The sequence below is a fragment of the Pseudomonas sp. 7P_10.2_Bac1 genome (assembly GCF_025465935.1).
GTDB lineage: Bacteria > Pseudomonadota > Gammaproteobacteria > Pseudomonadales > Pseudomonadaceae > Aquipseudomonas.
In genome coordinates this window covers 1-48,026 of the sequence record NZ_JANLNV010000083.1, presented here as the reverse complement: position 1 = coordinate 48,026, position 48,026 = coordinate 1, and the positions used below count along the sequence as shown (strand labels likewise).

General features: G+C 59.0%; 37 protein-coding genes and 1 riboswitch. Of the genes, 18 read left to right on the top strand and 19 right to left on the bottom strand.

Going from position 1 to position 48,026, the window contains the following annotated elements:
- Positions 1-288: 288 nt before the first annotated feature.
- From NTD86_RS19395 to NTD86_RS19385, 3 genes are all read right to left on the bottom strand, one after another.
- Positions 289-600 (bottom strand): ribbon-helix-helix domain-containing protein, encoded by a 312-nt coding sequence (locus NTD86_RS19395; RefSeq protein WP_262204576.1) that lies wholly within the window; start codon positions 598-600, stop codon positions 289-291.
- A 15-nt stretch (positions 601-615) separates the two neighbouring features.
- Positions 616-1,197, bottom strand: a complete 582-nt coding sequence (locus NTD86_RS19390) for a DJ-1/PfpI family protein (RefSeq protein ID WP_262204574.1) — start codon at positions 1,195-1,197, stop codon at positions 616-618.
- Positions 1,198-1,314: 117 nt separating this feature from the next.
- Entirely contained in the window at positions 1,315-2,532 is a 1,218-nt protein-coding gene (locus NTD86_RS19385; protein ID WP_262204572.1) for a class I SAM-dependent methyltransferase, read from the bottom strand.
- 220 nt (positions 2,533-2,752) lie between these two features.
- On the opposite strand from NTD86_RS19385, the gene NTD86_RS19380 reads away from it, so the two are divergent.
- The gene (locus tag NTD86_RS19380) at positions 2,753-7,498 is read left to right on the top strand and encodes a dermonecrotic toxin domain-containing protein (protein ID WP_262204571.1); all 4,746 of its coding nucleotides are present in this window, start codon (positions 2,753-2,755) and stop codon (positions 7,496-7,498) included.
- Between the two features lie 67 nt (positions 7,499-7,565).
- Here the strand turns inward: NTD86_RS19380 and NTD86_RS19375 are convergent, their stop codons facing one another.
- The 4 genes from NTD86_RS19375 to NTD86_RS19360 form a co-directional block, all read right to left on the bottom strand.
- Entirely contained in the window at positions 7,566-8,282 is a 717-nt protein-coding gene (locus NTD86_RS19375) for a hypothetical protein (protein WP_262204569.1), read from the bottom strand.
- Between the two features lie 239 nt (positions 8,283-8,521).
- Positions 8,522-9,136, bottom strand: coding sequence for a TPM domain-containing protein (locus NTD86_RS19370; protein ID WP_262204567.1), 615 nt, complete (start codon positions 9,134-9,136; stop codon positions 8,522-8,524).
- Positions 9,137-9,163: 27 nt separating this feature from the next.
- On the bottom strand, positions 9,164-9,907 hold the full coding sequence (locus NTD86_RS19365) for a TPM domain-containing protein (RefSeq protein ID WP_262204566.1): 744 nt from the start codon (positions 9,905-9,907) through the stop codon (positions 9,164-9,166).
- A gap of 113 nt (positions 9,908-10,020) precedes the next feature.
- Entirely contained in the window at positions 10,021-10,629 is a 609-nt protein-coding gene (locus tag NTD86_RS19360) for a LemA family protein (RefSeq protein WP_262204565.1), read from the bottom strand.
- A 264-nt stretch (positions 10,630-10,893) separates the two neighbouring features.
- Here NTD86_RS19360 and bglX point away from each other — a divergent pair, with 264 nt between their 5' ends.
- The 6 genes from bglX to NTD86_RS19330 all read left to right on the top strand — a co-directional run bounded on the left by bglX (position 10,894) and on the right by NTD86_RS19330 (position 22,347).
- Positions 10,894-13,185, top strand: coding sequence for a beta-glucosidase BglX (bglX, locus tag NTD86_RS19355; protein WP_262204563.1), 2,292 nt, complete (start codon positions 10,894-10,896; stop codon positions 13,183-13,185).
- A 696-nt stretch (positions 13,186-13,881) separates the two neighbouring features.
- Positions 13,882-16,755: a ribonucleoside-diphosphate reductase subunit alpha gene (locus NTD86_RS19350; protein ID WP_262204562.1), complete on the top strand. Its 2,874-nt coding sequence runs from the start codon at positions 13,882-13,884 to the stop codon at positions 16,753-16,755.
- Between the two features lie 727 nt (positions 16,756-17,482).
- Positions 17,483-18,733, top strand: a complete 1,251-nt coding sequence (gene codB / locus NTD86_RS19345) for a cytosine permease (protein ID WP_262204561.1) — start codon at positions 17,483-17,485, stop codon at positions 18,731-18,733.
- Positions 18,730-19,953 (top strand): PucR family transcriptional regulator, encoded by a 1,224-nt coding sequence (locus tag NTD86_RS19340; protein ID WP_262204559.1) that lies wholly within the window; start codon positions 18,730-18,732, stop codon positions 19,951-19,953. Before codB ends, NTD86_RS19340 begins: the two co-directional genes overlap by 4 nt.
- Positions 19,950-21,191, top strand: a complete 1,242-nt coding sequence (codA, locus tag NTD86_RS19335; protein WP_262204558.1) for a cytosine deaminase — start codon at positions 19,950-19,952, stop codon at positions 21,189-21,191. The genes NTD86_RS19340 and codA overlap by 4 nt, the downstream gene beginning before the upstream one ends.
- 127 nt (positions 21,192-21,318) lie before the next feature.
- The gene (locus NTD86_RS19330; protein ID WP_262204556.1) at positions 21,319-22,347 is read left to right on the top strand and encodes a hypothetical protein; all 1,029 of its coding nucleotides are present in this window, start codon (positions 21,319-21,321) and stop codon (positions 22,345-22,347) included.
- A gap of 28 nt (positions 22,348-22,375) precedes the next feature.
- On the opposite strand, the gene flgE is transcribed toward NTD86_RS19330, so the two are convergent.
- From flgE to NTD86_RS19300, 6 genes are all read right to left on the bottom strand, one after another.
- Complete coding sequence (flgE, locus tag NTD86_RS19325; RefSeq protein WP_262204554.1) at positions 22,376-23,704, bottom strand: flagellar hook protein FlgE; 1,329 nt, start codon at positions 23,702-23,704, stop codon at positions 22,376-22,378.
- Between the two features lie 20 nt (positions 23,705-23,724).
- The gene (gene flgD / locus NTD86_RS19320; RefSeq protein WP_262204553.1) at positions 23,725-24,450 is read right to left on the bottom strand and encodes a flagellar hook assembly protein FlgD; all 726 of its coding nucleotides are present in this window, start codon (positions 24,448-24,450) and stop codon (positions 23,725-23,727) included.
- A gap of 15 nt (positions 24,451-24,465) precedes the next feature.
- Positions 24,466-24,909 (bottom strand): flagellar basal body rod protein FlgC, encoded by a 444-nt coding sequence (flgC, locus tag NTD86_RS19315; RefSeq protein WP_262204552.1) that lies wholly within the window; start codon positions 24,907-24,909, stop codon positions 24,466-24,468.
- 3 nt (positions 24,910-24,912) lie between these two features.
- Entirely contained in the window at positions 24,913-25,320 is a 408-nt protein-coding gene (gene flgB, locus NTD86_RS19310) for a flagellar basal body rod protein FlgB (RefSeq protein ID WP_262204551.1), read from the bottom strand.
- A 258-nt stretch (positions 25,321-25,578) separates the two neighbouring features.
- Positions 25,579-26,406 (bottom strand): protein-glutamate O-methyltransferase CheR, encoded by an 828-nt coding sequence (gene cheR / locus NTD86_RS19305; protein WP_262204550.1) that lies wholly within the window; start codon positions 26,404-26,406, stop codon positions 25,579-25,581.
- A 45-nt stretch (positions 26,407-26,451) separates the two neighbouring features.
- Positions 26,452-27,384, bottom strand: a complete 933-nt coding sequence (locus tag NTD86_RS19300; protein ID WP_262204549.1) for a chemotaxis protein CheV — start codon at positions 27,382-27,384, stop codon at positions 26,452-26,454.
- A gap of 75 nt (positions 27,385-27,459) precedes the next feature.
- On the opposite strand from NTD86_RS19300, the gene flgA reads away from it, so the two are divergent.
- The 4 genes from flgA to NTD86_RS19280 all read left to right on the top strand — a co-directional run bounded on the left by flgA (position 27,460) and on the right by NTD86_RS19280 (position 30,049).
- Positions 27,460-28,230 carry a flagellar basal body P-ring formation chaperone FlgA gene (gene flgA / locus NTD86_RS19295; RefSeq protein WP_262204547.1) on the top strand — a complete coding sequence of 257 codons (771 nt, stop codon included), beginning with the start codon at positions 27,460-27,462 and terminating at the stop codon, positions 28,228-28,230.
- 140 nt (positions 28,231-28,370) lie between these two features.
- A complete protein-coding gene (flgM, locus tag NTD86_RS19290) occupies positions 28,371-28,700 on the top strand; it encodes a flagellar biosynthesis anti-sigma factor FlgM (RefSeq protein WP_262204545.1) in 330 nt (109 codons plus the stop codon).
- 54 nt (positions 28,701-28,754) lie between these two features.
- Complete coding sequence (locus tag NTD86_RS19285) at positions 28,755-29,222, top strand: flagella synthesis protein FlgN (RefSeq protein WP_262204543.1); 468 nt, start codon at positions 28,755-28,757, stop codon at positions 29,220-29,222.
- 83 nt (positions 29,223-29,305) lie between these two features.
- Entirely contained in the window at positions 29,306-30,049 is a 744-nt protein-coding gene (locus NTD86_RS19280) for a flagellar brake protein (RefSeq protein ID WP_262204541.1), read from the top strand.
- A gap of 120 nt (positions 30,050-30,169) precedes the next feature.
- Here the strand turns inward: NTD86_RS19280 and NTD86_RS19275 are convergent, their stop codons facing one another.
- Positions 30,170-31,501: an MFS transporter gene (locus NTD86_RS19275; RefSeq protein WP_262204539.1), complete on the bottom strand. Its 1,332-nt coding sequence runs from the start codon at positions 31,499-31,501 to the stop codon at positions 30,170-30,172.
- A 308-nt stretch (positions 31,502-31,809) separates the two neighbouring features.
- On the opposite strand from NTD86_RS19275, the gene NTD86_RS19270 reads away from it, so the two are divergent.
- Positions 31,810-32,076: a hypothetical protein gene (locus tag NTD86_RS19270; protein WP_262204538.1), complete on the top strand. Its 267-nt coding sequence runs from the start codon at positions 31,810-31,812 to the stop codon at positions 32,074-32,076.
- Here the strand turns inward: NTD86_RS19270 and NTD86_RS19265 are convergent.
- Complete coding sequence (locus NTD86_RS19265; protein WP_262204537.1) at positions 32,070-32,831, bottom strand: FadR/GntR family transcriptional regulator; 762 nt, start codon at positions 32,829-32,831, stop codon at positions 32,070-32,072. The two genes, NTD86_RS19270 and NTD86_RS19265, sit on opposite strands and share 7 nt — an antisense overlap.
- 265 nt (positions 32,832-33,096) lie before the next feature.
- On the opposite strand from NTD86_RS19265, the gene NTD86_RS19260 reads away from it, so the two are divergent.
- The 6 genes from NTD86_RS19260 (at position 33,097) to NTD86_RS19235 (ending at position 38,811) form a co-directional block, all read left to right on the top strand.
- On the top strand, positions 33,097-33,837 hold the full coding sequence (locus tag NTD86_RS19260) for an SDR family oxidoreductase (protein WP_262204534.1): 741 nt from the start codon (positions 33,097-33,099) through the stop codon (positions 33,835-33,837).
- Between the two features lie 152 nt (positions 33,838-33,989).
- Entirely contained in the window at positions 33,990-34,838 is an 849-nt protein-coding gene (locus NTD86_RS19255; RefSeq protein WP_262204532.1) for a fumarylacetoacetate hydrolase family protein, read from the top strand.
- Positions 34,839-34,851: 13 nt separating this feature from the next.
- Positions 34,852-36,129, top strand: a complete 1,278-nt coding sequence (locus NTD86_RS19250) for an L-fuconate dehydratase (RefSeq protein WP_262204530.1) — start codon at positions 34,852-34,854, stop codon at positions 36,127-36,129.
- A gap of 113 nt (positions 36,130-36,242) precedes the next feature.
- Positions 36,243-37,559, top strand: coding sequence for an MFS transporter (locus NTD86_RS19245; protein ID WP_262204529.1), 1,317 nt, complete (start codon positions 36,243-36,245; stop codon positions 37,557-37,559).
- Between the two features lie 130 nt (positions 37,560-37,689).
- Positions 37,690-37,818: riboswitch (cobalamin riboswitch) on the top strand.
- A gap of 27 nt (positions 37,819-37,845) precedes the next feature.
- Positions 37,846-38,058 carry a CbtB domain-containing protein gene (locus tag NTD86_RS19240; RefSeq protein WP_262204528.1) on the top strand — a complete coding sequence of 71 codons (213 nt, stop codon included), beginning with the start codon at positions 37,846-37,848 and terminating at the stop codon, positions 38,056-38,058.
- 15 nt (positions 38,059-38,073) lie between these two features.
- A complete protein-coding gene (locus NTD86_RS19235; RefSeq protein ID WP_262204526.1) occupies positions 38,074-38,811 on the top strand; it encodes a CbtA family protein in 738 nt (245 codons plus the stop codon).
- 213 nt (positions 38,812-39,024) lie between these two features.
- Here NTD86_RS19235 and NTD86_RS19230 read toward each other — a convergent pair whose 3' ends face one another.
- Genes NTD86_RS19230 through NTD86_RS19215 form a run of 4 tightly spaced genes read right to left on the bottom strand, consistent with a single transcriptional unit; the run spans position 39,025 to position 47,681 of the window.
- Entirely contained in the window at positions 39,025-40,440 is a 1,416-nt protein-coding gene (locus NTD86_RS19230) for an efflux transporter outer membrane subunit (RefSeq protein WP_262204525.1), read from the bottom strand.
- Positions 40,437-43,565: an efflux RND transporter permease subunit gene (locus tag NTD86_RS19225; RefSeq protein WP_262204523.1), complete on the bottom strand. Its 3,129-nt coding sequence runs from the start codon at positions 43,563-43,565 to the stop codon at positions 40,437-40,439. The genes NTD86_RS19230 and NTD86_RS19225 overlap by 4 nt, the downstream gene beginning before the upstream one ends.
- 5 nt (positions 43,566-43,570) lie before the next feature.
- Positions 43,571-46,636, bottom strand: coding sequence for an efflux RND transporter permease subunit (locus NTD86_RS19220; RefSeq protein WP_262204521.1), 3,066 nt, complete (start codon positions 46,634-46,636; stop codon positions 43,571-43,573).
- Positions 46,637-46,646: 10 nt separating this feature from the next.
- A complete protein-coding gene (locus NTD86_RS19215; protein ID WP_410016995.1) occupies positions 46,647-47,681 on the bottom strand; it encodes an efflux RND transporter periplasmic adaptor subunit in 1,035 nt (344 codons plus the stop codon).
- Between the last annotated feature and the right edge of the window lie 345 nt (positions 47,682-48,026).

The window sequence follows — 48,026 nt, the reverse complement described above, 5'->3', positions numbered from 1 at the left end:
ATCTTGAAAGATCGCGAGACAAGCTCGCTACTACAGAGGTTTAGAGGGGCCTTAAATCTTTTTCGTCGATGGCAACAAGATACCCAGCAACGCCGCACCGAGCACTGTCAACAGAAACGGTAGGAGCGAGCTTGCCTCGCGATCTTTTGATCTTGAAAGATCGCGAGACAAGCTCGCTACAACCTCGTGTGCACGCCAACCTATAGTCGTTGTCGAGCTTTGCGTGGCTAGGTCCGGCTGCGCAGCAGTCGTAAAACCATCCACCTCGGTGTTCCGGACGCGCAGGTCCTACGCGTGCCCGGTACTGCGTGGCACCACTGTCAACTCTGGGGCTTGCACCCGGCGCTGGCTCAAATAGCGCGTGCAACTGACTCGCAGGAACGAGGCGAAATTGACCACTTCACCGCGGTAATCCATCACTTCTTCATACAACTTGGCCACCAACTGGTTGGTGGTCAGGCCGTCTGCTTCTGCGATCTCGCTGAGGATGTCCCAGAACTGATTTTCCAGGCGCAAGGTGGTGACCACGCCGCAGATACGCAATGAGCGCGAGCGCGATTCATACAAGATCGGATCAGCTTTTACATAAAGCTCACACATGGTCACGCCCTCTGCTTACAAAGTGATCCGGGTACCCAGCAACGCAAGGAACGCCGCCAACCAAGTGGGATGCGCAGGCCACGCCGGCGCCGTGGCCAGGTTGCCCTGCACGTGTGCCTTGGTCACATCGATATCAATATAAGTCCCCCCCGCCAGGCGCACTTCAGGTGCACAGGCCGGGTAGGCGCTGCATTCACGGTCTTTGAGGGTGCCCGCTGCTGCCAGCAGTTGCGCGCCGTGGCAGACCGCGGCAATCGGTTTGCCCGCCTTGTCGAAATCACGCACCAGCTCCAGAACCTTTTCGTTCAAGCGAAGGTATTCCGGCGCACGACCACCCGGGATCACCAGCGCGTCATACGCGCTAGCCTTGACCTTGTCGAAATCAAAGTTAAGGGCAAACAGATGCCCGGGCTTTTCGCTGTAGGTCTGGTCGCCCTCGAAATCATGGATCGCAGTGCGAACAGTCTGGCCAGCGGTTTTACCAGGGCACACGGCATGCACCTGGTGTCCGACCATCAACAGCGCCTGAAACGGCACCATGACTTCGTAGTCTTCGACGTAATCGCCAGCCAGAATCAGAATTTTCTTTGCTGCCATGGTGCGTGCTCCTTATAGGTAAGACCTTGGGCCAATAAGAGTAGCCAAGGTAACCCCTAAGCGCCCACGTGGGTAATAGCCAACTACTACGTACCCGACCGAGCGCTTGCTGCACGCTTACTTCAACAAGCCATCGGCCTCAAGCAGGGTTTCGAGGCAGTGTTCCTGGATGTTGTAGAACGTCTTGAGTTCCTGAATTTTCACCAACAATTGCGCCGGGTCTTGCGGCTCGGCACGTTTGACCGCGAGGATCATTTTGTTTTTGTTGGTGTGTTCCAGCGAGATGAACTCAAACACCTTGGTTTCATAGCCGCAGGCTTCGAGGAACAACGCACGCAGGCTGTCGGTGACCATTTCGGCCTGCTGGCCCAGGTGCAAACCGTATTGCAGCATCGGCTTGAGCAATGCCGGGCTCTGGATCTGCTGGCGGATCTGCTTGTGGCAGCACGGCGAACACATGATGATCGCCGCCCCGGAACGAATCCCCATGTGAATCGCGTAGTCAGTGGCAATGTCACAGGCATGCAGTGCGATCATCACGTCAATCGGCGTCGGCGCAAAACTGCGCACATCACCGTGCTGGAAGCTCAGGCCAGGATGCTCCAGGCGTTGAGCAGCGTTGTTGCACAGCGTGACCATGTCTTCACGCAACTCAACCCCCGTCACCAGGCCCTCGGCCTGCAAGCTGTGGCGCAGGTAATCGTGGATGGCGAACGTCAGGTAACCCTTGCCCGAACCGAAGTCCACCACCTTGACCGGCTGATCGAGCTTGAGCGGCGAGCTGCTCAAGGCATGGGAAAACACCTCGATAAACTTGTTGATCTGCTTCCACTTGCGCGACATCGCCGGGATCAGCTCTTGCTGCTTGTTGGTGACGCCAAGGTCCGCCAAAAAAGGCCGTGTCAGGTCCAGAAAGCGATTTTTCTCACGGTTATGCTCAGCCGACGGCACTTCCCGCGCCTGCTGGCTTTTGCCTTTAAACAATGAGCTTTTGCCTTTTTTGCTGTACTCCAACTGCACTTCGTCGGTCAGCGTCAACAAATGCGCATTCTTGAAGGCCTCCGGCAACAACCCGGCAATCGTCGACACCGCCTCGTCCAGTGGGAAATTCTTGGTGATGTCGCGGGTCTTGTAGCGGTACACAAACGACAGGCAAGGCTGATCCTTGACCGTGACTTGCTTGATGATAATGCGCTGCAACTCTGCTTCCGGGCCCACATGTTTGGCCAGCACCAGCTTGATAAACGAGTTCTGCGCCAGGCCGGTTTCCAGCAGGTTCAAGAATTGCGCACGGTGATCCGGCGCAGAGGTGGCGGAGGTTGCAGTCACTGACATTGAAAATGGTGCCTCGAGGGACAGGAGGGGGGGAATCCTAAAGACCGCCATTTTAGGCGTGTTGACGTCCGGGGGCACGGGGTTATTTCGCAATACGCGCCGCCTATACCTATCTACCGCTGCTGAACCGCACCCATTGCGTCTAATCAACGCCTCGAACCTCACCGGATTACCTTCGGCGCAGGCGTCCTGTTTTTATTCCCTGACGCAATGGAGATTCATGAAAACACTCTCATCTACACCGGACTTCCTGGCTCGTTTCACCGCCATAGGCAATTTTCCCCAGGACCAGTTCCTGCCCCGTCCGACCTTTGAAGGCGCGGTCGCCGCAGCCTTCAAACAAGCCATGCTAGAAGCCTCGCCCGCACTTCAAGCCGATTTCACACAACTGCATATTGCCCAATGCGTGTCATTGACTGACCCTCAGCCGGCCCAGCAGGCGGATCAGATCGACACCTGGCAGTTAATCGTGCCCTCCAAGATGCTGATTCAAGGCTTTATCGATCAGCGCACGATCAACCTGTCAGCGGACAGGCACCGTCTGACCGTTGATCAGAAACCCGACAACCCCGCGCCCTTGAGTGTGCGCATGGACACCCTTGAGGGCGTGCTCAATGAGTGGGCGCCGCAGGTGATCGACGTCTTCGCCCAGGCATTGACCCACTTCTGGAGCACCCCATCAGCCCTGGGTGTCAGCCCTTGGCTGTGGTTGGTTCGCGTGCTCCAGGTGGGGCTGAGCGCTGCGTTCAATAACAGCAACCGCCAACCCGCACTGACCCAAGAACAGGCTGCCGGGCTCGGCGCCCTTGCAGCCTTTGCTGAAAAAAACGAGCGCTTGAGGCTCACCACTGAAACACCGCTGCATGCCTACCTGATCAACATCGAGACCACGCAGGCTCAAGGACCGCAATACATTCAATTCCCGGGCCTGGCACTGATTACACGCCGCATCGGCGAGCGTCTGATCGTCATGGCCTGGTCATTGACCGAAGGGATTGAGGCATTCGATTCGCTACAAGACTTTGCCCAATCACTGCCACGGCGCATACCGGGCCTGCCGGCGGACAGCCCGTTGGTCTGGAGCCTGTATGAGCCCGAAGGTCATTTTTTTCAGGCTTTGGCCCAAACCCTGCTGGACCAGACCCTGCGCACGCTGGTGACGCTGGGCCAGACCGCCCGGACAGAACGCTGGAGCGCCTCCCGGCTGGCGCAAGCGCTGGATAAAGAAGCGGCGATGTTTCAGTTTTTCAGCCCTGAAGAATCCCCAGGTTTTCAACAACTGGTCAGCAAAGTCCCGCCATGGTTGACCGCGGCCTCACCTGCCGACCTTCGCGACTACAGTCGGTTGATGGCCGCTCAAGTGGTGCAACAACACATGGCCTTGGGCAAAACCTTTCTCGATGACATCCCGCCGCTGCTGGATTTCGCGGTGCAAACCCTCAATGCCCGGATGCTGCAGGACCATCCGGACGAACACGTCGACGCAGCCAGGATCGAGATTCATGACATTGCCATCCAGAACCTGCAGATGGCCTGGCTGACAGAAGACGTCCTGTCGCTGGCCGAGTTTTCACTCACCTATGTAGGTGGTAAACCCGCCGCCTTTATCGGGGTCAAAGAACTCAGCGACCTGCCTTTGCCTACATGGCTGAACGCCAGTTACCTCAAGAACCTGCTAGAAAACATCGATATCGGAGCGCTGTACATCAACCTGCTCAAGGCCAAATTGGTGGATGACGTCGCGCAAGTGACCAGCCGTAAAGCGTTGTTTACGTTTCAGTTGAAGGCACAACTGCCGCTATTGGCCCTGGAGCATAAGATCCGCGGCACTGGCGGGTTCACCGAGGCAGGCTGGAAACTCGTCGCCCGCCTGATGGGCGCTACGTCCGTGCCGCTCAACAATGGCCAGGACTGCATCCGGCCACTGGCCTTCACCCTATATGAAGGCGCCGCAGTCAACCTCGTCGATAACATGTTCGTCTTGGGTCCCAGAGACCTGAGCAGCGGCCCTTTAGTGCTGTACCGTCCGTTTGCCACCGATTCGCTGCTCGAGTTTGCCGACCGCGAGGCGCTGATGACGGCCATCAAACAGCCCGGCGAACTCCAGGACCTGGTCTTGGCCTGGCTACCGGATTCGATGCGCAGTTATTACGCCGATGGCGGGTTTGAACGTCCTCATCTGGAAAGCGTGGTCAATGCCGGGCTTCTGGCATTGCTACCACGCAGCCCCGCGCAACTGGCCGATCTGATCATTAAGGGGGACGCGCTGGCGTATGTCTTTGATAGCCATGTTCAGGCCCTCATCACGCTCTCGGACAAACAGAGCGTTTCCGGTTCCGAGCGGCGCTGGCTGATGTTCAAGCGCTATGCCTGGATGCTGTTCAACGGCCTGACCTTTTTCGTCAACGGCCCGTTGCAAAAAGCCGCATGGATTTTCCAGACCCTGATCAGCATCGACGAGGCGCTGCAAGCCAGAATCGAAGGCGACCAGCAAGCCGCCAAAGAAAGTGTGATCAACCTGCTGCTCAATCTGGGGCAAGCGCTGCTCAACGAAGGGCTGAGCTTTCATGCCGAGCAAAATGCCCACTCGCGTCTTAAGGCACCGCACGACCTGCCCATGTTGGCCCCGCTGAAGTTGCCCGCCGAGCCAACGCCTGAGACGGCCCCGGCCAGCGAGACACCCCGCGCGTTGAGCCGTAAGGCAGGCCCCGATCCGGATGCCCTGGCCATCCGCAGCTATTCGACACTGGACTTTTCCTGGTTCAGCGCACAGTCCCGACCTTCTCCCAGCCAGCGCGCCGCCCTGGACACCTTCATCACCCCGCTGGATGTCAGCGGCGGGGCACGCATTGAAGTCGCCCCGCTAAAAGGCCTGATCAACTTTCAGGGGCACACCTACGCTGTCATTCTCGAAAAAACCTACCGCGTCAGCCGTCAGGATGATGGCGTAGTGATTCAGGACGCCATTAGACCTCTGCGCTTCGGGCCTTGGCTGATGAGCGATGAGGCCGGGCAGTGGGATTTCGACCTGCGCCTGAAACTGCGGGGCGGCGGGCCAAAAAAACGGATTGCCCAATTGCGCGAAGAAAAAAAACAGGCCTTGATGCAATTGGTCGCTGAAGAAGCACGGCTGATGACCGAAAAGCAGACCCGCGATCGCGTACTGACGCTCACTGAACACCTGCTGGCCACGCCAAGCGGGCGCGAAGCGACGTTCTTCGAGCGCTACGAAACAGAGTTCATCCAATGGCGCAGCAGTGCACGGGCGTTGATCAACGTCCTGGAAAAGATGAACGAATTGGTCCCCGTACCCGCTTTCGCCAACAAAATGCAGGCGCTGTGGGTCGAGCTGACTTTCAAACTCTTCAAGATGCAAAACTTCCTTGAAGAACAACGCAAGGACCTGCCGCTTACCACGTTCAGTGAGCAGTTCAAGATCCAGCTGGGCATTGCCATCAATCAATTGGAGACCGGTAACCAGCGGCCTTACCTGCAAATCATCGAACACCTGAAAAAAGCCGAAGTGCTCGAGCGCAAAGCGTTTGATATTGCACTGATGGAAGCGGAAGGTATCGAAGAAACCAGCAAGTTACCGTTGCCGCGCGATTCGCCGTTGGCAGACCTGTTCCAGAAAAAGGACAAGCATTTTTTCGACCGTCACTGGTCCGTCATTTATATGGAAACACTGCTGGAACTGGTGCTCAACCGCACGGCCAGCGACCTCACGGCCGAAGAGCTGCACGCCTTCAAGCAACTGGACACCGATGCCTTCGTCAACATGGGTTGGTCACAGTTGAGGTTGCGGCTGCAGCCGCAGATCACCGAAGAGCACATTGAGTTTTTCGAGTCAGCCATTGCGCTTTACCAGAGCTTGACGGCGACCTGTGAAAACCTGATCGCGCTCAACTCGGAGCATTTTCGCAACGAGTACCTCCCCTCATTGAAGGCTGTCGTCAAACCATTGCAGGCGTTTGCCGAGCTGCAGCTTTCAAAGGTGATATGGGAGTCTGAAAGCTCAAGTTCCGAGTCTGATGAGCCGCAGCCCGGCCCCAGTTGGAAAGCGGCCCTGCCCCAGACCAAGGCCAAAGCCGGCACCTCTCGACAAAAGGTCTTCAAAACCACCGGCAAGCAAGTATTGGTGGGCGTGGTACGTGAGCCCAGCCCCGACAACCCGACTGAAATTGTCGACGTCGTCGATGCATTCAGCCAACTTACCGTCAGTTCATACCGGCGAGCGACGGGCGACGAATGGGAGCCGATCGAAAACGTCAGGCCGGCCAATCCCGCACCGGTCTCTCATGCCAAATCCCTGGTCAGGCTGGAGACCGACGCGGCCAAATTGCTCGACCGGGTCGAGACCAGCATTCAACAGGCACGCGCGTTTGCCAAGACGTCGAAAATCCCGGTGGAAATAGAGGAAATACTCGAATTCAAAAGCCAGTCCCTGGATGAGGTCGCCGAGCAAATGCAGCGCCTGCTTTTGGCACAGGGGCCAGATGTAGAACCTCTGTCGCGCAGTCGAATCAGCGCAGCCAACGGACTGATTGCCCAGTTAGAGCTCAACTCGGTGCGGTTGCGCACTGAGGGTAAACGGCTGCGTATCAGCCTGATTACCGACTTGCCACCCACGGCAGCGCATATCGACTACCTCAAGGCGCAAGACCAGGTGGAGATTGTGCGGTTGGGCAGGCGCCGCCCACTCAGCGGGCCGCGTAAAGATTACATGCAGGAATATGAGATCCGCAGTCGCGATGGAAAGGCCTTGTGGTACGCGCACTTTCATTACGACTCAACCGATGCGCCGCTCACTTCTTTTACGGCCGCGCATTTGAAGACCGAGGAACAACGCTTTCTGAGTGCCCAGGCGTTGTATGCGCAGGCGGGGTCAACGACTGATGTGATTCAAATTTACCGCAGCAAGATCACCCTGGCGCTTGCGGAAAAACTGTTTCTGGCGGTCCAGTAAACGTGATGAAAGCGCCGTACTGGCGCCTTCATAATTGTTACGGCGACACCCACATGGACAGTCAGGCTCATTTACCCTGTTGTTTAAACGTGAGATAAGGCGATGTTAAGTTGTCATCCACAATCTTCACATAAATAGTGCCTTGCCCTTCCTGCCCAGGAAGAGAAATATCACTGGCGACAACGCAAGTGGCCTTCCCCTGATCGTCTGTAAGGCTGCTTGAAGAGGTGATTGAAATTGATCCGTTACTCGTCCAGGTTACCGGCGTTTTACCCTGTGGTTCGCCCGTTGGACTATATGCCTGAAGCGTGCATTGTATGGTTTGATCGTGCTCGACTGTTTCGGCCGACACTGTCAAATAGGAGGTTTTGACAACGGCTTCGAGAACAACGTTATCAATCGTCACTGCACGCGCTTCAGTAATAAAAAGTAAATCTACCTTGGTAACACCCGTCACAAGATGATCGACACTGTTGGCGAACGTCTCACCTTCAGAAACAGTTTCCAGGTTATCGATGTTTTTCCCATTGACCGAAACATAACCGTCGTTGTTTCCTTTACGCCGGACTCTATACGAAAATGTCAGTTTGTAATTTTCGCTCGCTGACAGCCCTGTCACTGTTTGCACCGCACTGTTTAGCCCGCCAGCCGAAAGAAGTAACAGCCCACCCTCTACCCGAACAGTGCCGCCGGTATTTGAAGCCCACCCACTATTACCCTCAGAAAAGTCACCGTTGGTAATAAGGTTAACGGCAGTGCGTTTACTTACTTTTGGCTTGCTCATTTACTTGCGCCCCGCATGTTTTTAGAGTGACAGCGAGCGTTCAATCTAGCAGCCGCCTCGGATGCTAACTACTGTCACAAATAACAGTTCCGAGCGAATTAAATGGCCGTTGGTCGCCTGCCATTGTTACCAGCACCTGCAAACAAAACGGTAAGTGCCACCCTCCTTTTAAACATCGCCGCCATTAATATTGGTTTACGGCGGTGTTCTGATTGACCGGTGCTATGGCTTACAACTCACTACAGCACCACTAACCGATTCGGCAATTGATTACGTGTGCCAGTTTTGGGGACGTGTTTCTCGAGCAGTTCAGCACTGGCGTCGATACAGGCGATAAAGCCTTCTGCGGTGTGCCCCAGTGCCACGCGGCGCACGAAGTCGCTGACGATGCTGCCCCAATCGCTGTTGTCCAGGCGCTGAGAGATGCCTTCGTCAACGATGATCTCGACATAGCGCTCAGCTTCACTGACAAAAATCAGCACCCCGGTGCGGTCTTGGGTGTGGTGCAATTTTTGTTCGAGAAACTGACGTCGCGCCAGGTTACTGGCCCGCCAATGGCGCACCCGGGCCGGGATCAGAAAGGTGGTCAGCACCGGGATGCGGAAGATCAGACTAAGAAATACAAAAGTGGCCCATTGCAGCATGAGCAATGTGTAGATCGTCATGTCGCTGTTTATAAAGTGCACCAGCGCCGGTACCACCAGGGCGATCAAGCTGGCCCAAAGTAAAGGGATGTAGCTGTAATCGTCGGCGCGCGGCGCCAGGACCGTGACGATTTCGGCGTCGGTACGCTGTTCAGCGCGGGTCACGGCCTCTTCAACCTGCCGTTTTTGCTCTTGCGTGAGTAAAGCCATAAGTGTCGATGCCCGTTTAAAAATGAATTACCAGCCGCCCGAAGCGCCGCCGCCACCAAAACTGCCGCCGCCTCCGCGAAAACCACCGCCGCCACCGCCACGTCCAAAACCACCGCCGCCAAAACCACCGGAACGTGAGCCACCGCCGCCGCCCGAGTTGCAAAAACCGTAGAACTGGCAGGCCGCGACCACCACCACGAACAGTACAAACAACAGCAGCACTACGCCGGGGTGTTCGGCCATGAAGTCATCGCCCTCGCCCTGCCCGCTGGTGTAAGCCGGTTCGGCCAGCGGCGTACCGCCCAGCACCTGCAGCATGGCGGCAGTGCCGTCGCTGATGCCCTGGCTGAAATGGCCGGCTTTAAACGCCGGGGTGATGATCTGGTTGATGATGACCGAGGCTTGCGCGTCCGTCAGACGGTCTTCCAGGCCGTAGCCGACTTCGATCCGCAGTTTACGGTCATCACGGGCGACGATCAGCAACGCACCGTTGTTTTCATCCTTTTTGCCAATGCCCCAGGCGCGGCCCAGTTGGTAACCGTAGTCTTCAATAGGCACGCCTTGCAGGTCCGGCACGGTGACCACCACCACTTGTTCGCCGGTGGCTTTTTCGTGGGCTTGCAGGGTTTGAGTGAGTTGTTGGCGGGTGGCGGAATCGAGCATCTGCCCCTCGTCTACCACTCGCCCACTGAGTGTAGGAAAGGTCAGCGCCTGTGCTGTGGCTATTAATAGACACAACAGCAGGCCAACGGCCAGCTTGGATACGCGCATCAGTACCTCGTGTGTTTATTGATACGGTAGGAGCGAGCTTGCCTCGCGATCTTTTGATCTTTAAAAGCAAAAGATCGCGAGGCAAGCTCGCTCCAACAGTAGGTAACAAACCGTTAGAACTTCACCTCAGGGGCTGTATCGGCGCCCGGAGTAGTGGCCTCGAAGGTCGCACGCACCGGCAAGTCGCTGTACATCACCGCGTGCCACAGGCGACCGGGGAAGGTGCGAATTTCGGTGTTGTAGCGTTCAACCGCGAGAATAAAGTCGCGACGGGCCACGCTGATGCGGTTTTCGGTGCCTTCCAGTTGCGACTGCAACGACAGAAAGTTCTGGTTGGACTTAAGGTCCGGATACCGCTCAGACACCACCATCAAACGGCTCAAGGCGCCGGTCAGCTGGTTTTGCGCGTCTTGAAACTGCTTGAGCTTTTCCGGGTTGTCCAGGGTGCTGGCATCCACTTGAATCGAGGTCGCCTTGGCCCGCGCTTCGATGACCGCTGTCAGGGTCGCCTGCTCTTGCTTGGCCGCGCCCTTGACCGTTTCTACCAGGTTGGGGATCAAGTCCGCACGCCGCTGGTACTGGTTCTGCACTTGCGACCATGCCGCCTTGACCTGCTCATCGAGTGTCGGGATGGTATTGATCCCGCAACCGGCCAGCACACTGCTGAGGGCCAGCAGTGCGACGACTTTCCAACCCACCCATCTTGCATTCTGTAAGTGCATGCGTCTTTGACTCCCTGTTAATTCCATTGCGTTGATTGGCTCGCCGTCAGGATGAAACCTCTGCATCGCCATCGAATATCACCCGGCACCACTGGATTGCACCCGGCGAATCAGCTAAAAGACTGCATCCTGCGCAGGAATACTCACTTTAACGATAGGATATTTCCTTAAGTTAAGTAGTTCATGCGCATTTCCCCGAATAACATCGCTTCGAAAGCGCGGGCCTCCCTTCGCTTTAACCAAGCGGCCGCGTAGAAGAATCTCATGAGAAAGATGTGTGTGCTGGGCATCGCAATCGGCCTGGTCAGTCAGTCGGTGTGGGCCCAAGCCCCGGCCACTCCACTCCCGCCCAAAGACGTGTTTGTCGCTGATCTGATGAAGCAGATGACCGAAGCCGAAAAAATCGGCCAGTTGCGCCTCATCAGCATCGCTACGGATATGCCGCGAGAATTGATTCGCAAGGAAATCGCCGCCGGGCACATCGGCGGTACCTTCAACTCGGTGACCCGTGACGAAAACCGGCCCATGCAAGACGCCGCCATGCGCAGCCGCCTGAAGATCCCGATGTTTTTTGCGTACGACGTCATCCACGGCCATCGCACTATTTTCCCGATCAGCCTGGGCCTGGCGGCCAGCTGGGACATGGACGCCATCGCCCTGAGCGGGCGTGTTTCAGCCCAGGAAGCCAGCGCCGACGGCATCGACATGACCTTTGCGCCGATGGTCGACATTGCCCGCGACCCGCGCTGGGGCCGGACCTCGGAAGGGTTTGGCGAAGACACCTATCTGGTGTCGCGCATCGCCAGCGTCATGGTCAAAGCCTACCAGGGCGTCTCCCCGGCCCTGCCCGGCAACATCATGGCCAGCGTCAAGCACTTCGCCCTGTATGGCGCTGTGGAAGGTGGACGAGACTACAACATCGTCGACATGAGTCCGACCCGCATGTTCCAGGATTACCTGCCGCCCTACCATGCCGCAATCAAGGCTGGGGCTGGCGGCGTGATGGTTGCCCTGAACTCGATCAACGGCGTCCCGGCCACCGCCAACACCTGGCTGATGCAAGACCTGCTGCGCAAGGACTGGGGCTTTAAAGGCGTGGCGATCAGCGACCATGGCGCGATTCTGGAACTGATCAAGCACGGCGTTGCCAAGGACAGCCGCGAGGCCGCCAAGCTGGCGATCAAGGCCGGTATCGACATGAGCATGAACGACAAAGCCTATGGCGAAGAGTTACCGGGCCTGCTGAAGTCGGGCGAAGTGCCGCAGAGCGATCTGGACAATGCTGTGCGTGAAGTGCTCGGCGCCAAATACGATATGGGTCTGTTCGCCGATCCTTATCTGCGCATTGGTAAAGCCGAGGATGACCCGGCCGACACCAACGCCGAAAGCCGCCTGCATCGCCAGGAAGCCCGCGACGTGGCGCGCAAGAGCCTGGTGTTGCTGAAAAATCAGAACCAGATCCTGCCGCTTGGAAAGCAGACACGTATTGCTCTGGTCGGCCCATTGGCCAACTCCAAGGTCGACATGCTGGGCAGTTGGTCCGGTGCCGGGGTGCCAGCGCAATCAGTGACCGTGTATGAAGGCCTGCAAAAGGCCCTCGGCCCGCAAGGTTCGGTTACCTATGCCCGTGGCGCCAATATCACGGGCGATCAAAAAATTGCCGACTACCTGAACCAGATCAATACCGGTGACGTCGACGTGATCAACGACCCGCGCTCGCCTCAAGAGATGATTGACGAAGCGCTCAAGGTCGCCGCGCAATCGGACGTAGTGGTGGCCGTGGTGGGTGAGTCGCGCGGGATGTCGCATGAGTCATCGAGTCGCACCTCACTGGATATTCCAGAGAGCCAGCGCGCGCTGATTACCGCGCTCAAAACCACCGGCAAGCCCTTGGTGCTGGTGCTGATGAACGGCCGCCCGCTGTCGATCGAGCAGGAACAAGCGCATGCCGATGCCGTGCTGGAAACCTGGTTCAGCGGTACCGAGGGCGGCAACGCGATTGCGGACGTGCTGCTGGGTGACTACAACCCGTCCGGCAAGCTGCCGATCACCTTCCCACGCTCGGTAGGTCAGATTCCCAGCTACTACAGCCACCTGAGCATTGGCCGCCCCTTCACGCCGGGCAAGCCGGGTAATTACACCTCGCAGTATTTCGATGCCGAAAACTCGCCGCTGTACCCGTTCGGCTATGGCTTGAGCTACACCGACTTCAGCGTCTCGCCGGTAAGCCTCTCGGCCAAGACCTTGAAACCGGGCGACACGCTCACTGCCAGCGTCACGGTCAAGAACACCGGCAAGCGTGATGGCGAAACCGTGGTGCAGCTGTACCTGCGCGACGTCACGGCTTCCATGAGTCGCCCGGTCAAGGAGTTGAAGAACTTCCAGAAAATCATGCTCAAGGCGGGCGAGCAGAAAGTCGTGCAGTTCAAGATCAACGAAGATGACTTGAAGTTCTACAACGCGCAGTTGAAGTACGCCGCCGAGCCGGGCGAATTCGACGTGCAAATCGGCCTCGACTCGCAAAACGTGCAACAAAACAGCTTCGAACTGCTGTAACTCCGCGCGGTTGCCGGAAAGGTCTGCCACGACCTTTTCGGCCCCTCTTCCAAGCAATTTCCACTTGACCTTTATGATCTTTGCATCCGCCTGAAAATGCGTTCGGAGAGGGCGATTTTTTGTGGTAGGGTTCGCGCCCTCAAAATTCTGACGGTACGATTTGATCCTGCAAAATTCGGTGACAAGCGGTGCAATCCAGCGTCTATGCGGCCTACGTCGTTTATCAACCCTTCATACACACTTTACGCACAGACTTATCCACAGGTCGTGCATTGCACGCTGTCATTAAAACGCATATCTTGTATCAATTCCGCCAAAAAGCCCTACATATAGGGTTTGAGGCCAAAAACCCAACACAACTCAGACGAGAATTTCAAGCCCTTTTCTCGCGCCCGTTGGGTTAAACAAAACGCAGTTTTCAAAGTCCAAACCGCTCATGCGGATGGCAGCAGTTTTCCAGCACCACAGCAGGAAAGCGGCCCGGGTGTTGCAGTAAAAATACTGTCACCCTCGAGGAATACGGTTTGAGGCTGCACGCGCAGACCAAGACTTCGGCACGGAAGCGGCTTAACCCCCCTTTCTGTACGTCCCGAAGTTGTTATGCCCGGTTCATGATCGGTTGTAGTGCTTCAGGACGGAACGGTGGGCGCCCAAAAAGCGCCCAAATAAACATAGAGAATGTGGAGACACCCCCCCATGCAAACCGACACAGCTCGCGAGAACTCGCAGGGTTCCGATTCAAATCTGGATCTGTCTGCGACCGCGCCAGGCCAATTGCGCGTGATCAAACGTAACGGAACCGTGGTTCCTTACACCGACGACAAGATCACTGTCGCCATCACCAAAGCGTTTCTCGCAGTTGAAGGTGGCAATGCAGCTGCCTCGTCACGCATCCACGACACCGTTGCGCGCCTGACCGAGCAAGTCACTGCGACCTTCAAGCGCCGCATGCCATCGGGTGGCACCATCCACATCGAAGAAATCCAGGACCAGGTTGAACTGGCACTGATGCGCGCCGGCGAGCAAAAAGTGGCGCGTGACTACGTGATCTACCGCGACTCACGTGCCAAGGAACGCGCTACCCGCGCTCCGGCCGAGAGCACTGTGGTCGCGCACCCGACCATCCGCATCACCCGCGCCGACGGTACCTTCGCACCGCTGGACATGGCCCGCCTCAACACCATCGTCACCGAAGCCTGTGAAGGCCTGGAAGAAGTCGACGGCGAGCTGATCCAGCGCGAAACCCTGAAAAACCTGTACGACGGCGTGGCCCTGAGCGACGTAAACACCGCCCTGGTGATGACCGCCCGTACCCTGGTTGAGCGTGAGCCCAACTACTCGTTCGTGACCGCCCGCCTGCTGATGGACACCCTGCGCGGTGAAGGCCTGGGCTTCCTGAACGTTGCCGAAAGCGCGACCCACCACGAAATGGCCGACCTGTACGCAAAGGCGCTGCCGGCTTACATCGCCAAGGGTATCGAGTTCGACCTGCTGGACCCGGCTTTGGCCAACTTTGACCTGGAAAAACTGGGCAAGGCGATCAACCACGAGCGTGACCAGCAGTTCACCTACCTGGGCCTGCAGACCCTGTACGACCGCTACTTCATCCACAAGGACGGCGTACGCTTCGAACTGCCGCAGATCTTCTTCATGCGCGTGGCCATGGGCCTGGCGATCGAAGAAAAGCAAAAAGAAGACCGCGCCATCGAGTTCTACAACTTGCTGTCGTCCTTCGACTACATGTCGTCGACCCCGACCCTGTTCAACGCCGGTACTCAGCGTCCACAGCTGTCCAGCTGCTACCTGACCACCGTGCCGGACGACCTGTCGGGTATCTACCACGCGATCCACGACAACGCCATGCTGTCCAAATTCGCCGGTGGCCTGGGCAACGACTGGACCCCTGTGCGCGCATTGGGTTCGTGGATCAAAGGCACCAACGGCAAATCCCAGGGCGTGGTCCCGTTCCTCAAGGTTGTGAACGACACCGCCGTAGCCGTTAACCAGGGTGGCAAGCGCAAAGGCGCTGTGTGTGCTTACCTGGAAACCTGGCACATGGACATTGAAGAGTTCATCGAGCTGCGTAAAAACACCGGTGACGATCGTCGTCGTACCCACGACATGAACACCGCCAACTGGATCCCTGACCTGTTCATGAAGCGTGTCTTCGATGACGGCAAGTGGACCTTGTTCTCGCCGTCCGAAGTCCCGGACCTGCACGACCTGACCGGCAAGGCCTTCGAAGAGCGCTACGAGTACTACGAAGCCCTGACCGAGTACCCAGGCAAGGTCAAGCTGTTCAAGACCATCCAGGCCAAAGACCTGTGGCGCAAAATGCTGTCCATGCTGTTTGAAACCGGCCACCCATGGCTGACCTTCAAAGACCCGTGCAACCTGCGTAGCCCGCAGCAACACGTGGGCGTGGTTCACAGCTCCAACCTGTGCACCGAGATCACCTTGAACACCAACAAGGACGAGATCGCGGTCTGCAACCTGGGTTCGATCAACCTGCCTAACCACATCGTGGACGGCAAGCTGGACACCGCCAAGCTCAAGCGCACCATCGACGTGGCCGTGCGCATGCTCGACAACGTGATCGACATCAACTACTACTCGGTGCCGCAAGCGCGCAACTCGAACTTCAAGCACCGTCCAGTGGGCCTGGGGATCATGGGCTTCCAGGACGCGCTGTACCTGCAGCACATCCCTTATGCCTCGCAAGCAGCCGTTGAGTTTGCCGACAAATCGATGGAAGCAGTCAGCTACTACGCGATCCAGGCATCCTGCGACCTGGCCGACGAGCGTGGCGCTTACGAGACGTTCCAGGGTTCGCTGTGGTCCAAAGGCATCCTGCCGCTGGATTCGCAACAGATCCTGATCGAACAGCGTGGCCAGCAGTACATCGACGTTGACCTGAACGAATCCCTGGACTGGGCACCGGTTCGTGCCCGTGTACAAAAAGGCATTCGTAACTCCAACATCATGGCCATCGCACCGACCGCGACCATCGCCAACATCACCGGCGTATCGCAGTCGATCGAACCGACCTATCAAAACCTGTACGTGAAATCCAACCTGTCGGGCGAATTCACCGTGATCAACCCGTACCTGGTTCGCGACCTGAAAGCTCGCGGTCTGTGGGACTCGGTCATGATCAACGACCTGAAGTACTACGACGGTTCCGTGCAACAGATCGAACGTATCCCGCAAGAGCTCAAAGAGCTGTATGCCACTGCGTTTGAAGTTGACACCAAGTGGATCGTTGACGCGGCCAGCCGTCGTCAGAAGTGGATCGACCAGGCCCAGTCGCTGAACCTGTACATCGCCGGCGCTTCGGGCAAGAAACTGGACGTTACCTACCGCATGGCCTGGTACCGTGGTCTGAAAACCACCTACTACCTCCGTGCCCTGGCAGCGACCAGCACCGAGAAGTCCACCGTCAACACAGGCAAGCTCAACGCAGTATCGAGCGGTAAAAACAGTGAAGACGTAGCAGCAGCGCCAGCTGGCCCGGCCCCCGTGCCAAAAGCCTGCGCGATTGACGAGCCGGATTGCGAAGCTTGCCAATAACCTGAGTGGCCAGGCGGCTTGACCGCCTGACTAAAAACCCCCGTTAAACCCTGGATACAGTTGGGTTTGGCGGGGGTTTTGTTTTTCCAAACACGCAGCGCACACCCACCTGTAGTCGTTGACGAGCCTTGTGAGGCTACGTCCGGCTACGCAGCAGTCGTAAAATCAATCGCCTCGGTACTGCGCCGAGATCAAGAGATCGCGAGGCAAGCTCGCTCCTACAGGTCATCCGACACACACAAACCCTGTAGTCGTTGACGAGCCTTGTGAGGCTACGTCCGGCTGCGCAGCAGTCGTAAAATCATTCGCCTCGGTACTGCGCCAAGATCAAAAGATCGCGAGGCAAGCTCGCTCCTACAGGTCATCCGACACACACAAACCCTTTAGTCGTTGACGAGCCTTGTGAGGCTACGTCCGGCTGCGCAGCAGCCGTAAAATCATTCGCCTCGGTAATACGCCACGATCAAAAGATCGCGAGGCAAGCTCGCTCCTACAGCGGCTATCTAACTCCCCCGCCTAAAACAGTGCACGCGCGCTTCAAAATAAAGCAAAATGCACACCATCCACATAAAAATACAACTCGGTATGTGCACTTTGAACACCCATCGTTATCACTTCTGCCCCCTTTTTTTCGTTATGTTGCCGCGCAATAAAACAGGCCCGGTTATTGCTTTGCCCAAGCAAAACCACCGGTCACGGCCAACCCACTAAAGGCGGAGAAAAACTCATGAGTTCACACGGTGAATTTGCGTTAAGCGAAGCACCCAGCACTGCTCGCAAGGGCCTGCTACCGATTTCGATGGTGTTGTTCAGTTTTACCTTTTTCACCGGCACGATGTTCGCCGGCGGCAAGTTGGGCATGGCGTTCAATTTTGTCGACATGCTGTGGATTGCCGCGATCGGCAATGGGTTGCTGGCCCTGTATGCCGCCGCTCTGGCTCTGATCGCATCGCGCAGCGGGCTGAATACGGTGTTGATGGGGCGCTTTTGCTTTGGCGAAGCCGGCAGCCGCCTTTCCGACTTTATCCTCGGTTTCGCCGAACTGGGCTGGTACGCCTGGGGCGCGGCGACCGTGGCCATCGTGTTGGTCAAAATGCTCGGCCTGGCCGAAGGTTTCACCATCCCGCTGATGGTCGTGTTCGGCTTTGGCTTCAGTATCACCGCCATCATCGGTTTCAAAGGGCTGGATGTGCTGTCGCGCATTTCGGTGCCGCTGATGCTGGTGCTGATGATTGTCTCGATGGCCCTGGCCACTCAGCACGTCGGCGGCTTCAAGGCGCTGGCGGCGGTGATCCCACACGAAACCATGACCTTCTCAGCCGCCATCACCATGGTCTTCGGCACCTTCGCCAGCGGCGCAACACAAGCCACCAACTGGACGCGCCTGTCGCGTACCGGCCGGATTGCGGTCATCGCCAGCGTGGTCAGCTTTCTGCTCGGCAATGGCTTAATGGTCGTGGCCGGCGCCTGGTGTGCCATCGTTTACCAACAGGCCGATATCGTTGAAGTGATGATGCTGCAAGGCCTGTCGTTCGCTGCGGTGATCATGCTGTGCCTCAATTTGTGGACCATCCAGGGCCCAACCATCTACAACGTTTCTGCCGCGGCCTGCCACTTGGTGCGCAGTGAACGTCGCCGCACCATGACTCTGATTGCAGCCGCTATCGGCGTGGTACTGGCCATTGGCGGCATGTATGAAATGCTCATCCCGTTCCTGGTACTGCTCGGCTCGATCATCCCGCCCATCGGTGGCGTGATCATGGCGGACTTCTGGTATCGCCATCACGGCAAGTACCCGCAACTGGCCTCGGTCAGCCTGCCACGCTACAACCTGCGCGGCCTGGTGTCGTATGCCGTCGGCGCCACATTGGCCTACGCCTCGCCGTGGATCGCACCTCTGGTTGGCATCGCCGCCTCCGCCCTGTGCTACGTGGTGCTGCTTGAGATCAGCAAGCACCGCACGCAGGAGGCGGTTTGAGCCTCACCGTCGAAGAAATTCTGGCGCTGCCCGGTCTGGAGGAAATGGCCGTTCGGGCGGGCGCCAGTAACTTGCATCGCACCGTGCGCTGGCCGTACGTGGCCGAGAACGAAGGCATTGGCGAGTGGGTGATGGGCGGCGAGTTGGTGTTTGTCACCGGGATCAACCACCCCCGCGATGAAGCCAACTTGCTGCGCCTGGTGCACGAGGGCGATGCCAGCGGCATCGCCGGGCTGGTGATTCTGACCGGCGAGCCATTTATCCGGCGCATCCCGAACGCTGTGGTGGAACTGGCCGAGCACTACGGCCTGCCGCTGATTGAGCAGCCATACCTGCTGAAGATGGTCATTGTCACGCACCTGATCGGCACCGCGCTGGTTCAGATGGCGCAAGCCAAGCGCTCGCGCCATGACATTCTGGCGCAGTTGCTCAGCGGCGATTACCCAAGCCTGGCCACCGCCCGGCAACGCGCCGCACATTTGAAGCTGCCACTCGACAGCCCGCGACGGCTGGTGGCGTTGCGCCTGTCGGCGGTCAATGCGCTGTTTGACAATCACGCCCCGGATGAAGCAGAACGCTTGCTGCAACAAATCCGTCAAGCTGTGCAGGATCATCTCGATGCCTGGAGCCGCGCCCTGCCAGATGCCCTGCCGGTGGTGGTACAGGGCGACCTGTTCATCCTGCTGCTGGCCGACCACGACAGCATTCGCGCAGACCTGGCGCACCTCTATCAAAAGTTGCAGCCGCTGATTGGCGACCTCGCGTTGTTTATGGGCCTGGCGAGCAAGGTCGACGCCTGTGAGGACTACCCGCAAGCTCTCAACCAGGCCCGCCAAGCGCTGGATGTCGCCGAGAACCTGCGCCCGGCCACCGGCCTCTGCGACTTCAATGAACTGGGCGTGCTGCGCCTGCTGCAGGCCATTGGCGATCGGTCGGTGATCGACCTGTTCGTCAAGCAAACCCTCGGGCGGATGGTCGAGAAACGTCGCAAGCACCCCAACAGCTTGATCGAAACCCTGGACGCCTTGCTCCAGGAAAACGGCAACGCCCTCAAGGCCGCGCAACGTTTAGCCATCCACCGCAACACCCTGAACCAACGAATTCAACGCATCGAGCAGCTCAGCGGCCAAACGCTCGATGACCCACTTTTTCGAATGAACGCTTCGGTTGCCCTGCTGGTATGGCGCATGACCGAAGCCCAACGACAGGATCGAACATGAACATTATCAACGCCACCTTGCGTAAAACCCCCGGCCTGCACACCATCACCTGTGAAGGTGAACGCATCAGCGCCATCACCCTGCAAGCCGGTAGTGTGCAGGCACAGCCTGGCGATATCGACGCGCAAGGCCAATTGGTCATCGCACCGCTGGTTGAGCCGCATATCCATCTGGATGCCACGCTGACGGCCGGCCAACCTGAATGGAACCTCAGCGGCACGCTGTTTGAAGGCATCGAGCGTTGGGCCCAGCGCAAGGAAACCATCACCCACGAAGACACCAAGCAGCGCGCCCACACCACCATTCGCATGCTGGCCGAACACGGCATTCAACACGTGCGCACCCACGTCGACGTCACCGACCCAACCCTCGGCGCGCTCAAGGCCATGTTGGAAGTGCGTGAGGAAGCGCGCCACCTGATCGACCTGCAAATCGTCGCCTTCCCCCAAGAGGGCATTGAGTCGTATGAAGGCGGTCGCGAGCTGATGACCCGTGCCGTGGAGATGGGCGCGGACGTGGTCGGCGGTATCCCGCATTTTGAAAACACCCGCGATCAGGGCGTCAGCTCGATCAAGTTTCTGATGGACCTGGCCGAGCGCACCGGTTGCCTGGTGGACGTGCACTGTGACGAAACCGACGACCCGCACTCGCGCTTTCTCGAAGTGCTGGCCGAAGAAGCCCGCGTACGTGGCATGGGCAGCCGGGTAACCGCCAGCCACACCACGGCCATGGGCTCTTATGACAACGCTTACTGCTCCAAACTGTTTCGCCTGCTCAAGGCCTCGGGCATCAACTTTGTCTCGTGCCCGACCGAAAGCATTCACCTGCAAGGCCGTTTCGACACCTTTCCAAAGCGCCGCGGCGTGACCCGCGTGGCCGAACTGGACCGCGCTGGCATGAACGTCTGCCTGGGCCAGGACTCGATCAAAGACCCATGGTACCCGCTGGGTAACGGCAACATCCTGCGCGTACTGGATGCTGGCCTGCACATCTGCCACATGATGGGCTTTGAAGACCTGAAGCGTTGCCTGGATCTGGTCACCGACAACAGCGCCCGTACCCTCAACCTGGGCGAAGGCTATGGTATTGCTGTCGGCCGCCCGGCCAACCTGGTGATTTTGGACGCAGAAAATGATTACGAAGTGTTACGCCGTCAGGCCAAGGCTCGCGTCTCTATCCGTGCCGGTAAAGTGCTGATGACCCGTGTTCCTGAGCGTGTAGAGCTCATTGGCGGATGATTCAGACCCCATTAGCCGCCGCCCCAGGGCAGCGGCTATCGGGTTATAGAGCCCTGCATGTTTGCTGCATAATGTGCGCCATTGGACAACCCGACTTTGGGCTAACGCACACTAAAAGCATGGATGTATGGATTCCTCCCACCTGTTGTACCTGCTGTACGGCGGTAATGCCGTTTACCGCCAAGAAGCCAAACTGAGCATTCTGTCGGCCCTTCACGAACGACGCGTGCCCAACAGTTTCACCATCACGCTAATGACCGACGAGCCCCAGACCTTTGAGGGCTGGCCGGTCACCGTCATCGCCCTGAGCACCGAGACACTCGCACACTGGGAAGGCGCCTACGGCTACACCCATCGACGCAAAGCCTGCGCCATTGCGGCTGGGGCCAAACTCGCGGACAAAACCATCTTCGTCGACACCGACACGGTGTTTTTCAAAGACCCGGCCCTGCTGTTTGAACGCATCAGCGACCAGCAATATTTAATGGATGAGTTTGAGTGGGAGTGGGCCGAAGCCAAGTTGCGCGCCGACTACGTGGCGTTTTCGGATGAGCTGATCGCCAACGGCAAAGCCCCTGACGACCGCCTCAAGCTCTACAACAGCGGCATCTGCGGCATGACCCGCGCCAATGCAGGGGTGCTGGACAAGGCCATCGTGCTGATCGATGAATGGAACAAGCATTACGACAAGCTGCACACCATTGAACAGATCGCCGTGTCCTTCGCCATGGGCGACACCAACGTGGTGACCGCCAATGACTGCATCCACCATTACTACTCCAAAAAACGCTTTCACCACACGATGAACCAAGGGTTCTTCGACCATCATGGTGAACGCTACCACGCCGAACTGCCGACACTGTCAGCCACGATGCCGGTGCACTTTCCCAAGCCGTCCTTGCTCGACAAGGTCAAGGCCCAACCGCGCCTGATCGCCGTCAGCAAGGCATTCAGGCCTGCGGCCAAGCTCATGATCCAGGGGCAAAAAGTAGCCACGGCAGCCTACCTGCAGCCTTATTGCCGCAAGGCCCTGTGGGTCAGGGCTATCGAATTGCTGCAGCAAAAGCACGCGACCGCCCGGCAAATCGAGCATCTCATCAAGATCTGCATCGCCCCGGCGCAGCGTGCCGAGTTCAGGACGCTGCTCAAGGGTTAAAGCTCGCTCCTGCAGTTAGGGGCGGTTATCAGGTCATCTGAATGATGGTCTGCATGATGGTGCTTTGGGTCGAGATGGTTTTGGCGTTGGCCTGGTAGTTGCTCTGCGCCTTGATCAAATCAACCAGTTCGTTGGTCAGGTTGACGTTGGAGTCTTCCAGCGAGTTGGAAGCAATGGAGCCCAGCGTGCCGGTTTTCGGTACGTCAAAACCGGCCTGGCCCGAGGCGTAGGTTTCTTTCCAGGCGGTGCCGCCCACCGGCTGCAAGCCCTGCTCGTTGGTGAAGCTGGCCAGGGAAATCTGGCCAATGGCACGGCTCTGGTTGTTGCTGAAGTTGGCGAACATGACACCCGAGCCATCAATGGTCAGGTTGTTGATGTGGCCCGTGGCGTAGCCGTCCTGGGTGGGCGGATTACGCGTGGTATCGGTGTTGTACTGGGTGGTTTTCGCCATGTTGATGCCAATGCCCTTCTCGTTGGCCGCTGCGCCGTTGGACACCCACGCACCATTCACGGTTGCGCCCGGCATCCAGTTGCTGACGGTCAAGGTGCTGCTGACGATCGGATCTGCGTCCTCTTCCGGGTTGGGAGTGGTCACACTGACCAGCGCACCGGTCGCATCAAACGACATGGTCGACGCCACCGGCGCCTTGGCGCCCTCGCCAGTAACCGCGCTGCCATCCGGATTACGGCCATCGATCAGTGTGTAGGTGTTCCAGGTGTTGGAACCCGTCTTTACCATGTACTGGTCCATCGGGTGCGGGTTGCCCTGGGTGTCGTAGATGGTGGTGCTGAACTTTTTGCTGTAGGACGCGGTTTCATCAGGGTCAAACGGCGTGGTGGTCTGATTGATCACGTCCGAGTTGGAGTTCAGGTTGATCGTCGACTCCACAGTGCTGCTGGCCTTGGGGGCCAGGTTCGAGGTGTCGATGCGCAGATCGGTGAGCACACTGGTGTTGATCACGCCATTGGCGTCCACGCCGTAGCCCTGCAGGCGCGCGGTGCCATTGGTGTTGGTGATGTAGCCGTCTTTATCGGCCTTGAACGTACCGGCACGGGTGTAGCTCAGGGCGCCGTTGTCGCTCAGCACGAAAAAGCCGCTGCCTTCAATGCCCATGTCCAGCAGGTTGCCGGTGTTGTTGACCGCGCCCTGGCCAAAGTTTTGCGACACGTTAGCCAGGTTGACGCCGCTGCCGATGGTCTTGCTGCCCACGCCCAGCTTGCTGGCCGAGTACACATCGGCGAACTCTGCACGCGAAGACTTGAAGCCGGTGGTGGCGACGTTGGCGATGTTGTTGCCGGTCACGTCGAGTTGTTTGTTGGCTGCATACAGGCCGCTAAGGCCGATATTGAATGACATGTGTCTCTCCTTATGTCGGCTTAGAGGCCAATGGTCTGAACTTTGGATATTCCAATGCTGCCCAGACCTGCGAGGTTGAGCATGATTTCGCCACCGGTTTTGCTCAGGGTCACGCTATTGACCGTGGCTGGCAGGTAGGTGGTGAGCGCCGTGGTACCGGTGTCGGTCTTGGTCGAGGCGGTAAAGGTGTAAGAGCCCTTCTCCAGCAATTCGCCATCGGCGTCTTTGCCATCCCAGGTGAAATCCACATTGCCGGCTTTCTGCACCCCCAGGTCGAGGGTTCTGACCACTTCGCCGTTGGCATCGGTGATGGTGATAGTCGGCCTTGAGTCCGCATCCTTGACCACCACGGTGCCATTGAAAGGCTTGCCGCTGGCAGGGTCGACATAGGCTTCGCCGGTTTGCACGATCACCGAGCGCCCGACCAGTGACGAGGCTTGCAACGCTTGCGAAGACTGCAAGCCGCCCGACAAGGATGTCACGGTATCGTTGAGGGTGGTGATGCCTTCCAGGCTGCTGAACTGCGCCAACTGCGCGACGAACGCCGTGTTGTCCTGCGGGTCGAGCGGGTTCTGGTTTTTCAGCTGGGTCACCAGCAACTGCAAAAACGCGTCCTTGCCCAGCGACTGATTGCCAGTTACCGCACGGGATGCCGCGCCCACACTGGTGTCGGTGGTCGTGGTCCGCGAAGAGTTGGCGAGGATCTGATTCAGGGTCAAACCACTGGTGGAATCGGTCACGCTCATGTGTGTCGCCCCTTATCACTGACCGAGGGTCAGGACCTTCTGCATCATGGTTTTGGCGGTGTTCATCATTTCAGCGTTGGTCTGGAACGAACGACTGGCAGAGATCATGTCGGCCATTTCCTCCACCACGTTGACGTTGGGGTAGTACACATAGCCCTTGGCATCGGCCGCCGGATGGTTGGGCTCGTAGCGCGCTTGCAATTCGCTCTGGTCCTCGACCACGCCCAGCACCTGCACCCCTTTGCCGGCAGCGTCCTGATTCTGAAACAGCGAATCACCGTTGCCGCCCTGCGCGCCCTGGAACAAGGTAGCGAAAACCGGGTGGCGGGCACGGTAGGTCTGGTCGATGCTCGAGGACACGGTTTCGGCGTTGGCGATGTTACTGGCGACGGTGTTCAGGCGCGTGGTCTGGGCGCTCATGCCGCTACCGGCAATGTTGAAAACGCTGGCTAGGGACATGAATTACTCTCCACGCAGGGCTGACATCAGCCCTTTGAATTTGCTGTTGAGCAGGGTGAAGCTGGCCTGAAAGTTGATCGCATTTTCTGCGTAGTTCGACTGTTCGAGCTGAGCGTCCACCGTGTTCTGGTCGATCGAGGGTTGCATCGGCGTGCGGTATTGCAGCGACTCGTCGCCGCTGCTCAGGCCTTGAGCTTCGATATGACGGCTGTTGGTCATGTTCAAGGCAAAGGTGCCGTTCTGGTTTTTATCGTTCTGTGCGGCGAGCACAGACGCGAAATCCAGGTCCCGAGCCTTGTAGTTCGGGGTGTCGGCGTTGGCGATGTTGTTCGCCAGCACTTCGGCGCGTTTGGCGCGAAAGCCCAGGGCTTGCTCATGGATACCGAGCGCTTTATCGAAGCTGATGCTCATGTCGGGGAACCTGTGTGGTCGGGCCTTGAAGTGTTCTTCAGGCGTACATGACATGAATACAGCAAGCTCCGTGCCAGTTTGCACGGTGCCGTTTTTCAAGGGGTTGCGAGCGGATGGGAAGCGGCAACGGCACAAAAGCGGCAACGGATTTCCGCTGCCAGCCGCTTTTCTGCCGTCCAGAGATCAATGCCCCCCCTGTAGGAGCGAGCTTGCCTCGCGATCTTTTGATTTTTTAAAAGATCGCGAGCAAGAGGGATGTCATTTCGCCTGGTAGATGATCCCAGGGCTGCATTGGACCATCTGGTAGTGGTCCGGCAATCCATTCAGTGCTTCGGAGGCACCCAGAAACAGATAACCGCCCGGTTTGAGGGTGCTGTGGATACGCAGCAAAATGTCTTTTTTCACTTCGGCCGAGAAGTAGATCAACACGTTGCGGCAGAACACCACGTCGAATTTGCCAAATCCGGCGTAGCTGTCGAGCAGGTTGAAAGGACGGAACTCGACCCGGCTTTTGATCGGCGCCTTGATCGCCCAGCGCCCCGGCCCCTTGGGGTCGAAGTAACGCTGCAAGCGTTCCTGGGACAAGCCGCGGCCGATCGCCAGGCTGTCGTACTCGCCGGCCCTGCAGATGTTGAGCATCGAACTGGATAGTTCGGTCGCAACAATTTGCACCCCCATCTTCAAGTGCCCCAGGTTGCTGCGCTCGAATTCATCTATGGCCATCGACAACGAATACGGCTCCTGCCCCGACGAGCAGGCTGCCGACCAGATGCGCAGGCGCTGGCCCGGATGGGCCTTGATCAGCTCGGGCAACACCTTGTTTTTCAGCACTTCAAAAGGATAGGTGTCACGAAACCACAAGGTTTCGTTGGTGGTCATGGCATCGACCACTTGCTCACGCAGCCCGCTGCGCGGCTGGCTCTGGATGCGCTGAATCAACTCACCCAGGGTTTTGATGCCCTGCTGTTCCATCAGTTTGTTCAGGCGGCTGGAGACCAGGTATTGCTTGTTTTCACCGAGCAAAATGCCACAGGCTTTTTCCAGGAAGACCCGGAATTGTTCAAAATCCAAATTAGCCGTCGACAAATGATCGAGCCTCTAAAAACCTAGTGATCGCCAGGGGCAACGCCCCTAACTGTGATCTGCTGCCTTGATCCGGTCGACAACCCGGGATGCCAGGTCATCAGGGCGGAATTTGGCCAAAAAGTCATCCGCTCCGACCTTCTTGACCATCGCCTGATTGAAAACCCCGGACAACGACGTATGCAGAATGATGTGCAAATTTTTCATCCGCGGATCGCTACGGATCTCGGCGGTCAGGGTATAACCATCCATTTCTGGCATTTCGATGTCCGAGATCATCATCAAGAACTCGTGCGCAGGGTCCTTGCCTTCGTCGGCCATCTTGCGCAGGTAGTCCAGTGCCTGCCGCCCGTCATTGAGTGAAACCACCTCGACACCCACCGACTGCAGGCAACGGGCAACCTGTTTGCGTGCCACGGAGGAATCATCCACGGTCAGCACACGCAACGACAGGGCCTTGGCCTGGGTATCGACGTCCACGACTCCGTGGGAGATGGTCTCTGGCGATGGCGAGACTTCAGCCAGCACCTTTTCAACGTCGATGATTTCGACTAACTGATCCTCCAGTCGAGTCACAGCAGTCAAATAATGGTCACGCCCGGCGCCCTTGGGTGGCGGATGAATCTCTTCCCAGTTCATGTTGACGATGCGCTCCACCGAACGCACCAAAAAACCCTGAGTCTTGGTGTTGTACTCGGTAATGATCACAAACGGACTGCTCTGGTCCTTCAAGGCGCCAGCGCCAGTGGCCATCGCCAGGTCGAGAATCGGGATGGTTGCCCCACGAATACTGGCCACACCGCACACCACCGGGTGGGACTTGGGCATCAACGTCAGTTTGGGGCATTGCAGCACCTCGCGAACCTTGAACACGTTGATCCCGTAGAGCTGCGGCCCATCCAGACTAAACAGCAACAGTTCCAGGCGATTTTGCCCGACCAGTTGAGTGCGCTGGTTAACCGCATCCATCACCCCGGCCATACTCAGCTCCTTTAAAAATCGTTAAGTTGCGACGCACTGCCCGGTAAACGGCACGGGCTTTGCTATTTATCCGCCATGAAGCCGAAAACGACAAAATCCTGCCACCGCTCACTCCTCCAGCCTTTGCGGCGCTGCGCATTGCGTGTGCTCGCGGCCGGATGCGTGCTGAGTGTAGGCACGCCAGCGGGTGCCGACACTTTTACCTCGCCTGAACAGCTTATCGGCGTGACCCAGGGCTTTCTTGAATTTACCGTCGAAGACTACCTGGCCACCGGTCAAATTGAAGGCCGCTACGAGATCCAGGTCAATCAACTGGACCCCCGCGTTCGCCTGGCGCACTGCGACAAGGATTTGACAGCCACCCTAGAAAGCCCCGCCCAGCCCATGGGCCGCGTGACGGTGCGAGTACGCTGTGAAGGTAGCTCGCCCTGGACCATTTTTGTACCGGCACAGGTCAAGTTATTCCGAGATGTGGTCACCGTCACGCATCCGCTCAAGCGCGGCACGATTATCGACTATGGTGATGTGACCTTGCGTGAGCGCGATGTCGGCCTGATCAGCCAGGGCTTTCTCACCGCCGTTGAACTGGCGGTGGGGCAAAAACTGCTGCGGCCGGTGGTCACCGATCAAGTCCTGAGCCTGACGCATCTGGAGCAGGCGGCGACCGTGCGCAAGGGCGATCACGTGATTATCAGCGCCCGCAGTGGCACATTAAGTGTCAAAATGCCCGGCGAAGCGCTGTCTGACGGCGGGCTCAGCGAGCAGATTCGGGTGAAAAACCTGAATTCCAACCGAGTGATCAAGGCCCGAGTGACAGCGCCAGGCCAGGTAGAAGTGGCGTTGTAGAGCGGCTGGAGCCTTTCTCTCAAGGTTCATTGATCCAGGTCAGTACTGCGTTGTGTGAAGCTATGATTAATCGGGCCTAAAGTTTTCTCGGGGTTGGCCGAAAACAAGGCAAGCGTCCAAATACCCAGAGGTTTTTCGTTATGGTGATCGACTTTAGTCGTCTTAACAGCGCCCCGCCCTTGACCGGCACCACGCGCAGCAATGCCCATCAGGAAACTGGCTCGGCCACGCAAGCGGCGCCTGCGACCCAAAGCACTGAACAAACCAGCGCTGGCGCGCAAAGCGGGGAATCGGTGCATCTGAGCCCACAAGCTCAACAATTGCAGAAAATCAGCGACTCGCTGCGTGATCAGCCAGTGGTCGACAAAGACCGTGTGGCGGCGTTGAAACAAGCCATTGCCGACGGCAGCTACACTGTCGACAGCAACAAAATCGCCAGCAAACTGCTAAATAGCGAAGCCGAGCGCTAGGCCTGACTCACGGCCAGTGCCAGGCTTTTGGACGCCCAATTCCCAGAGCCCGACATGCACGACGAGAATTTGCTGCAACTGATCAATGACGACCTAGCGCCTGCCGAGCAACTGCTGGGCCTGCTGCAGGACGAATCGGTCGCCCTCAAGGGGCGGGACATGGCGATGCTGGAAAACATTCTGGCGCGCAAGCATTCATTGGTTATTTTGCTTGAGCAGCATGGCCGCAAACGCAGCGAAATCTTGGCCAGCCTCGGCCTGCCGACCAACCGCAGCGGTCTCGAAAGCCTTGCCAGCCACTCCAGCGTGGGCGATCAATTGCTCAGCCAAAGCGAGTTGCTGAACCAGTTGCTGGCTCAATGCCAGGCTGCCAACCAGGCGAACGGCCAGTCGATCCAGACGCAGCAGGCGATCACCGCCAACCAGCTGCGCATCCTCCACGGCGGCGAAACGCCGTCCTTGTATGACGCGCGCGGCACCACCTCGCTCCTCAACAAACACCGCGCCTACAGCCAGGCCTGAGCCTGGACTATCTAGACTCGCAACATGATGGCAGAATGCCCTATTTTTGCGCGTTGCCGTTTTTGTCTGGAGATTGATGACCCGTGTTCGAAGAACAAGATGCTCCGCAGCCGCCAAAGGTCCTCACGACCCCTTTGGAAATCGCCTCCAACCTGCGAATGCTGCAAGAGAGCCATGACCCGCTGATCATCACCTTCAACGACCGCACTCAACGCTTTCAGAGTTACTTGGTCGATGTTGACCGTGAAAACAACCTCGTGACTCTGGACGAGATGATCCCACGCGATGGCGAGCGTTTTCTTGAAGCGGGCATCCCCTTTCGGGTCGAAGGTTTCCATGACGGCGTGCGCATCGCCTGGGAAAGCAACGCCCTGCTGACCATTGACAACACCGGTCCGCACCGCTGCTACCACGGTGCACTGCCCAAGGAAGTGATCTACCACCAACGTCGCAATGCGTTCCGCGCCGCCTTGAAACTGGCGCACCTGGTGGACGTGAACGTCGCCGGAGAAAAGCTCGCCAAGGCGATCAAAGGCAAGTTGCTGGACGTGTCGGCAACCGGCTGCAAACTACGCTTTGAAGGTGACATCAGCCAGCACATCCAGCTGGGCCAGGTGTACGAACGCTTCAGCGCCGCCCTGCCCTTTGGCCACATGAGCACCCCGGTCGAGTTGCGCCACCTGCATTTTGAAGAGCGGCTCAACATCACCTTTGCCGGCATGCGTTTTCACAATATCAGCGGTGCAGTACAGCGCCAGGTCGAGCGATTTGTCTACCAACTGCAGCGCGATGCGCGGCGGTTCGACAAAGATGATGACTATTACTGAGTGGCAAAATCTCCTGTAGCCGCTGTCGAAGAATGAAGCTGCGAGAGGTTGCGAAGCGTCACCAAGGCGGCGCTCCTGTGGCCCGCATCGCAGCCTCATACCTGGTCAGCGACTACAAGCTCATTGCTTGGTATCCGCCTCTGGACCGCCAAACTCCGGAGCTATTTCAGGCTCGATCTCAGGCTCTGCCCCTTCAACCATCTGATCCTGTACCACTTGCTCGTCAACCCGCGGGTCGAGTGCTGCGGCCAAGGGCGAAGTGGACATGCTGTCGGGCATGGCAACGTGTTGCAGCGGTGCGTCGTCGACCTGGTGCAGATTGGTGACCGCATTCGGGCGAATACGCCACACCAGGATCAGACTGGTAAGGATGAAGAAGGCGTAAAGCATCTGGCTACCCAGCACCTTCATCAGCACACCCGCCACCAGCGGCCCGACACTGGCGCCAATGCCGTAGGTGACCAGCAACATGGCGGTCAGCGATACCCGGCGTTCACCTTCGATGTGGTCGTTAGCAAACGCCACTGCCAGCGGGTAGATGCAAAATTGCAGCAGCGCACTCAAGAACCCCGACACAAACAACACTTCGACCGGCACCTGCGGGAAGATCGCCAGCGGCAACGCCACCACACACAGCACCAGCGCAAACAGCCGAATCAGCAGCGGCCGGTCATAGCGATCCGACAACCAGCCCAGCGGCCATTGCGCCAGCAGACCGGCAAAAATACAGCAGCCCATGTACAAGCCGACCAGCTCGGTAGACAGCCCTTGCTGTGAGGCGTACAGCGGCGCCAGGCCATAGAACGCACCAATAAGCAGACCCGCCCCCATTACCGCGATCAGTGACTGGGGTACACGCTTGATGAAGAATTTTGGGTCCATCGGCGCAGGCCGCAGCGGCGCCGGGTGAATGCGTCGGGTCATGGCCACCGGCACCAGACACAGCGCGAAGCACATTGCCACCAGCATCAGCAGTTCCAGGCCCAACTGCGGGTGCACTACCAGGATCAGTTGACCGAGCACCAGCCCCAGGTACGAAGCGATCATGTACAGGCTGAACACTACACCGCGCTGCTTGGCGTCAGCCTGCTCGTTCAGCCAGCTCTCGATGACCATGTACTGGCACATCATGCCAAGGCCGACGATCAATCGAAGCAGCAGCCAGATCGGCAGCCAGTCGGTCAACCCGTGGCACAACACCGCCGCGCCGACGATCCCGGCGCAGGTGGCATAGGCCCGGATGTGTCCCACACGGGCAATCAACCGATGCCCCAGCTTGCCGCCCAGCACCAGACCCGAATAGTTGGCCGCCATCAGCGCACCGACCCACAAGCCGTCGACGTGATCGGCAGCCAGGCGCAGGGCCAGGTAGGTGCTCAACAAGCCTGAACCGATCAACATCATCAGCGAGGCGAAATATAACGCTCGAAACGACTTCCAGATTTGGTGCATTGGCTTTCCGTGCGGCTCCTTGTGCATGATCCATGGATTCAAACAGGTTGTTGGCTGCCTGAACGATTAAGCCTGTGACACCAAAATACGCAGCACAGTGCAATAAAAACAAGTAGTCGCTGCCCCAGGCTACCAAGGGTTGCAGCGCAACCCGTAGCTCCTGCCCCCGGCATCCCCATCACAGCCTTCGTACCTTGACAGCCGCTGCGAGGCAAAACGCGCGACCTATGGATAGCGCCCCCCGACGTGAGATACATTGCAAACGCAAGTCAGCACACCAACAGCCCGTCAACGTACAAAGGTGCCACTTGAATAAAAATCAAAAATTGCGAACCTTCGACCTGATCCGCGAGGCGGTATTGCCTGAATACCGCGACCGTGTAGACGATTACCTGACCCTCTACGAACAAGCACTGCATGCCGAACAGGCCGATGCCGAGTACTTGCACACCATGGCTCATCAGCTCAAAGGCTACCTGCGCGGGCTCAACACTACCCGCGTCATCGGCATGGCGGACTTTGAAGCACTCGACCGCCGCGTGACCGAGTCCTGGCTGGAGGTCGAGGCTTATTGAGCGGTTCGGGTGAAGATGCGAATCACCTCATCCAGATGCTCGGCCATGGCCTGACGCGCTGCCTGCGGGTCACGTTGCTGCAGCGCCTGTAACACGCCGCGGTGCTCATCTTCGGAGCGGTGCGGCATGTCATCTGAGGTGTAGTGGCTTTGCAGCCGCTGGAACATGCTGCCGTAGCGATGCCCCAACAGGTGCTGGATCATCAGCGCGTAGGCCGGGTTACCCGAGGCCTGGGCAATACGAATATGGAACAAGCGATCGCCGGGGTGAGTGTGTGAACCCTGGCGGTTGTCTTGCACGTTGCGCTCAAAGGCTTGGCCAATCTCGGCGAGTTCTTCATCGCTGGCATTCAGTGCGGCCAGTGCGGCCGCCTCGGGTTCGATCAAGCGCCGCGCCTGGAGCAGCGCAAAGGGCGGGATCTCTGCACTGAAATCCACCTCAATGCCCAACTCCGGGTCCAGCTCTTTCCATTGATCACGGGTGGCCTGAGCCATCACCGGCTCATCGGACACCGCCTGCACAGGCGGCTCGCACACCAACACGCCGTTGCCGACACGCACGTCCACCAGGCCGATCACTTCCAGGGCGATCATTGCCTCGCGAACCGACGCCCGGCTGACGCCCAACAATTTGGCCAGCTCGCGCTCGGCAGGCAGTCGGCTGCCCGGAGGAAATTCACCACTGTCGATCAAGGCTCGCAACTGATCAGCGATCTGCCGATAAAGCCTTTGGTTATCAATAACTTGGAATGGCATCGTGAAATTGGCTCTGGTCTGTGCAGCGACTCGCGAGTGCTTTTTCAAAAAAAGTCACTTGTTGAAGCTTGAGGTGCATGCTAAAAAAGGTTCAATGGCCTGACCATTGACTGAATAACGTACAGCGATCATAGCTAAAAACGTGTGTCGACGCTGCGTCGTTTTGCCAGTAGTTACGCTCATAATGGCCTGACCATTAGTCCAAAGAGCGACCTGTAAATCGTCAGGCCAACAATAAAAACAATCACATCGTTACGGAGTACTTATGGATCTTTCCGGCAAACGCGTGCTGATCACCGCTGCAGCCCAGGGCATTGGCCTGGCCAGTGTGCAGGCCTACCGGGCCGCTGGCGCTGAAGTCTTCGCCGCCGACATCAATGCCCGCGCCCTCAAGGCCCTTGAAGGCGTTCACACGTTTCTATTGGATGTCACCGACGCCGCCGCCATTGAGCGCCTGGCCAGCGAGCTGGGCCCGGTGGATGTGTTGTTCAACTGCGCAGGCGTGGTGCACAGCGGCAACATCCTGGAATGCAGCGAACAGGATTGGGACTTCGCCCTGGACCTTAACGTGACGGCCATGTACCGCATGATCCGCGCCTTTTTGCCGGGCATGCTGAGCAACGGCGGCGGCTCGATCATCAACATGGCGTCGGTGGCCTCCAGCGTCAAGGGCGTACCCAACCGCTTCGCCTATTGCGCCAGCAAAGGCGCAGTCATCGGTCTGACCCGCTCGGTGGCGGCCGACTTTGTGAACCAGAACATCCGCTGCAACGCCATCTGCCCCGGCACCGTCGATTCCCCTTCCCTGCGCCAACGCATCCGCGAGCAAGCCGAGCGCGAAAATCGCAGCGTGGACGAGGTGTACGCCGCCTTCGCCGCCCGCCAGCCCATGGGCCGCATCGGCACCGCCGAAGAAATCGCCCAATTGGCGCTGTACCTGGGCTCCAGTGCCAGCGGCTTCACCACCGGCACCGCACAGATTATCGACGGCGGCTGGAGCAACTGACTGCCCGCCTTTGACGTTGACCTTGTGGGAGCGGGCTTGCTCGCGATGCTGGCGACTCGGTTTGTCTGAAGCATTGCGTTGAGGCCATCGCGAGCAAGCCCGCCCCCACGGGATCTCACACATTTTTTGTATCCCTGTTGCAAGGACTCTTTATGAAACTGCTGCGCTACGGTGAAAAAGGCCAGGAACGCCCTGCCCTGCTCGATAACAACGGTGATCTGCGTGATTTGTCCGAAGTAGTCGCGGATATCGCCGGCGATACCCTCAGCCCGCAAAGCATCGCCCGCCTGCAAGCCATCGACCCGTCCAGCCTGCCGCTCGTGCAAGGCTCACCGCGCATTGGCGCCTGTGTCGGCCAGGTCGGCAAGTTCATCTGCATCGGCCTGAATTACGCCGACCACGCCGCCGAAACCGGCGCGGCCATCCCGGCAGAACCGGTGGTGTTCAACAAGTGGACCAGCGCCATTGTCGGCCCGAACGACACCATCGAAATACCGCGCAACTCACGCAAAACCGACTGGGAAGTCGAGCTGGGCGTGGTCATCGGCAAAGGTGGCCGGTATATCAGCGAAAGCGATGCGCTGGAGCACGTGGCCGGCTACTGCGTGATCAACGACGTGTCCGAGCGCGAATTTCAACTGGAACTGGGCGGCACTTGGGACAAAGGCAAAGGCTGCGACACCTTCGGCCCGATCGGCCCGTGGCTGGTGACCCGCGATGAAATCGCCGACCCGCACCAGCTCGACCTGTGGCTGGAAGTCGATGGCAAGCGCTACCAGAACGGCAACACCCGCACGATGATTTTCCAGATCCCGAAAATCGTCAGCTACCTCAGCCAATTCATGAGCCTGCAACCCGGCGACGTGATCTCCACCGGCACACCGCCCGGCGTAGGCCTGGGCATCAAACCAGAACCTGTGTACCTGCGCGCAGGCCAGCACATCCGCCTGGGCATCAACGGCCTGGGTGAACAAAACCAACGTACCGTCAACGCCCAATAACCCGGAGCACGCCATGACTACCATTACTGCCGTACGGGTTGAAGACATTCGCTTCCCCACTTCGCAATCGCTGGACGGTTCGGATGCGATGAACCCTGACCCGGACTACTCCGCTGCCTACGTCATCCTCGAAACCGACACCCCGAACCTCGAAGGCCACGGCCTGACCTTCACCATCGGCCGCGGCAACGAAATCTGCTGCGCCTCGATCAAGGCCCTGGCCGGGCTGATGGTGGGCTTGAAACTTGAGTGGATTGCCGAAGACATGGGGCGTTTCTGGCGCTACGTGACCAGCGATAGCCAACTGCGCTGGATCGGCCCGGACAAGGGCGCCATCCACCTGGCCACCGGCGCGGTGGTCAACGCCGCCTGGGACCTGTGGGCCAAGGCCGAAGGCAAGCCGGTTTGGCGTCTGGTCGCCGACATGAGCCCCGAACAACTGGTGCGCTGCATCGATTTTCGTTACATCACCGACTGCATCACCCCTGATCAAGCCCTGACCTTGCTGCGCGAGCGCGCCCACGGCAAAGCTGAACGCCTGGCTTTACTCGAAGCCAAGGGCTACCCGTGCTACACCACGTCGGCCGGGTGGCTGGGCTATGCCGACGAGAAACTGCGCAGACTCTGCCAGGAAGCCGTCGACGCGGGCTTCTCATACATCAAATTAAAAGTCGGCCACGACCTGCAAGACGACATCCGCCGCGTGCGCATCGCCCGCGAAGTGATCGGCCCGGACCGCAAGCTGATGATCGATGCCAACCAGGTGTGGGAAGTCGACGCCGCCATCGACTGGGTGCGCGAGCTGTCGTTCGCCAACCCGTGGTTCATCGAAGAACCCACCAGCCCGGACGACGTTGAAGGCCACCGTAAAATCCGCCTGGGCGTCAGCCCGGTCAAGGTGGCTACCGGCGAAATGTGCCAGAACCGCATCGTCTTCAAACAACTGATCATGCGCGAAGCGATTGACGTGGTGCAGATCGACGCCTGCCGCCTGGGCGGGGTCAACGAAGTGCTGGCCGTGTTGCTGATGGCCGCCAAATACAACCTGCCGGTGTGCCCGCATGCCGGTGGCGTGGGTCTGTGCGAGTACGTGCAGCACCTGTCGATGATCGACTACCTGTGCTTTGCCGGCACTTACGAAGGCCGGGTGGTCGAGTTTGTCGACCACTTGCACGAACACTTCGAAGACCCGTGCGTGATCCGCAATGCCGCCTACATGCCGCCACAGGCACCGGGCTTCTCAATCCAGATGAAAGCCGCATCCCGCGAACAGTACCGCTATCGAGGTTGAATCAAGCGCTTAAAAGTGCAAGGGCTGCTGGCCCTTGCCTGATCCGCTATCACACGTGTTAATCGCTGTATGACTGTTGCTGTACTCCACAAAAAAAATAATGGGAGCAACTCATGTCCAATCCTGTGTTGAATCAGGCGCTTAGCAAGATTCGCTGGCGCATCCTGCCCTTTGTCGCCCTGATGTTCGCAATGGCGATCATTGACCGTTCAAACATTGGCTTTGCCAAACATGCCCTTCAAGCCGATACCGGCCTGAGCAACGCCGCGTTTGCCTTGGGCGCGGGTATCTTCTTTATCGGCTATGCCGTGTTTGAAGTGCCCAGCAACCTGATGCTGCATAAAGTCGGCGCGCGGATCTGGCTGAGCCGGATCATGATCACCTGGGGGCTGGTGTCGGCGGCAATGATGTTTGCCCACAACGAAACCAGCTTCTACATCCTGCGGTTCTTGCTCGGCGTAGCCGAAGCGGGCCTGTCACCGGGCGTGGTGCTGTACCTCACGTACTGGTTCCCGCAGAACAAGCGCGGCGCGGCCTATGGGATTTACTACTTCGGCGTGCCAGTGTCGTTGATGGTTGGCGGTCCGGTGTCGGGCTGGCTGCTGGAAAGCGCACAGTTTGGCCTGACCGGCTGGCAATGGATGTTCGTCACTGAAGGCCTTGCCGCTTCGGTAATCGGCGTGTTTGCGCTGTTCTACCTCACCGATAAACCCCGCACGGCCAAATGGCTGAGCGCCGAAGAAAAAGCCGCCGTCGAGCATGAACTGCAAAAGGAACACCTGCTCAAAGCCGATACGGGCCCGTCGTCCTGGCGCTCGGCGCTGATCAATCCGACGGTGCTGTACTTCACCCTGATCTACTTCACGATCCAGGTCAGCGTATACGGCGTGTTGTTTTACCTGCCGACGCGGATTGCCGAGCTGCTCGGCACCAGCATCGGCCTGGAGGTTGGCCTGCTGACGTCCATCCCGTGGATAGCCACCGTCATCGTGCTGTATGCCGTCACCCGCTACGCCGACCGCAAAGGCCAGCAAACCCGATTCGCCGCGCTGATGCTGGCATTAGCGGCAGCGGGCATGGTCGGTTCGACCTTGAGCGGCAGCCTGGCGCTGGTGATCTTGGCGTTCTGCCTGGCGGCAGCCGGGTTCATCACCGTGCAACCGTTGTTCTGGACCCTGCCGACACGCTTCCTGAGCGGCGCCGCAGCGGCCAGCGGTATTGCCGTAATTGGCGCACTGGGCAACCTGGGCGGCTTCCTGGCCCCCACGGTCAAAACCTGGGCCGAACAACAATTCGACAGCACCCATGCCGGGATGTACTTCCTGGCCGGTACGGCGCTGGTGGGCACGTTGATGCTATTGCGCTCAGCCAGAAAAGGAAGCGCGTCGGGTAAACAGACCAACGCAACTCAAGTGGCGCGATCAGCCTGACGGCTTCAAGTGGGAGCGGGCTTGCTCGCGATGCAAACAACCCGGTCTGTCTGGATGACCGAGTGGATGCAATCGCGAGCAAGCCCGCTCCCACAAGAGATGCGAGGTCCTCCGGGTATTTCCTGAATCAAACGCGTACACTGCCAGCGTTGTTTCAGTATGTTTCGAAGGAAAGAAGTCGGTCCAAATCCGACGCGGTCGCGCCACTGTAGTCGGCATCCTGCCGAGAGCCAGATCTTCCTTTGCCTTTGCACTCTTGCCGGGACGCGTAATCCCAGAGGTAATCATGGCTTATAACGCTGCAACTCAAACCGACACTTCCATTCCTGCCATCCCCCTGCGCGATGTATTGCCGTGGGCGATTTTCGGCGGCCTGTTGCTGCTGCTGGCGATTTATTTCGTCGGCGCTGAACAAGGCGCCACCGCGGTATTCAAGGGCATGTACGTTCACGAATTCGTACACGACGGTCGCCACTTGCTGGGCTTTCCCTGCCACTGATCCGAGGGGTTTCACATGACTGGTCGTTTACTCGTCAGGGGCATGCTTGTCGGTCTGATTGCCGGCCTGCTGGCTTTCAGTTTTGCCAAGGTGTTCGGCGAACCCGAGATTGATCGCGCTATCGCCTTCGAAGAAAGCATGTCCCATTCCCACTCCCACGGTGACGCCGAAGAAGATGAACCCGAGCTGGTCAGCCGCGAGGTGCAAAGCACGTTCGGCCTGTTGACCGGGGTGCTGGTGTACAGCGTATCGCTGGGCGGCATTTTTGCCCTGGTGTTCGCTTACTCACTGGGCCGTGTCGGCAACGTCGGCCCACGGGGTCTGGCCGCCTTGCTGGCCCTGGCCGCATTTGTGGTGGTGTTTTTGGTGCCTGGTCTGGTGTACCCGGCCAACCCGCCGTCAGTGGGCGACCCGGAGACCATCGGCAAGCGCACTCAGTTGTTCTTTCTGATGCTGCTGGTGTCATTGGCCGCCGCGATCATTGCGGTCAGTGCAGGCCGTAAGTTCATTGCCAACTCAGGCCTGTGGAATGGCGCGATCAAAGGCGTGGCGCTGTATCTGGTGATTGTCTGCGTCGCAGGCTTCCTGTTCCCGACGGTCAACGAAGTGCCGGACGGCTTCTCGGCCATGCTGCTGTGGAAGTTCCGCGTAGCGTCGCTGGGTATCCACCTGGTGATGTGGACCGCCCTGGGCCTGATCTATGGCGTAGTGGTCGAGCGTTTGTTGCTGCCGAACAAGCCATACAAAGCCTGACTCAACCCGCAGCTGCCGCAGGACGACGGCTGCGATCTTAGACAAGACCAAAAGATCGCAGCCTGCGGTAGCTCCGGGGTAATTGCCTAGCCATCGGGGGCCATGCCCTGTAGGAGCGAGCTTGTCTCGCGATCTTTTAAAGATCAAAAGATCGCGAGGCAAGCTCCTACAGATCAGGATCAGGGCGAAATGTGTTCGAACGAAGCACAGCGCTTAGTGGCTCTCCCATCCCCCACCCAAACTCTGGATCAAGGCCACGCTGCCCTGGCTCAGTTGCCCTTGGGTGTCGCGCAGGTTCTGCTCGGTCTGCAACAAAATCAGTTGCTGGGTCAGGACGTTCTGCTGGCTGACGGTGCCGGCTTTTAGCTGCGCCTCTTGGCTGCCAAACAATTGCTGGTTGCGCGCATAGATCTGTTGATAGGTGACAGCCTGAACGTTCAGGTGGTTGATCGCCGACAGGTTGTCTTCGACGTTCTGCAAGGCCGACAACACCGTGCCACGGTAGGTGGCTGCGTCCTGGTCGTAGCTGGCTTGCGCCGCTTGCACCGCAGCATCGCGGGCGCCGCCATCAAAGAGCGTTGCAGCCAGCGACGGGCCCAAGGTCCAGATGCGATTGGGCAGGCTGAACAAGTCACCCAGCGCACTGGCGCGATAGCCACCTGTTGCCGTCAAGTCCACGGTCGGGAAAAACGCCGCTTGCGCCACGCCGATTTTGGCGTTGGCCGCCGCCGCGGTGCGTTCTGCGACCACTACGTCAGGACGACGCAGCAACAAATTCGAAGGCAAGGTCAGGGGTGGATGCGGTACCACAAAGCTGTAGTTAGCCACCGGCGCCACGCTGAATTGCGACGGTGCCTGGCCCACCAGCACCGCCAGTGCATGCTCGTATTGCTCACGCGAACGTTGGGCGGTTTGTAATGAAGCAACGACGGTGCTCAGTTGGTCCTGCGCTTGCAACAGTTGATCATTGGCTGCGGTGCCTTGCGTATAGTCGGCCTGGATCATGTCCAGTAATTGCTGGTTGATCTGCTGCTGTTGCTGCAACAAGCCGATGTCGATGTCCTGTTGGCGCAACGCCAGGTAGTTGCTCGCCACGCTGGAACTGATGGACAGCCGCACCCCGGCCAGTTGCGCGTCAGAGGCTTGGGCGGCGGCGCTGCTGGACTCAATACCACGACGCACTTGCCCCCAGAAATCCGGCTCCCAACTGGCGGTCAGGGTCGCGCTAACCGAGTTCTGCGCCCCGCCAGCCGTACTGACACCACCGCCTGAGCCGTTGCCGCCCACCCCGCGCGAGCCGGAAAGCCCAACGCCCAGAGTTGGCCACAATCCTGCTCGGCTAGACGACACTTGCGCCTGTGCCCCGCGATACGCCGCTTCGGCGGCCACGATGGACAGGTTGGCCGTGGCCGACCGCTGGATCAAGTCCGTCAGCAGCGGGTCGTTGTAGGCCTGCCACCACTGGCTGTTCAGCGCGCCCTGCGGGTTGGCCACGGCGCGTTGCCACTGCGTACCTTCCTTAAAGCCCATGGGTAATTCCATGGCCGGTTTTTGATAGTCCGGCCCCACCATGCACCCGGCGAGCGACAGGCCAATGGTCACGGCCAACAGCAGGGGTTTGAAGTTCATTGGGTGGTCTCCTTGGGCGCCCGGCGCAAACGTTGTGACAAGCGGTCCAGCCACAGGTAAATCACGGGCGTGGTGTACAGCGTCAGCACCTGGCTGAACAACAATCCACCCATGATGGAAATGCCCAGCGGGCGGCGCAGTTCCGAGCCGTAGCCGGTGCCCAGCACCAGCGGCAAGGCACCGAGCATCGCCGCCAGGGTGGTCATCATGATTGGACGGAAGCGAATCAGGCAGGCGCGACGAATCGCCTCTTGGGCGTTCAGCCCTAGCGCTTTGCCTTCCGTAATCGCGAAGTCGATCATCATGATTGCGTTTTTCTTGACGATACCGATCAGCAAAATCACCCCCACCAGCGCGATGATCGACAGTTCGGTGCCGGTCAGCAGCAAGGCGATCAGCGCCCCGACCCCGGCCGATGGCAAGGTCGACAGAATGGTCAGCGGATGGATCAGGTTTTCGTAGAGCATGCCCAGCACGAGGTACACCGAGACAATCGCCGCCAGAATCAGCCACGGCTCGCTGGACACCGAAGACTGGAACACCTGCGCCGTACCGGCAAACTGCCCGACCACGCTGGCGGGCATGCGCAGTTGCGCCACGGCGTTGTCCACCAATGCCGTGGCCTGCCCGATGGACACGCCCGGTGCCAGGTTGAAAGACACGGTCACCGCCGGGAAGGTGCCCTGGTGGCTGATGGAAATAGCGGTGCGCGCCACCGACTGTTCAGCCACGGCCGAGAGCGGGATCAACGTGGCGTTGGCGTTGCTCGCCAGATTCGGCGCGGTGTTGGTTTTGCTGGCCGTCGAAGCGCCCTGCGGCAGGTAGATCGACTTGAGCGCGGACGGATCGGCCCAATATTCAGGGGCGATTTCCATCACCACGTGATACTGGTTGGCGGCCCGATAAAGGGTCGACACCTGGCGCTGGCCAAACGCGTCATAGAGGGTCTGGTCAACCGCTGACATGCTGACCCCAAGCCGCGCCGCCGTGTCGCGATTGACCGCCACGTTGGCCTCGAGGCTGTTGTCTTGCTGGTCAGTATTGAGGTCTTTGAGTTGCGGCAATTTGTGCAGTGCTGCGACTACTTTGGGCACCCATACATCGAGGCTGCTCTGGTCGTCGGCGGTCAGCGTGTATTGGTATTGCGCGTTGCTCTGGCGCCCGCCCACGGTGATGTCCTGCACCGATTGCAAAAACAACCGAGTGCCCGGCATCTCGCCCAGGGACTTACGAATCTGGCCGATGATCTGGTCCGCACTGGCGGTGCGCTCACTCAAGGGTTTGAGTGAGATAAACATCTGCCCGGTATTCACCGACCCGCCACCGCCGCCCGCGCCACCAATAAAACCGCCGACCGCTTCCACGTTGGGGTTGCGCATGACCTTGCGGTTGATCTCCAGAAAGTCCTTCTGCATGGCGCCATACGAGATGCTTTGCGACGCCATGATGCCGCCATTCAGGCGCCCGCTGTCTTCCTGCGGGAAGAAACCTTTGGGTACCAGCACGAACAGCACCCCAGCCAGCACGATCACCGACACGGTCACCAGCCCCATCAAAAACGTGTGGTTGATCACCCAACCCAGGGTGCGGTCATAGAAGCGGTGAAACCGCGAATCCGGCGCCGCCTCCGGGTGTTTGGCCGACGCGGGCGCGCGCAGTAACACCGCCGCCAGCATTGGCGTGATGGTCAGCGAGACCAGCATCGACACGGCAATCGACACCGACAACGTGACCGAGAACTCGCGAAACAGTCGCCCGACAATCCCGCCCATCATCAGCAGCGGAATAAACACCGCCACCAGCGACACGCTGATGGTCAGCACGGTAAACCCCACTTCCCGCGCTCCGGCCAGCGCCGCCTGTACCCGCGACTCGCCGCGCTCCAGGTGGCGCATGATGTTTTCCACCACCACAATCGCGTCATCCACCACAAAGCCGGTGGCAATGGTCAGCGCCATCAACGACAAGTTGTTGAGGCTGTAACCCATGAAATACATGGCGCCAAAGGTGCCCAGCAGCGACAGCGGCACCACGATGGCCGGCACCAGCGTGCTGCGCCAGTCGCGGAAAAAGGCGAACGTCACCAGCGTCACCAGCAGGATCGAGGCGATCAGGCTGATTTCCACGTCGTGCAGCGAAGCGCGAATGGTGGTGGTGCGGTCCATCAGAATGTTGAGTTTGATCGAGGCTGAAATCGACTGTTGCAGAAACGGCAGTTGCGCCTTGATCGCGTCCACCGTTTCGATGACGTTGGCCCCCGGCTGCTTGAAGATCACCAGCAGCACCGACGGGTTGCCGTTGTACAAACCGAAGTTGCGCAGGTCTTCAACGTCTTCACGCACATAGCCCAGGTCGCTGATGTGCACCAGGTCGCCATTGTTCTGCTTGACCACCAGCGCGCCGTAGTCCGGCGCGTTGTAAAGCTGGTCATTGGCGGCCAGCACGTCGCTCTGTGCGCCCATATCAATCGTGCCTTTGGGCAGGTTGACGTTGGACGCGGCGATCACCTCGCGCACCTGCTCAAGGCTCACGCCGTAGTGGTTGAGCCGGTCCGGGTTGAGTTCGATCCGCACCGCCGGCAACGCCCCGCCACCCACCGTCACGTCACCGACGCCACTGGTTTGCAACAGCTTCTGTTCGAGCAGGGTCGAGGCCACGTCATACATTTGCCCCGGCGTGGCCGAATCCGAGGTCAGGCTGATGACCATGATCGGCGAATCGGCCGGGTTGACCTTGCGGTAGGTCGGGTTGCCGGACAGGTCGCTCGGCAAGTTGCTGCGCGCGGCGTTGATAGCGGCCTGCACATCCCGGGCGGCGCCGTCGATGTCGCGGTTGAGGTCAAACTGCAAGTTGATCCGGGTCGTGCCCAGACTGCTGGACGAGGTCATTTGCGTGACCCCGGCAATCTGCCCGAATTGACGCTCCAGCGGCGTCGCGACCGAGGTCGCGACGGTGTGCGGGTCGGCTCCCGGCAACTTGGCGCTGACGCTGATAGTCGGGAAGTCCACCTCCGGCAGCGGCGCCACCGGCAACAGGTTGAACGCCAGCACGCCAAACAGCGCGAGCCCGACAGCCAGCAAGGTGGTGGCGATGGGACGAGTGATAAACGGCGCACTGAGGTTCATCGCGATCAATCCCCCCTGGCTGCGCGCCGACCGCTCAGGCGCTGCCCGAGGTCATGCATCGCGAGGAAGATCACCGGGGTCGAGAACAGCGTCAGCAACTGGCTGAGCAACAGCCCGCCGATGATCGCGATCCCCAGTGGATGGCGCAATTCAGAGCCGATGCCCGTGCCCAGCGCCAGCGGCACGGCGCCGAACAGTGACGCCATGCTGGTCATCAGAATCGGTCGAAAGCGCAGCTCGGCAGCCTGCTTGATCGCCTGCACCGGGCTCAAGCCTTCGCGTCGCTCCAGGTCCAGGGCGAAGTCGACCATCATGATGCCGTTTTTCATCACGATGCCAATCAGCAGCACAATGCCGATCAAACCGATGATGTCGAATTGCGTGCCGGTGACTAGCAGCGCCAGCAACGCGCCCAGCGCCGCCGAGAGCAAGGTGGACAGAATGGTGATCGGGTGCACGAAGCTCTCGTACAGAATGCCCAGCATCAGGTACACCACCACAATCGCCGCCAGCACTAGCACGACCTGATTGGACAAGGACGCCTCAAAGGTCGCCGCCGCGCCCTGCAACGACACTTGCACCGAGGCGGGCATTGCCACTTGCGCCTCGATGGTCTTGAGCCGGGTCAGCGCCGTGCCCAGGGTTTGACCCGGTGCGAGGTTGAAGGAGATGTCGGCATACGGGAACTGCCCCAGCCGGTTGATCATCAGCGGTGCCTGCACCACGTCCATGGTCGCCATGCTCGACAGCGGCGCCACCCCGCCACCAGGAATGTCGACATACAACCCGGTCAGCAAATCAGCGAGGTTTTTCGGCGGATGGTCGGTGGCCATTACCACGTGGTACTGGTTGAGCTGGGTGTAAATGGTTGACACCTGGCGCTGGCCGAAAGCGTCATACAGCACGTCATCAATTGCCTGCGGGGTAATGCCCAGACGCGACGCGGTGGCGCGATCAAAATTGAGCCGGATCTGATTGCCAAACTGCATCGCCTGGCTTTGCACATCGGTAAAGGTCGGGTCTTGCTTGATCGCCGCCATCAACTTGCCGGTCCACGCTTGCAACACATCAGGGTCGGTGGCCTGCAAGCCGAGCCGATAACTGGTGGTGGCCACGCTGGCGTCCAGGGTCAGGTCTTGCACCGAGTGCAGGTACAGGCGAATCCCGGCCACATCGGCGTTGGCATCAGCCAGGCGCCGAATCACCACACTGGCGCTGTCACGCTGATCGCGCGGCTTGAGGTTGATCAGTAAGTTGCCCTGGTTGATGGTCGGGTTGGTCTGGTCGATACCGACAAACGACGACAGGCTCTGCACCGCCGGGTCACGCAGAATGCGCGCGGCCAGGCGCTGTTGCTCGACCTGCATCTGCTGGAAGGAAATGGTGGGCGACGCCTGGGAAATCCCCTGAATCAGCCCGGTGTCCTGATCAGGAAAAAAGCCCTTGGGCATGGCCGTCAAAGTCAGCACCGTGAGTACGGCGGTGAATATCACCGACAACAGCGCCAATGTGCGGTGCGCCAACACCCAGTTCAGCCCGCGCACATAGTGATGGTTGATGCGATCGAAAAAGTCTTCGCGGCGCTCCTGCAGGTGCGCCTTGAGCATGCGTGAACACATCATCGGCGTCAGGGTCAGGGTAATCGCCGCCGATATCACGATGGTCACCGCCACGGTCATGGCGAATTCGCGAAACAACCGCCCGACCACATCGCCCATAAACAGCAGCGGGATCATTACCGCAATCAGCGCCAACGACAGCGAGATGATGGTGAAACCGATTTGCGCCGAACCCTTGAGCGCCGCCTGCATGGGCGTCTCGCCCTCCTCCAGGTAGCGACTGATGTTTTCGACCATGACAATGGCATCGTCGACCACAAAACCGATGGCAATGGTCAGCGCCATCAACGTCAGGTTGTTCAGCGAAAAGCCCAGCGCATACGCCACCGCCAACGTACCCAGCAAGGTCAGCGGTACGGTCACGGCGGGAATGATCGTGGCCGCCATGTTGCGCAAGAACAGGAAGATCACCAGCACCACCAGCACCACCGCCATGGCCAGCTCGTACTGCACGTCGGTGACCGAGGCCCGAATGGTCTGGGTGCGGTCGGTGAGCACGGCGACCTTGAGCGTGCCCGGCAAACTGGCGCGCAACGTGGGCAGCAGTTGCTGCACGCGATCGACCACCTCGATCACGTTGGCCCCTGGCTGGCGCTGAATACTCAGCACAATCGACGGGGTTTCGTTGGTCCAGGCGGCCTGGCGCGGGTTCTCCGGCCCCTGGGCGGAGCTGGCAATCTGTGACAAGCGGATCGGCGCGCCGTTTTTATAAGCGATCACCAGATCACGGTATTCCTCGGCCGATTGGAGTTGATCGTTGGCGCCGATGGAGTACGCCTGATACTTGCCGTCAACGCTGCCCTTGGCCTGGTTGACGTTGGCGGTGCCCAACGAAGTGCGCACATCGTCCAGCGACAGCCCTAGGCTATTGAGCGCCGAGGTATTGGCCTCGACCCGCACCGCCGGGCGCTGGCCGCCGCTTATCGTCACCAACCCCACGCCGCTGATCTGCGAGATTTTCTGCGCCAGCCGGGTATCGGCCAGGTCTTCGATTTTGGTCAGCGGTAGCACGTCCGAGGTCAACGACAGCGTCAGCACCGGCGCATCGGCCGGGTTGACCTTGCTGTACACCGGCGGGTACGGCAGGTTGGCGGGCAAAAACGTGCCTGCTGCGTTGATTGCCGCCTGCACTTCTTGCTCGGCAACGTCCAGCGACAGCGTCAGGTCAAACTGCAACGTCACCACCGACGCGCCATCCGAGCTGGTAGAACCCATGGACTTGAGGCCGGGCATCTCGCCCAACTGGCGCTCAAGCGGCGCGGTAATCGACGAACTGATCACCTCGGGGCTGGCGCCGGGGTACTGGGTGTATACCTGAATGGTCGGATAATCGACCTCCGGCAAGGCCGACACCGACAACAACCGATAGCCGAGAATCCCCAGCAACAGGATCGCGACCATCAGCAAACAGGTCGCCACCGGGCGTTCGATAAAGGGGCGAGAGACGTTCATCAGCGGCGACTCACTGTGCGACTACTTTAATGGCCGATCCCTCATCGAGTTTGTCTGCACCTTCCGTGATCACCTGCTCATCCGGCTTGACCCCGGCGTCGAGAATCGCGGTGACATCGCCCATCGTCGGGCCGGATTTGACGTTGCGCAGGCTGGCCTTGTTGCCCGCCACCACAAACACAAAATCCCCTTTGCTGCCGTGCTGAATGGCCCGGGTCGGCACCACCGGCACCTGGCTCAGGGTCTCAGCCTTGAGCCGCGCATTGACGAACTGATTGGGAAACAGCGCATTCTGGGCGTCATCAAACTGCGCCTTGACCTTGATCGTGCCGGTGCTGGTGTCGACCTGATTATCCAGCGCCAGCAACTGCCCGCTGGCCAGCAGGTTTGTCTTGTTGCGGTCATAGGCCAGCACGCTGACAGCGCCTGCAGCCTTGGCCTGATTGATCGCCCCCAGATAGTCCTCGGGCACGGCAAACACCACCGTGGCGGGCTTCATCTGGGTGATGACAGCAATGCCGCTGGTGCTGGCGGTGGTAACGTAATTGCCGGGGTCAACCTGACGCAGGCCGACAATCCCGTCCACCGGCGAGGTGATGGTGCAGTAACTCAACTGCACCTCAAGGTTTTGCACACTACCCTGATCGGCCGCGACCGTGCCCAACTGCTCAGCCACGCTGGCGACTTGTGTATCGAGGGTTTGTTGGCTGACAGAGCCGGCCTTGATCAACTCGCGATAGCGCGTCAGGTCACGCTGGGCGTTGCTCAACACCGCCTGATCGTGAGCCAGAATGCCTTTGGCCTGAGCGAGCTGGGCTTTCAGCGCACGGTCGTCGATGCGGGCAATCACCTGCCCTTTGCGCACCTGCTGGCCTTCCTTGAAGTCCACGGAAGACAAAATGCCGTCGACCTGAGTGATCACCGTGACGCTTTGCGTAGGGATGACCGTGCCGAGTGCATCGATATACACCGGCACGTCTTGCGCCACCACCGCAACGGCCGCCACCGGCTCGGGCCTGCCGCCCATGCCCATGCCCATGCCCATGGGCCGATTGTTGTGCGGCGCGGCGGGCCCGTGGGTATACACCGCCGCAGCAATTGCCAGTAAAACCAGCGCACTGAGCGCCCAGATAAAAGTGTGTCGTTTGCTCGTGTTCACGTGCGTCACTCAGCAAAAGTAGGCTGAGGTCAGAGTATCGAAGCGGCGACGCGTGAAATTAAATTCGGTGACAGCTTACAAAGGTTTTACAAAACCCTGACAACGGGCTGCCTGAGCTGCCGCAGGCTGCGATCTTTTGATCTGGCTGTTGCTGTTGCTTTGGCTTTTGATCTATTCGCCCCTTCGGGAGGCCGAGTGGAGGTTCTGCGTAGTGGGTGTCCCGGCATGGAT

Coding starts and splice junctions, on each gene's coding strand:
- NTD86_RS19390 (WP_262204574.1), bottom strand. CDS start 1,197: ATGGCAGCAAAGAAAATTCTGATTCTGGCTGGCGATTACGTCGAAGAC.
- NTD86_RS19225 (WP_262204523.1), bottom strand. CDS start 43,565: ATGAACCTCAGTGCGCCGTTTATCACTCGTCCCATCGCCACCACCTTG.
- NTD86_RS19245 (WP_262204529.1), top strand. CDS start 36,243: ATGTCCAATCCTGTGTTGAATCAGGCGCTTAGCAAGATTCGCTGGCGC.
- NTD86_RS19215 (WP_410016995.1), bottom strand. CDS start 47,681: ATGGGCATGGGCATGGGCATGGGCGGCAGGCCCGAGCCGGTGGCGGCC.
- flgA (WP_262204547.1), top strand. CDS start 27,460: ATGAAGCCGAAAACGACAAAATCCTGCCACCGCTCACTCCTCCAGCCT.
- NTD86_RS19350 (WP_262204562.1), top strand. CDS start 13,882: ATGCAAACCGACACAGCTCGCGAGAACTCGCAGGGTTCCGATTCAAAT.
- codA (WP_262204558.1), top strand. CDS start 19,950: ATGAACATTATCAACGCCACCTTGCGTAAAACCCCCGGCCTGCACACC.
- NTD86_RS19220 (WP_262204521.1), bottom strand. CDS start 46,636: ATGAACGTCTCTCGCCCCTTTATCGAACGCCCGGTGGCGACCTGTTTG.
- flgD (WP_262204553.1), bottom strand. CDS start 24,450: ATGAGCGTGACCGATTCCACCAGTGGTTTGACCCTGAATCAGATCCTC.
- NTD86_RS19230 (WP_262204525.1), bottom strand. CDS start 40,440: ATGAACTTCAAACCCCTGCTGTTGGCCGTGACCATTGGCCTGTCGCTC.
- NTD86_RS19260 (WP_262204534.1), top strand. CDS start 33,097: ATGGATCTTTCCGGCAAACGCGTGCTGATCACCGCTGCAGCCCAGGGC.
- NTD86_RS19240 (WP_262204528.1), top strand. CDS start 37,846: ATGGCTTATAACGCTGCAACTCAAACCGACACTTCCATTCCTGCCATC.
- NTD86_RS19380 (WP_262204571.1), top strand. CDS start 2,753: ATGAAAACACTCTCATCTACACCGGACTTCCTGGCTCGTTTCACCGCC.
- NTD86_RS19300 (WP_262204549.1), bottom strand. CDS start 27,384: ATGGCCGGGGTGATGGATGCGGTTAACCAGCGCACTCAACTGGTCGGG.
- NTD86_RS19235 (WP_262204526.1), top strand. CDS start 38,074: ATGACTGGTCGTTTACTCGTCAGGGGCATGCTTGTCGGTCTGATTGCC.
- NTD86_RS19395 (WP_262204576.1), bottom strand. CDS start 600: ATGTGTGAGCTTTATGTAAAAGCTGATCCGATCTTGTATGAATCGCGC.
- bglX (WP_262204563.1), top strand. CDS start 10,894: ATGAGAAAGATGTGTGTGCTGGGCATCGCAATCGGCCTGGTCAGTCAG.
- flgE (WP_262204554.1), bottom strand. CDS start 23,704: ATGTCATTCAATATCGGCCTTAGCGGCCTGTATGCAGCCAACAAACAA.
- flgC (WP_262204552.1), bottom strand. CDS start 24,909: ATGTCCCTAGCCAGCGTTTTCAACATTGCCGGTAGCGGCATGAGCGCC.
- codB (WP_262204561.1), top strand. CDS start 17,483: ATGAGTTCACACGGTGAATTTGCGTTAAGCGAAGCACCCAGCACTGCT.
- NTD86_RS19385 (WP_262204572.1), bottom strand. CDS start 2,532: ATGTCAGTGACTGCAACCTCCGCCACCTCTGCGCCGGATCACCGTGCG.
- flgM (WP_262204545.1), top strand. CDS start 28,371: ATGGTGATCGACTTTAGTCGTCTTAACAGCGCCCCGCCCTTGACCGGC.
- NTD86_RS19330 (WP_262204556.1), top strand. CDS start 21,319: ATGGATTCCTCCCACCTGTTGTACCTGCTGTACGGCGGTAATGCCGTT.
- NTD86_RS19370 (WP_262204567.1), bottom strand. CDS start 9,136: ATGGCTTTACTCACGCAAGAGCAAAAACGGCAGGTTGAAGAGGCCGTG.
- NTD86_RS19375 (WP_262204569.1), bottom strand. CDS start 8,282: ATGAGCAAGCCAAAAGTAAGTAAACGCACTGCCGTTAACCTTATTACC.
- flgB (WP_262204551.1), bottom strand. CDS start 25,320: ATGAGCATCAGCTTCGATAAAGCGCTCGGTATCCATGAGCAAGCCCTG.
- NTD86_RS19255 (WP_262204532.1), top strand. CDS start 33,990: ATGAAACTGCTGCGCTACGGTGAAAAAGGCCAGGAACGCCCTGCCCTG.
- NTD86_RS19275 (WP_262204539.1), bottom strand. CDS start 31,501: ATGCACCAAATCTGGAAGTCGTTTCGAGCGTTATATTTCGCCTCGCTG.
- NTD86_RS19285 (WP_262204543.1), top strand. CDS start 28,755: ATGCACGACGAGAATTTGCTGCAACTGATCAATGACGACCTAGCGCCT.
- NTD86_RS19265 (WP_262204537.1), bottom strand. CDS start 32,831: ATGCCATTCCAAGTTATTGATAACCAAAGGCTTTATCGGCAGATCGCT.
- NTD86_RS19250 (WP_262204530.1), top strand. CDS start 34,852: ATGACTACCATTACTGCCGTACGGGTTGAAGACATTCGCTTCCCCACT.
- NTD86_RS19365 (WP_262204566.1), bottom strand. CDS start 9,907: ATGCGCGTATCCAAGCTGGCCGTTGGCCTGCTGTTGTGTCTATTAATA.
- NTD86_RS19360 (WP_262204565.1), bottom strand. CDS start 10,629: ATGCACTTACAGAATGCAAGATGGGTGGGTTGGAAAGTCGTCGCACTG.